General features: G+C 53.1%; 53 protein-coding genes, 1 tRNA gene and 3 pseudogenes (1 of these 57 running past the window's edge). 39 read left to right on the top strand and 18 right to left on the bottom strand.

What is annotated here, in order from left to right; all coding sequences use genetic code 11:
• The 6 genes in view from NG99_RS12745 to NG99_RS12720 are tightly spaced (at most 18 nt apart) and all read left to right on the top strand, a layout consistent with a single transcriptional unit that may run on beyond the window.
• On the top strand, positions 1-1181 hold the final stretch of the coding sequence (locus NG99_RS12745) for a non-ribosomal peptide synthetase (RefSeq protein ID WP_052130689.1). Its footprint begins 4252 nt before the window's first position; the window shows 1181 of its 5433 coding nt (coding positions 4253-5433); its start codon lies off the left edge, out of view; its stop codon occupies positions 1179-1181.
• Positions 1182-1188: 7 nt separating this feature from the next.
• On the top strand, positions 1189-1590 hold the full coding sequence (locus NG99_RS12740; protein ID WP_034893160.1) for a hypothetical protein: 402 nt from the start codon (positions 1189-1191) through the stop codon (positions 1588-1590).
• A gap of 18 nt (positions 1591-1608) precedes the next feature.
• Complete coding sequence (locus NG99_RS12735) at positions 1609-3378, top strand: ABC transporter ATP-binding protein (protein ID WP_034893158.1); 1770 nt, start codon at positions 1609-1611, stop codon at positions 3376-3378.
• Complete coding sequence (locus NG99_RS12730; protein WP_034893155.1) at positions 3365-5092, top strand: ABC transporter ATP-binding protein; 1728 nt, start codon at positions 3365-3367, stop codon at positions 5090-5092. The genes NG99_RS12735 and NG99_RS12730 overlap by 14 nt, the downstream gene beginning before the upstream one ends.
• Positions 5085-6128, top strand: coding sequence for an HlyD family secretion protein (locus NG99_RS12725; protein WP_052130688.1), 1044 nt, complete (start codon positions 5085-5087; stop codon positions 6126-6128). Before NG99_RS12730 ends, NG99_RS12725 begins: the two co-directional genes overlap by 8 nt.
• 2 nt (positions 6129-6130) lie before the next feature.
• Positions 6131-7627: a DHA2 family efflux MFS transporter permease subunit gene (locus NG99_RS12720; protein WP_052130687.1), complete on the top strand. Its 1497-nt coding sequence runs from the start codon at positions 6131-6133 to the stop codon at positions 7625-7627.
• Positions 7628-7758: 131 nt separating this feature from the next.
• On the opposite strand, the gene NG99_RS12715 is transcribed toward NG99_RS12720, so the two are convergent.
• From NG99_RS12715 to NG99_RS29245, 5 genes are read right to left on the bottom strand one after another with little or no spacing between them, the layout of a single operon-like run.
• Entirely contained in the window at positions 7759-8577 is an 819-nt protein-coding gene (locus tag NG99_RS12715; RefSeq protein ID WP_034893146.1) for a PTS system mannose/fructose/sorbose family transporter subunit IID, read from the bottom strand.
• On the bottom strand, positions 8577-9374 hold the full coding sequence (locus NG99_RS12710) for a PTS mannose/fructose/sorbose/N-acetylgalactosamine transporter subunit IIC (RefSeq protein ID WP_034893143.1): 798 nt from the start codon (positions 9372-9374) through the stop codon (positions 8577-8579). The genes NG99_RS12715 and NG99_RS12710 overlap by 1 nt, the downstream gene beginning before the upstream one ends.
• A gap of 15 nt (positions 9375-9389) precedes the next feature.
• Positions 9390-9884 (bottom strand): PTS system mannose/fructose/N-acetylgalactosamine-transporter subunit IIB, encoded by a 495-nt coding sequence (locus tag NG99_RS12705; RefSeq protein WP_034893140.1) that lies wholly within the window; start codon positions 9882-9884, stop codon positions 9390-9392.
• A gap of 11 nt (positions 9885-9895) precedes the next feature.
• Positions 9896-10324, bottom strand: a complete 429-nt coding sequence (locus NG99_RS12700) for a PTS sugar transporter subunit IIA (protein ID WP_034893137.1) — start codon at positions 10322-10324, stop codon at positions 9896-9898.
• A complete protein-coding gene (locus NG99_RS29245) occupies positions 10317-10481 on the bottom strand; it encodes a hypothetical protein (RefSeq protein ID WP_157032625.1) in 165 nt (54 codons plus the stop codon). The genes NG99_RS12700 and NG99_RS29245 overlap by 8 nt, the downstream gene beginning before the upstream one ends.
• Positions 10482-10667: 186 nt before the next feature.
• On the opposite strand from NG99_RS29245, the gene NG99_RS12695 reads away from it, so the two are divergent.
• Complete coding sequence (locus NG99_RS12695; RefSeq protein WP_052130686.1) at positions 10668-11720, top strand: LacI family DNA-binding transcriptional regulator; 1053 nt, start codon at positions 10668-10670, stop codon at positions 11718-11720.
• Here the strand turns inward: NG99_RS12695 and NG99_RS12690 are convergent.
• Positions 11683-12984 carry a 2-hydroxycarboxylate transporter family protein gene (locus NG99_RS12690; RefSeq protein WP_232298294.1) on the bottom strand — a complete coding sequence of 434 codons (1302 nt, stop codon included), beginning with the start codon at positions 12982-12984 and terminating at the stop codon, positions 11683-11685. The genes NG99_RS12695 and NG99_RS12690 overlap by 38 nt on opposite strands.
• Before the next feature lie 461 nt (positions 12985-13445).
• Between NG99_RS12690 and NG99_RS12685 the strand changes: the two genes are divergently transcribed.
• Positions 13446-14387 carry an AEC family transporter gene (locus NG99_RS12685; RefSeq protein WP_034893130.1) on the top strand — a complete coding sequence of 314 codons (942 nt, stop codon included), beginning with the start codon at positions 13446-13448 and terminating at the stop codon, positions 14385-14387.
• A gap of 66 nt (positions 14388-14453) precedes the next feature.
• Positions 14454-16139: an NAD-dependent malic enzyme gene (locus NG99_RS12680; protein ID WP_034893127.1), complete on the top strand. Its 1686-nt coding sequence runs from the start codon at positions 14454-14456 to the stop codon at positions 16137-16139.
• Positions 16140-16377: 238 nt separating this feature from the next.
• On the opposite strand, the gene hutX is transcribed toward NG99_RS12680, so the two are convergent.
• Both hutX and NG99_RS12670 read right to left on the bottom strand, forming a co-directional pair.
• Complete coding sequence (gene hutX, locus NG99_RS12675; RefSeq protein WP_084110515.1) at positions 16378-16917, bottom strand: heme utilization cystosolic carrier protein HutX; 540 nt, start codon at positions 16915-16917, stop codon at positions 16378-16380.
• A pseudogene (locus tag NG99_RS12670) lies at positions 16917-17279 on the bottom strand (heme anaerobic degradation radical SAM methyltransferase ChuW/HutW); the annotation flags it as partial. The pseudogene NG99_RS12670 and the gene hutX, both read right to left, overlap by 1 nt.
• 87 nt (positions 17280-17366) lie before the next feature.
• Between NG99_RS12670 and NG99_RS29240 the strand changes: the two are divergent.
• The 5 genes and pseudogenes from NG99_RS29240 to NG99_RS12650 form a co-directional block, all read left to right on the top strand.
• Positions 17367-17507 (top strand): annotated as a pseudogene (locus NG99_RS29240) (RidA family protein); the annotation flags it as partial.
• 149 nt (positions 17508-17656) lie between these two features.
• Positions 17657-18616: a quinone oxidoreductase family protein gene (locus NG99_RS12660; protein ID WP_034893121.1), complete on the top strand. Its 960-nt coding sequence runs from the start codon at positions 17657-17659 to the stop codon at positions 18614-18616.
• Between the two features lie 511 nt (positions 18617-19127).
• Positions 19128-19253 (top strand): annotated as a pseudogene (locus NG99_RS29965) (type VI secretion system tube protein Hcp); the annotation flags it as partial.
• 167 nt (positions 19254-19420) lie between these two features.
• A complete protein-coding gene (locus NG99_RS29960; protein WP_456297740.1) occupies positions 19421-19519 on the top strand; it encodes a colicin E3/pyocin S6 family cytotoxin in 99 nt (32 codons plus the stop codon).
• Complete coding sequence (locus NG99_RS12650; RefSeq protein ID WP_034893118.1) at positions 19516-19710, top strand: DUF7683 domain-containing protein; 195 nt, start codon at positions 19516-19518, stop codon at positions 19708-19710. The genes NG99_RS29960 and NG99_RS12650 overlap by 4 nt, the downstream gene beginning before the upstream one ends.
• 434 nt (positions 19711-20144) lie before the next feature.
• Here the strand turns inward: NG99_RS12650 and NG99_RS12645 are convergent, their stop codons facing one another.
• Genes NG99_RS12645 through NG99_RS12635 form a run of 3 tightly spaced genes read right to left on the bottom strand, consistent with a single transcriptional unit; the run spans position 20145 to position 25231 of the window.
• Positions 20145-20564 (bottom strand): hypothetical protein, encoded by a 420-nt coding sequence (locus NG99_RS12645; RefSeq protein ID WP_034893115.1) that lies wholly within the window; start codon positions 20562-20564, stop codon positions 20145-20147.
• Positions 20561-24775, bottom strand: coding sequence for an RHS repeat-associated core domain-containing protein (locus tag NG99_RS12640; protein ID WP_084110514.1), 4215 nt, complete (start codon positions 24773-24775; stop codon positions 20561-20563). The genes NG99_RS12645 and NG99_RS12640 overlap by 4 nt, the downstream gene beginning before the upstream one ends.
• Positions 24776-24793: 18 nt before the next feature.
• The gene (locus NG99_RS12635; RefSeq protein ID WP_034893112.1) at positions 24794-25231 is read right to left on the bottom strand and encodes a DcrB-related protein; all 438 of its coding nucleotides are present in this window, start codon (positions 25229-25231) and stop codon (positions 24794-24796) included.
• A gap of 462 nt (positions 25232-25693) precedes the next feature.
• On the opposite strand from NG99_RS12635, the gene NG99_RS12630 reads away from it, so the two are divergent.
• Both NG99_RS12630 and NG99_RS12625 read left to right on the top strand, forming a co-directional pair.
• Positions 25694-25930: a hypothetical protein gene (locus NG99_RS12630; protein WP_157032624.1), complete on the top strand. Its 237-nt coding sequence runs from the start codon at positions 25694-25696 to the stop codon at positions 25928-25930.
• A gap of 278 nt (positions 25931-26208) precedes the next feature.
• Positions 26209-26604: a hypothetical protein gene (locus NG99_RS12625; protein WP_232298292.1), complete on the top strand. Its 396-nt coding sequence runs from the start codon at positions 26209-26211 to the stop codon at positions 26602-26604.
• Positions 26605-26685: 81 nt separating this feature from the next.
• Here NG99_RS12625 and NG99_RS12620 read toward each other — a convergent pair whose 3' ends face one another.
• Positions 26686-27465, bottom strand: coding sequence for a hypothetical protein (locus NG99_RS12620; protein ID WP_034893106.1), 780 nt, complete (start codon positions 27463-27465; stop codon positions 26686-26688).
• Positions 27466-28466: 1001 nt separating this feature from the next.
• Positions 28467-28542 (bottom strand) — tRNA-Asn (locus NG99_RS12615).
• 508 nt (positions 28543-29050) lie between these two features.
• Between NG99_RS12615 and NG99_RS12610 the strand changes: the two genes are divergently transcribed.
• The 22 genes from NG99_RS12610 (at position 29051) to phnE (NG99_RS12505) (ending at position 50356) form a co-directional block, all read left to right on the top strand.
• Complete coding sequence (locus NG99_RS12610; protein ID WP_034893103.1) at positions 29051-29974, top strand: sugar ABC transporter substrate-binding protein; 924 nt, start codon at positions 29051-29053, stop codon at positions 29972-29974.
• Positions 29975-29996: 22 nt separating this feature from the next.
• Positions 29997-31481 carry a sugar ABC transporter ATP-binding protein gene (locus NG99_RS12605; protein WP_034893100.1) on the top strand — a complete coding sequence of 495 codons (1485 nt, stop codon included), beginning with the start codon at positions 29997-29999 and terminating at the stop codon, positions 31479-31481.
• 32 nt (positions 31482-31513) lie between these two features.
• Complete coding sequence (locus NG99_RS12600; protein ID WP_408606407.1) at positions 31514-32530, top strand: ABC transporter permease; 1017 nt, start codon at positions 31514-31516, stop codon at positions 32528-32530.
• A 337-nt stretch (positions 32531-32867) separates the two neighbouring features.
• Positions 32868-33785 (top strand): nitrogen assimilation transcriptional regulator NAC, encoded by a 918-nt coding sequence (gene nac / locus NG99_RS12595; RefSeq protein WP_034893095.1) that lies wholly within the window; start codon positions 32868-32870, stop codon positions 33783-33785.
• Positions 33786-33924: 139 nt separating this feature from the next.
• Positions 33925-34881 carry an HTH-type transcriptional regulator Cbl gene (gene cbl / locus NG99_RS12590; protein ID WP_034893091.1) on the top strand — a complete coding sequence of 319 codons (957 nt, stop codon included), beginning with the start codon at positions 33925-33927 and terminating at the stop codon, positions 34879-34881.
• A 353-nt stretch (positions 34882-35234) separates the two neighbouring features.
• A complete protein-coding gene (locus NG99_RS12585) occupies positions 35235-36800 on the top strand; it encodes a methyl-accepting chemotaxis protein (RefSeq protein ID WP_198138769.1) in 1566 nt (521 codons plus the stop codon).
• 42 nt (positions 36801-36842) lie between these two features.
• Entirely contained in the window at positions 36843-37685 is an 843-nt protein-coding gene (locus NG99_RS12580) for a GNAT family N-acetyltransferase (RefSeq protein WP_034893088.1), read from the top strand.
• Positions 37686-37854: 169 nt separating this feature from the next.
• Complete coding sequence (locus NG99_RS12575) at positions 37855-38703, top strand: oxidoreductase (RefSeq protein ID WP_034893085.1); 849 nt, start codon at positions 37855-37857, stop codon at positions 38701-38703.
• 210 nt (positions 38704-38913) lie between these two features.
• The gene (gene phnF, locus NG99_RS12570) at positions 38914-39630 is read left to right on the top strand and encodes a phosphonate metabolism transcriptional regulator PhnF (protein WP_084110513.1); all 717 of its coding nucleotides are present in this window, start codon (positions 38914-38916) and stop codon (positions 39628-39630) included.
• Positions 39631-40080 (top strand): phosphonate C-P lyase system protein PhnG, encoded by a 450-nt coding sequence (gene phnG, locus NG99_RS12565; RefSeq protein ID WP_034893083.1) that lies wholly within the window; start codon positions 39631-39633, stop codon positions 40078-40080.
• Positions 40077-40652, top strand: coding sequence for a phosphonate C-P lyase system protein PhnH (gene phnH, locus NG99_RS12560; protein WP_034893080.1), 576 nt, complete (start codon positions 40077-40079; stop codon positions 40650-40652). Before phnG ends, phnH begins: the two co-directional genes overlap by 4 nt.
• Complete coding sequence (locus NG99_RS12555; protein ID WP_034893077.1) at positions 40652-41725, top strand: carbon-phosphorus lyase complex subunit PhnI; 1074 nt, start codon at positions 40652-40654, stop codon at positions 41723-41725. The genes phnH and NG99_RS12555 overlap by 1 nt, the downstream gene beginning before the upstream one ends.
• Complete coding sequence (locus NG99_RS12550) at positions 41718-42563, top strand: alpha-D-ribose 1-methylphosphonate 5-phosphate C-P-lyase PhnJ (protein WP_034893074.1); 846 nt, start codon at positions 41718-41720, stop codon at positions 42561-42563. Before NG99_RS12555 ends, NG99_RS12550 begins: the two co-directional genes overlap by 8 nt.
• On the top strand, positions 42560-43321 hold the full coding sequence (phnK, locus tag NG99_RS12545; RefSeq protein WP_034893071.1) for a phosphonate C-P lyase system protein PhnK: 762 nt from the start codon (positions 42560-42562) through the stop codon (positions 43319-43321). The genes NG99_RS12550 and phnK overlap by 4 nt, the downstream gene beginning before the upstream one ends.
• 13 nt (positions 43322-43334) lie before the next feature.
• The gene (phnL, locus tag NG99_RS12540) at positions 43335-44042 is read left to right on the top strand and encodes a phosphonate C-P lyase system protein PhnL (protein ID WP_034893068.1); all 708 of its coding nucleotides are present in this window, start codon (positions 43335-43337) and stop codon (positions 44040-44042) included.
• Complete coding sequence (gene phnM / locus NG99_RS12535; RefSeq protein WP_034893064.1) at positions 44039-45175, top strand: alpha-D-ribose 1-methylphosphonate 5-triphosphate diphosphatase; 1137 nt, start codon at positions 44039-44041, stop codon at positions 45173-45175. Before phnL ends, phnM begins: the two co-directional genes overlap by 4 nt.
• The gene (gene phnN, locus NG99_RS12530) at positions 45175-45726 is read left to right on the top strand and encodes a ribose 1,5-bisphosphokinase (protein ID WP_034893189.1); all 552 of its coding nucleotides are present in this window, start codon (positions 45175-45177) and stop codon (positions 45724-45726) included. Before phnM ends, phnN begins: the two co-directional genes overlap by 1 nt.
• A gap of 67 nt (positions 45727-45793) precedes the next feature.
• The gene (gene phnP / locus NG99_RS12525) at positions 45794-46543 is read left to right on the top strand and encodes a phosphonate metabolism protein PhnP (protein ID WP_034893061.1); all 750 of its coding nucleotides are present in this window, start codon (positions 45794-45796) and stop codon (positions 46541-46543) included.
• Between the two features lie 180 nt (positions 46544-46723).
• Complete coding sequence (gene phnC / locus NG99_RS12520; RefSeq protein WP_034893058.1) at positions 46724-47557, top strand: phosphonate ABC transporter ATP-binding protein; 834 nt, start codon at positions 46724-46726, stop codon at positions 47555-47557.
• A gap of 28 nt (positions 47558-47585) precedes the next feature.
• The gene (gene phnD, locus NG99_RS12515; protein WP_034893054.1) at positions 47586-48509 is read left to right on the top strand and encodes a phosphonate ABC transporter substrate-binding protein; all 924 of its coding nucleotides are present in this window, start codon (positions 47586-47588) and stop codon (positions 48507-48509) included.
• 99 nt (positions 48510-48608) lie between these two features.
• Positions 48609-49478 carry a phosphonate ABC transporter, permease protein PhnE gene (gene phnE / locus NG99_RS12510; protein ID WP_034893051.1) on the top strand — a complete coding sequence of 290 codons (870 nt, stop codon included), beginning with the start codon at positions 48609-48611 and terminating at the stop codon, positions 49476-49478.
• The gene (gene phnE, locus NG99_RS12505; protein ID WP_034893047.1) at positions 49475-50356 is read left to right on the top strand and encodes a phosphonate ABC transporter, permease protein PhnE; all 882 of its coding nucleotides are present in this window, start codon (positions 49475-49477) and stop codon (positions 50354-50356) included. Before phnE (NG99_RS12510) ends, phnE (NG99_RS12505) begins: the two co-directional genes overlap by 4 nt.
• 15 nt (positions 50357-50371) lie before the next feature.
• On the opposite strand, the gene NG99_RS12500 is transcribed toward phnE (NG99_RS12505), so the two are convergent.
• Together NG99_RS12500 and NG99_RS12495 are read right to left on the bottom strand one after the other, a co-directional pair.
• Entirely contained in the window at positions 50372-51193 is an 822-nt protein-coding gene (locus NG99_RS12500) for a glycosyltransferase family 8 protein (protein WP_034893044.1), read from the bottom strand.
• An 18-nt stretch (positions 51194-51211) separates the two neighbouring features.
• Positions 51212-52591, bottom strand: coding sequence for a D-arabinono-1,4-lactone oxidase (locus NG99_RS12495; RefSeq protein WP_034893041.1), 1380 nt, complete (start codon positions 52589-52591; stop codon positions 51212-51214).
• Between the two features lie 470 nt (positions 52592-53061).
• Between NG99_RS12495 and cui the strand changes: the two genes are divergently transcribed.
• Complete coding sequence (gene cui, locus NG99_RS12490; protein ID WP_198138768.1) at positions 53062-53577, top strand: colicin immunity protein Cui; 516 nt, start codon at positions 53062-53064, stop codon at positions 53575-53577.
• A gap of 45 nt (positions 53578-53622) precedes the next feature.
• Here cui and NG99_RS12485 read toward each other — a convergent pair whose 3' ends face one another.
• The 3 genes from NG99_RS12485 to NG99_RS12475 form a co-directional block, all read right to left on the bottom strand.
• On the bottom strand, positions 53623-54729 hold the full coding sequence (locus NG99_RS12485) for a colicin-like pore-forming protein (RefSeq protein WP_034893036.1): 1107 nt from the start codon (positions 54727-54729) through the stop codon (positions 53623-53625).
• 969 nt (positions 54730-55698) lie between these two features.
• Positions 55699-56334 (bottom strand): TetR family transcriptional regulator, encoded by a 636-nt coding sequence (locus tag NG99_RS12480; protein WP_034893033.1) that lies wholly within the window; start codon positions 56332-56334, stop codon positions 55699-55701.
• A gap of 148 nt (positions 56335-56482) precedes the next feature.
• Complete coding sequence (locus NG99_RS12475) at positions 56483-57244, bottom strand: hypothetical protein (RefSeq protein WP_034893030.1); 762 nt, start codon at positions 57242-57244, stop codon at positions 56483-56485.
• Positions 57245-57272: the final 28 nt, after the last annotated feature.

The raw sequence follows: 57272 nt of genomic DNA, 5'->3' as shown, positions 1-57272 counted from the left end.
CGGAGCAGCTGCACGCGCGGCTAGCCCAGCGTCTGCCTGGGTATATGCTGCCCGATCGTCTGATCGCCGTGGCCAGGCTGCCGCTGAGCGCCAATGGCAAAATCGACCGCAAAAAACTTCCCCAGCCAGCCCATCAGCTTACGCAGCGGGAGCTGAGCGGCGAAGCGCCGCAAACGCCGACCGAGCAGCGTCTGGCCGCCCTCTGGTGTCAGCTGCTGCGCGTCAACCAGGTCAGCCGTCAGCAGGACTTTTTCACTGCCGGGGGCGACAGCCTGCTGGCGACCCGGCTTGCCACTCAGCTTAGCGCCGAATGGGGCCAGCAGGTGCCCATCAGGCTGATCTTTACCCACTCAACGCTACAACAAATGGCACGGGAGCTGGCGCTGCTAACGCAGCCTGCGCTGACGCCGCCGCTGATCGAACTGAATGAAGCGGGGCCGCGCAAACTCATCTGTCTGCATGCCAGCGACGGTTTCGCTACGCCTTATCAGCGACTGGCTGCCGCGCTGAATGGTCAGCTACAGTGCATTGGCCTTCAGGCCAGCGGGTTAACGCTGGATGAAGCGCCGATAGAGCAGATGGAACAGCAGGCCGCGCGCGCGATCGGCGCGTTGCGGCGGCAGGGTATAGACGGTCCCTGGCACCTGGCGGGCTGGTCAATGGGCGCCTGGCTGGCAATGGAGATGGCGCATCAACTGTTGCTTGCCGGTGAACAGGTAGCCTCATTAACGCTGATCGATCCTGCGCCCCAGGCGGCCATGCGTCGCTGCGCCGCCAGTGAATATGCCCTGTGGCAATCCATGGCGACGGCAGCGCTCACCGCCAGCATCACCACCTTTGATACCCTGACGCCGTCCGATCGACTGGCCTGCTGGCGTCGCGTGCTGCCGTCAGAGCTGGAGATGGATGACGCCCTGTTGCAGAGACTGATCGCCACCCTCCGCGCCAACGTTCAGGCTATGGTCAGCGCGCCGCGCAGGACGCTGGATATCCCCGCGCGGGTCGTGCTGGCCAGTCATCGCCAGCCAGAATGGGGGAGTGGTGAAGGGGGGCTCGACGACTGGTTCGGCACTCCGCCTGATTATTGCGTGATTGCCGACAGTAACCACCAGAACATTATTACCCAACCGACGCTGTTTACCGTGCTGCAACAGGCGATATTGCCGACCACACAAGGATAAGCAATGCATGTCAGAATCCATTATTGATACCCAAGACTGGCCGCTGGTGCATTATGTCATGCCCGAGCAAATCCCGGATAGCGAGGCGGAACAGCATATCGCTGCCCTCCAGGCGGTACTCGATCGCCAACAGCCCTTTGTGCTTATTTTCAGCGGCGTTGAAATGCCCAGGGACTCCGCGCATTTTTTCAGGCTGTATAAGGCCTGGGGCGCCCGCACCAAAGAGGCGCAGAAGCGCTACTGCCGGGGAGCGGTAAGAGTGGAGCCTGATGAGGCGATTCGACGCTCTTTCTGGCGCAAAGCTCTGCGCTATCTCACCACCCGTACCATTCCCTATCCCTATCAGGTGGTTGCCAGCCAGGATGAGGCCGAACAGCAGGCGCAACGCTGGTTAGAAGATATTCATTAACCGGGGCAGGGAAACACCATGTCATCAACGCACTCTCCTTCGCCAGTCCGTACGCTGCTGGCCCTGATTTCCGGCGAGAAAACGTCGCTGAGATGGGCGATTGGCCTTGCCGCGCTTTCGGTGCTGCTGGAACTGATCCCCTATTACCTGCTGTGGATGGCGGCTAATGTGCTACAGGCAGGCGTTCTGGCTGGCGGGCAACTGCTCCAGCTGGCTGGCTGGCTGGCCGGAGCGCTGCTGTTGAAATATCTGCTGTTGGCATTCGCCGGTTATTTCAGTCACCTTGCCGCTTTTCGCGTGCTTTATCAGGTACGTCTGCGTATTGCCCGCGCGCTGACTCGCTTACCGCTGATGCAGCTTTCGCACTACAGTTCCGGCGGCCTGCGTGAAATCATTATCAATGATGTGGAACGGCTGGAAAGCTTTATCGCCCACCATACCGTAGACCTGACCGCCGCGCTGGTCAGCCCGCTGACGGCCGCGCTCTTTCTGTTCTGGCTGGACTGGAAAATGGCGCTGGCGGCGCTGGCTACCGTACCGCTGGCGATTCTGGCGCAAAAAATCTTCTCGCGCGGTATGCAACAGCGAACCGCGGAATATCATGAGGCTACCGAACGACTGAACGGCGCGATCGTGGAGTTTATCCGGGGTATCCCGGTCATGAAGGCTTACCGCCAGACCTCGCGCTCTTTCCGGCTGCTGCATGACAGCCTGACGCAGTATCATCAACTGGTCGGGCGTTTCACCCGGCGCGCCGTACCGGCCTGGTCGCTGTTTGTGGTGCTGCTCAATGCCAATATCTTTATTCTTCTGCCGTTGGGGATCTGGCGCATCAGTCAGGGTACGCTGACCACCGCTGAACTCGTGCTGGCGCTGATGCTTGGCAGCGGCCTGCTGAAGCCGCTACTGCGGGTAACCTTTCTCGGCACGCTGATGCGCGAAATTCTGGCTGGAATCACGCGTATTCAGCCTTTTTTGCAGGAAGACTCGTCCCCTCAGGGCACTAATACACCGGCAAATTCCACGCTGATCGCTGAGGGCGTCAGCTTTCGTTATGAACAGCGGGAAGTGGTAAATAACGTTTCTCTGCGTCTGGAACCGGGCGGTTTTTATGCGCTGGTTGGCCCTTCCGGTGCAGGGAAATCTACCCTGGCGTGGCTGCTTGCCGGGTTGCTGCCTGCTTCTGCCGGGCAAATCCATATTGGCGACACATTACTGAGCGAGCTGGATGACCGCACCCGCGCAAACAGGCTTGCGGTAGTCAGTCAGGATGTTTTCCTGTTTAAAGGCACGCTGGCGGAAAACCTGCGGATTGGCAATCCGCAGGCGTCGGAGGCGCAGATTTATCAGGCTCTCAATATCGCTCAGGCCGACAGTTTTGTGCAGGCGCTGCCGCTGGGGCTCCAGACTCCGCTGGACGAGCGCGGGCTGAGGCTTTCCGGCGGAGAACGACAGCGCATTGCTATTGCCCGTGCGCTGCTGGCGGATACGCCGATTTTGATTCTGGACGAAGCCACCGCCTTTGCCGATGCGCTGACCGAAGCCTCGTTTTATCAAGCCTTACGGCTGGCTCGCCCCAATACCACGGTGCTGACTATTGCTCACCGCCTGTTTGCCGTGCAGCAGGCGGACGCCATCTTACTGATGGAAAACGGCAGGCTGGTAGCCAGCGGCAGCCATTCCGGGTTGATAGAAAGCAACGGCCTGTACCAGCAACTCTGGCACAGCCAGTTTCAGCTGCAACACTGGCATATTCGCTCTGGAGAGTCATCCGATGTCAATGCTTAATCAGATCCAGGGAGAGGGCAAGCGGGGAGTGAGGCAGATTATCGGGGGCGTAATACTGCGTATTCTGGCCCAGCTGTTCGCTATTGCACCGTACTTTATCGCCTGGCTGGCGCTGCGGACCGTGGCGTTTCACCAGGGCGACTGGCCAAACTGGTCAGCGCTACTCTTCGCTCTGGCGATCTGTTTTATCGCCCAGCTAATCTGCTCCCATTTTGGCCAACTGGGCTGTTTTCTCGGCAGCTATGAAATCATGATGCGCTATCGTGAAGCCGTGGCCGATCACCTCCGCAAGCTGCCTCTGGGGTATTTTCAGCGCCGTCGGCTGGGAGAAACCAGCTCGCTGCTAACCGATCATATGCGCCGGGTGGAGGAGATATTTTCTCATTTGCTGCCGGAAGTGATCGTCAACCTCAGCACGCCGGTGATTTTTGTCATCTTGCTGCTGACCATCAACGTCCCGCTGACGCTGGCGCTGCTTTGTACTCTCCCCGTCGGCCTGCTGCTGCTTTGGGGCATGTCGGTATTTATGCTGCGCGCCACCCAACGGCAGGGCGAACGCTTTGCGCTGGCATCCGGGCTGCTGCTGGAATTTATTGGCGGGATAAAAACCTTACGGCAGTTCAACCGCCACCAGGGAATGCTTGCCACGCTGGATCGCACCTTTGGCGAGATAAAGCAGGCCAGTATGGGCATTGAGGCCTGGGGCGGCGGCGGGGTGCAACTGTTCCGGCTGTTTACTGAACTGGGACTGGTGGCGATGTTTATCTGCGCCAGCCAGCTTTTGCTGCATGAGGCACTCGATCCCTTCACCTGGCTGCTGTTTGTCTTAGTGGCGTTTAAAGTCATTGACCCACTGCTGGATGCCGCCGCCTGGTTCACGCTGATGAACGTGATGCGCCAGTCGTCCCGGCGTCTGAACGCTCTGATGGCCGAAACGGCGCAGGAGGAAGAGAGCGCTCAACCGCTCCCCGCACAGAACGCGCTCTCTTTCGATCGGGTGAGCTTTGCCTATGACCGTCAGCCGGTGCTGAAAAATATCTCTTTCAGCGTGCCGGAAGGAACAGTTACCGCGCTGGTTGGCGCATCCGGCAGCGGGAAAAGTACGCTCCTGCACCTGTCAGGCCGCTTCTGGGATGTGCAGCAGGGCACCATTTCGCTGGGCGGTGTGGATATTACACGGTTAGGCACGGCGCAGATTTATGACCGCATCGGCTATGTCTTCCAGGACGTGCAGTTATTTGACGGCTCGGTGATCGACAACGTCCGTATTGGCCGTCCAGACGCCAGCGATGAGGCGGTAATGGCCGCCTGCCGTGCGGCCTGCTGCCAGTCGTTTATCGACCTCTTGCCGCAGGGATACCATACCCGGCTTGGTGAGGGTGCGCAGAGGCTCTCCGGCGGTGAACGGCAGCGGCTCTCCATCGCCCGCATGATGCTGAAAGATCCGGCGATTATTCTACTGGATGAAGCCACCGCACTGCTCGATCCCCTGACCCAGGCGGAGATCCAGCTGGCGCTGTCCCGGCTGGCCGTCGGTAAGACCGTGATAATGATTGCTCACCGTCTGCGAACCGTTGAATACGCTGAGCAGATCCTGGTGCTGGACCAGGGTGAAATAGTGGAACAAGGGAACCATCAGCAGCTGATGGCTAAAAAGGGGGGCTATTACCGGCTGTGGCAGGTGCAGGAACAGGGGAACGGCAACAATGAGTGAGCCAGTGGATCGGCAGCAGCGGCAAAAAAAACGCGTATTTACCGGTTTTGCACTCTTGCTTATCGTCGCCACTCTGGCGCTGGCAGTCTGGTGGTGGTGCTTCTGGCGCGGCGTGGAGACCACCGACGATGCCTTTATCGATGGTCATCTGGCCCAGATCGCCTCGCAGATCTCAGGCCAGGTGGCAGCGATCAAGGTCAATGATAATCAGCATGTTAAGCAAGGCGAGCTGCTGGTGGAGCTTAACGCCCGCGACCAGCAGATTGCCTTAGAAAAAGCGCTGGCGGCGCGCAGCATTACCGAAGCGCGCGTGCAGCAAAGCCGCGCGGAGCTGACGGCGCTGGCCGCCAGCCTGGAGCAGGGCGAGGCTAACGTTCAGCTGGCCGATGCTGAATATCAGCGCGACAACAAAGAGTATCAACGCTATCGCCAGTCCGGTATGGCCGTCAGTCACAGCGAACTGGATGCTAAAGCGGCCAGCGCAAAAACCAGCGCGGCGAATCTGCTGGCTCAGCGTAAGAACGTCAGCTACAGCCAGGCGCAGCTGCTGAAGGCCAGGGCGGTGCTGAAGGAGTATCAGGCCACGCTGACGCAGGACCAGGCTGAAATCGATAATGCCCGACAGCAGCTGAGCTATACCCGTATTACCGCGCCGTTCGATGGTTACGTAGCAAAACGCAGCGCCGAAGCGGGGAACGTGATCGGCGCTGGCAGTTCACTGATGTACGTGATTGACGACCGCATCTGGGTTACGGCCAATTTTAAGGAAAATCAGCTGGCGGAAATGCAGCCGGGGCAGCCGGTTGAAATCCGCGTTGACGCCTGGCCGCAAAAGCGTTTCCAGGCGCGTGTTGACAGTATTCAGCGGGCGACGGGGTCCGTTTTCAGCCTGCTGCCATCTGAAAATGCCACCGGGAATTATGTGAAGATCGTTCAGCGGCTTCCGGTGAAGATCGTTTTTACCGATAAGGATATCGCCAGCTATCCGCTCTCGCCGGGAATGTCGGTGGTGCCATTTGTTAACGTAAGGCGCTGAGCGTGGACCCCCTTTTACCGCGCTCTGCGGCCGGGCATCACAACCCGTGGCTGGTTGCGGTGGTCGCTTCCATCGCCACTTTTATGGAAGTGCTGGACACCACGGTAGCCAGCGTGTCGCTTTATCACATCGCCGCCAGCATGGGGGTGAGCTATAACGAATCGCTGTGGGTGATTACCTGTTATATGGTGGCTAACGCGCTGATCCTGCCGGTGAGCGGATGGCTGGCAAATGCGCTGGGCCGCAAGTGCTATTACATGATCAGCGTGGCGTTGTTCACTTTGGCCTCGTTTCTTTGCAGCGTCGCGCCGACGCTGGAGTGGTTGATTCTGGCTCGCGTGCTACAGGGGATCGGCGGCGGCGGGCTGGCACCGGTCGAGCAATCTATTCTGGTGGACTCCTTCAGCGAGAAGAAACGCCCTCAGGCTTTTGCGCTGTACGGCGTGGCGGTGCTGGTAGCGCCCGCCATCGGTCCGCTGGTGGGGGGAATGCTGACCGATGCGCTCTCATGGCACTGGGTTTTCCTGATTAACGTGCCGATAGGCTTGCTGTCGCTGGTGCTGTGCTACTACCTGATTGATGAGCCCCCGCTACTGGTAAGCGAACGTAAGCAGCGCAAAATCGAGGGGATGCGTATCGATTATATTGGGCTGCTGCTGATTATCGTTGGTTTCAGCGCGCTGCAGCTTTGCCTCGATCGCTTTGATCTGTATGACGGCTTTGATTCCGTCTTTATCATCGTGACCGCGCTGATTGCCTTCGTCTGCCTGAGTTTTCTGCCGCTGTGGGAGTGGTTTCACCCTCAGCCGATCCTCGATATCCGTTTGTTTCTGCACCGCAACTTTGCAACTGGTTCCCTGCTGATGTTTCTGATCGGCATCCTGGTAGTCAGCACCACCCAGCTGTTGCCGCAGATGACGCAGGAACTGATGGGCTACGATGCCTGGACCGCCGGACTGACGCTTGGCGCGGGCGGCGGGGCGATTATGCTGTCAATGATAGTGACCGGCGTTATCGCCAGTAAACTTAGCGCCCAGCGTTTTCTGGTGCTGCTGGGGCTGCTGGTTAGCGCATGTTCTCTCTGGCATTTCAGCCGGTTAACGCCGGATATCGACTTTTCCAGCCTGGTATGGGCGAGAGTGCTACAGGTTATCGGTTTGCCGTTAATCCTGATCCCGGTTGCCGCGCTGTCTTTTAAAGGATTAGCAGGGCATAAAAGCAATGAGGCGTCGGCAATTTCGACCTTACTGCGCAATCTGGGCGGCAGTATCGGTATTGCCTGGGTAGTGAATTTGATGCATCAGCGTACCCATCTGCACTATGAGCGGCTGGGCGAGCATTTAACAGCGGCTGATACGGTGATGTTTACCGTGCAAACGTTGGGGGAGGCGCTGTATAAGCAGGCGAGGATGATGGCCTATCTGGACATTTACTGGATTATGGCGGTGGTTGCGCTGACGTTTCTGTTCCTGCCACTGCTCTTCAGAGAACGCGGGTGAGGGGGGCTTAAGACCGGCGTTTTGGTGCCTGATGCCTGTAAGATGACAGGATTTATGGTGCCGGACATCAGATTTGTAATCAGGCTCCCGGGCAGAGGGCATCATCCTCTTGCCCGGGGCCTGGGCTGGCGTTACGCCGCAAACAGGCCGGTCACGATGCCCACAGCGGCAAGCACCAACAGCATAATCATGGCTTTCACCGGCGAAACCCCCCGTTTTGCCATCAGATACCAGGTGCCGAGCACCACGGCAAGCGGCAACAGCTGCGGGAATATACCGTCCAGCATCTGCTGAACGTGAATATTAACGCCCTCTTTAGTGATAAACGCCAGGCCGGTACTGAGCTTAACGTAACTTGCCGTAACGCCGCCCATAACAAAAACGCCCAGCAGCGACAACGCTTCGCGCAAGCGGGTTGATTTGCTGCTTACCAGCATTTCCACCGAGCCTGAGCCCATTTTGTAACCTTTAAGAAACAGATACCATGAGCCGGGAATAATGATCCCCAGCCATGCAACACTATAAAACAGCGGCCCAAGAATATTGCCGCCTGCCGCCAGCGCCATACCGATACTCAGCAGGATGGGGATTAACATCCCCGGGATCATTGAATCACCGATTCCGGCAATCGGCCCCATCAGGCCGACTTTCAGCGCATTAATCGTCTCGCCGTCGATCGGTTCACCGTTCGCCTTTTTCTCTTCCAGCCCCAGCACCATGCCGTTAACAATGGCGCCAATCTGCGGCTCGGTATTATAGAACGAAGCGTGACGGCGCAGCATTTCGGCGCGTTGCGCCGCCTCCGGGTAGAGCTTTTTGGCTACCGGCAGCATGCTCAGGCAAAAACCGAAGGAGGCCAGGCGTTCATAGCTCATTGATGACAGGTTATGCATCATCCACGCTCGCCAGCAGCGGCGCAGATCTTTACGGGTCAGAGTATATTTGGTCATCAGAATTCATCCTCATCATCAATAACTGATTTCTCGCCCGAAGTTTGTTGCGGTTCCGGCTTGTAGTTGTAATGAATTATCGCCAGCAGCGAGCCCATTATCACCAGCGCGACCATGTTGAGTTTTAAAAAGACGATGAAGATGAAACCTACGAGAAAGTAGACCAACATGGCATAGTTTTTGATAATTTGCTTGAGCAGTATGGCGATCCCTACGGCTGGCAGAATGCCGCCCAGAACGTTCATCGTCGACAGAACCATTTTTGGTAGGCTGTCCATAAAGCCGCTGATGTACTGCGCGCCGAAATAGACCGCGATAAAAGCAGGCACGAAACGCAAAAGGAAGTTGGTCACCTGAGGCCAGATGGCGCTGTTCAGGTAAATGCCTCGCTCGTCTCCCTGTTCCAGAGCCACGTCAGCCCGGTGGTTCCAGAAGGAGTTGAGAACCATCATCGCATTGAACAGAATGGTTCCGGCGATACCGATAGTGGCCGCCAAAGCAACCGCCACCTCCGGCCCCTTTCCTGACAGAATCCCTAAGGCGATTGCCGGGTAGGCGACAAAGTTCAGATCGGCAGGCATTGAGCCGCCGGGTGTCACCATCGCAATGTATACTGCCTGAACGGCAACGCCAATGATGATCCCGGTTTTCAGATCGCCGAGAATAATCCCGACCAGCATCCCTGAAACCAGCGGTCGGGTAATCAGATACCAGCCGCCGGTAAGCCCTAAAAGCCAGGGGCTACTGAGGGCGCCCAGATAGCAAAGAATGCCAATCAACGTAGCTTCGATAATCATCGTTTGCCCCTTATTTTATTTCAGCTTCTGGCGTGCGTCCTGCCAGCTGTAATAGCTGGCATCCGGTACCAGCCGGAATTCAACCTGATGTCCACGCTGCGTCAGCCAGTCAAAGGCGGCGATTTCATCCGCGTTGACCGACTGATTTGGACCAATAGTGGTAGTCCCGGCTCGTGCGCTCATCGGGCCAACGTTGATTTTTCCGTTTGCGTTTTTCAAACTGATGCCTGCTTCTTCAATGCGTTGCAGCGTGACGGGCGATTTACCAATAACGAAATAGCGCTTCTCACTGGCGATCACTTTGGGCAATTTTTCGATGGCCGTCGCGGTATCGAACAGCCAGACTTTGGTGTCCTGGACGGCGCCTTTCATCACCGATGAGAGCAACGGGTCGGCCGCGACGGCGTCGTCAATGGCGACAATGCCGTCACAGGGCAGCTCTTTGGCCCATCGTGTTACAAGCTGTCCATGAATAACGCGGTCATCGATACGGACAAAAGAAAGACTCATAGTGGTTTCCTTTAAAAATCATCTGACTGATTAGAAAATACCGGGGCAGCTATGATCAAAGTTGGGACCGTCAGCTCTAACAGGTGTACGGCAGCGGCGTGTACGTCCGTTAATTGAGCGATCTCTTCACTTTGCAGCAGCATGGGAAAATTGACCCCCGCCACGACGGCTACAGGCGGAGTTGTCAGTTCTGAAAACGCATGTTGGCAGGCGATGTTCCACGGGGTACCGCTTTGCATATCACACAGAACCAGCACGCCGTCGGCGTTTTGCCCCGCATGGACCAGCTCGCGAGCGAAATCCCGCTTAAAACCTTCGATGCCCCTTTGTTCGCTAAGCGTGACGACGGAGACATGGGGTAACTCTCCGTAAACCATTCGACTGCTGGCGAGCATGGCTTCGGCCAACGGACCGTGGGTGGCGACAATAACGTTAATCATGAGCCGATCCTCTTAGCCAGGCTTTAAGGGGAGTAGGTCGACGCCCAATGCTTTTATCTGAAGGCGAAATGCGGTATTTCCCCTCTGCGGCAGGAATAATAACTGTCCCGGCATAGTGGACGACGAACGGCTCGAACTTACTGTAGGTAATGTACATTTCAGCCTCCTCATTGGTTATAAATAGATTAATCGATTAACCCGGTTGCTGACACTGTGGTTAACGCGATTAACCTGTCATTATCAGCAAATAAAGCGCAAATGTGTGCGCGATCGTGAAGGCTTTCACATGGTATAAGGTAATTTTTGATTATTCGATTAACCCAGAAAGGAAACGGGAGATATCATGACGACAGTGACGCTGGCGCAGGTCGCACAGCAGGCAGGGGTCTCCGCAGCTACCGTTTCAATGGTGCTGCGTAATCGAGGACGTATTTCGCAGGCAACGCGCGAACGTGTGCTGAAAGCGTTGGATGACTCCGGCTATGTTTACAATCAGACGGCCGCTAATTTGCGCAACCGCAGCAGCAACCAGGTAGGATTGCTGCTGCATGACATCACCAACCCGTTTTACGGTGAGATGACAGCTGGTCTGAGCCACGAGATGGAGCGGCATGATTTACTGCTGTTTCTGGCGAACAGCGAAGAGTCGGGCGAGCGGCAACAAAACTTTGTAGATTCGCTGATGCGTAACAGCGCCTGCGGCATGGTGTTATGTGCCGCCCGTGATACGCCGCCGTCTTTCTTTGAGGCGCTGAAAAGGCGTAATATTCCGGCGATTATGGTGGTACGTCCGCTTAACGATCCCGATTTTGATTTCGTCGGCACCGACAACTTTCTCGGTACGCAAATGGCAACGTCACATCTCCTGAACATGGGGCATAAAAATATTGCCTTTATCGGCGGCAGCCCGAATTCAGGTAGCCGGTCGCAGCGTATCGGTGGCTTTACCAGCACATTACTGGAAAAGGGCATTTCGCCAAATTCAGACTGGATTGTTAGCACCCAGGCGAGCCAGCTTGATGGGGCCAAAGTGGCCGAATCTCTGCTGACTCGTTATCCGGAAATTACCGCCGCGGTTTGTTACCAGGATATTGTCGCGCTGGGCGTGATGCAGGCGCTACGTAAAATAGGGCGTGAACCGGGCCGCGATTTTGCCCTGGTGGGCTTTGACGATATTACCGAAGCGGCGCTGGTGCAGCCCGCACTCACGACCGTTTCGGTGGCTGCCAAAGAAATTGGCCGTATGGCGGGTGAACTGCTGTACAGCCGTATTCGGGGTAATGAGGAGCCGCCAAAAAGGATTATTCTGCCGCCGGCATTAGTCATCCTCGAATCCTGTGGCTATTCGGCCACTCCGGCTACAGGCTCGGCGAAACAGCAGAAAGCAGTAATGTAGCCGCAATCACGGTAGATGCGCCGCCAATGCGGGTAGCGATTTGGGCGAAGGGCATAAGTGCCATGCGATTGGATGCAGATAAGATTGCCACATCGCCTGTACCGCCGAGACCGCTGTGGCAACTGGTCACAATTGCCGCTTCCACCGGATACATATTCAGGTATGAGGCAATAAAATAGCCGCTCAGTGACATGGCGAATACCACTGCTCCGCAAACCACTACGTAACCCACTGAAAAAACAGCGACCACGTTTTCCAGCGGAACATAAAGCATACCAAGGCCAATCATCAGCGGCCATACCAACGCTGTGGAAACAAACTGATAGCAGCTATAGGCTCCCTTTTCCATTGATGACGGGATCACTTGCGAGTATTTGCATAATACCGCAATGAGGATCATCAGAACCGGGCCAGGAATATGCACCAGCTTTTCAAGTAAACCGCCAGCGATAAAAAAAGCGCATATCATTAATAACCCACCGCCCATCAACTGAAAATCTGTCTGTTGAGGTGAATTGGGTGTGTGGGTAAAAATTCGATTATCGGCATCGCTGCGGATCAGCATGCCATTCCCCGTCAGTGACGGACAGCGCTGACCGATACGTGCAAGCACTCCGGCACAGACAATGGCGAAAATATTCCCCACAACCGCTGCCGGAGCCAGTTGGGCAACATACACATCCGGTGTTTGGCCCAGAATTGCCGAATAAGCCAGGGAAAGCGGTAGTATGCCTTCGCCGATACCGCCGCCGATAATGGGTACAATAATAAAGAAAAATGTGTGGTAAGGCGTGTAGCCACATAACATGCCCACCAGCAGTCCACTGATGATGGCTGCAACGGTACCGGCCACAAGCGGCACAAACATACGAGTCATTCCCTGAATCAGTATTATCCGGTTCATGCCAAGAATACTGCCCACGACAAGACAGGCGATCACGAAATAAAGGAGGTTTGCCTCTTTCATCAGGAGATGAACGGTATCCAGCGTATGCTTTTCAAACAGGTCAAAGTAGACAAGCATAGAGGGGATGATCAGGCACAATATCGCTGGTCCGCCGATATCTTTCAACAAAGGAAGAACGCGGCCTACCTTGGAAAATGCGAAACCCAGCGTCATTATCACTGCAAGACCGCCGATCATATTTTTGGGTAATACCCCCGCATAGGCTGAGCACCCTACAATTAGGGTAATGCTTACAAAAAGCAGTAGCGGCACAGCGCCAACCTCACTATTTTGCATCAGCGATTTGTATCTTTGCATATTGGAGATTTCGACAGAGGGATTTAACGGGTTGTCTTTCTTCATTATTTTCACCTGATATTTTTGTTAGAAAAGTGTGGGGTACAACATCAGCGTTAGCCGTATACGGGTAGATAAGGTACAAAATTAAAAAAATTCAGGATGGTTTATTAAATAAAGCACTAAAGCATGACGAATGTAAATGCACGGAATAGGATTGTTTCCTGAATTGTGAACCACCCAGTGATTCGCATTTAAAAAACTTAATTCTGTTATTTGTAAGTAAAGTAAGCATTGTGGAAAGTTGTTGTAATTATCTATTTAAAATAACGGGTTATGCATGCTGGAGAACATAGTTAAGTAAATAAATCTGTTTTGAAACTAATTTAAATATATGAGTGTGATCTCAGTCACTTACAGGCGCAAGGAGGGGGAAGTAAATTTTTAAATAGTAAAGCCTAACCAAAAAAACAGGAATGCTCATGCCTTTGTTACTCTTACAATCACTATTTCCGCTGGTTTTTATTATGCTATTGGGATGGTCAAGCGGAAAGTTAAGATATACACGTCGTGAAGATGCTACCGTATTAGCGACAGTTGTCATCCGCTTTGCTCTGCCATTTCATCTTTTCATTAGTGCGCTGAATACCAATCCGGATAAAATAAAAAATATCTCTTTTATGACGGTGCTCATCATTGGTCTGATGGGATCGTATTTTCTGGCATTAATTTTTTCACGTTATGTCTTTCGCCACGATATTAAAACATGCGCAATACAATCCTTAGTCTGCGCCTTTCCTGATATGGCCTATTTTGGTGCCCCGGTACTGGCAGTGTTGATCGGTCCCGAGGGATTTTTAGGTGTTCTGGTGGGAAATCTGATCACCAGTGTGGTCATGATTCCATTAACTATCATCCTTATCCGGATGGGCGACAGAAACAGCCAGGTTGGAGATATTCATCCAGCCAGGTTGATCCTGGAAAATCTTTTTCTGGCTGTGCGTAACCCCATTGTCTGGATACCGATAACCGGCGTATTGCTTAGCCTGGCGGGGGTTACGATTCCGCATATTCTTATCACGCCTATTGAAATGGTCGGAAAAATTGCCGGCGGCCTGTCACTGTTTGCTCTTGGGCTTTTGTTTTACGGCGAACGTCCGTCATTTAATCTCCAGACATTCACCAACGTCAGCATAAAAAATCTGATCCAACCCGCTATTATGGCGGCCGCCGGGCTCTATTTTGGTCTGAGTCATACCCTGATGCAACAGGTCGTCATCATTGGCGCAACGCCTTCAGCCATTGCCGCGGGTATGTTTGCTTTACGCAGCGAAACTTATATTGAATCTGCATCATCTTCCATTCTTATTGGCACGGCGATCGGCATTGTCACCGAGGGCATAATGATCTATCTGATTTCATAATCCTTTTATGTATTAACAAAATAAAGTCGAAACGATGTTATTATCATTCAGTCAGGAGCAACAACAATGTTAAGCCAAGAAATGTTATATACACCTTATAATGGTGCTGTGTTACTGGAAAACCCATTACTTAATAAAGGACTGGCTTTTACTGAAGAAGAACGTCATGCATTTAATCTGAATGGTCTGTTACCTGAGCGTGTTGAAAATATTGAAGAACAAACCGAGAGAGCATGGAAACAGTTTTGTCATTTCAAAAAAGACATCTCCCGCCATATCTATTTGCGTAACATACAGGATACCAATGAGACTCTTTTTTATAATCTTCTGAGAAAAAATATTCAGCAAACCCTGCCCATTATTTATACGCCGACAGTGGGTGAAGCATGTGAACATTTTTCTGAAATTTATCGTCGCGCACGGGGGTTATTTATCTCATGGCCTAATCGCCATCGCATTGATGAAATGCTGCAAAGCTTCACCAGAAACGATATCCGGGTAATTGTTGTAACGGATGGCGAGCGTATTCTCGGGCTTGGCGATCAAGGTATAGGTGGGATGGGGATACCTATTGGTAAACTCTCCCTGTACACGGCCTGTGGGGGTATTCATCCGGCATCAACTTTACCCATAATGCTGGATGTTGGCACCAATAACACGCACCACATGGAAGATCCGTTATATATGGGCTGGCGTCACCCGCGGATAAGCAATGATGAGTATCTGGAATTTATGGACATGTTTATTAACGCGGTGAAAAACCGCTGGCCAAATGTTCTTCTGCAATTCGAAGATTTCGCTCAGAAGAATGCGACGATGCTGCTGACCCGCTATCGTGAGCAGTTATGCTGTTTTAACGACGATATTCAGGGAACTGCCGCTGTCACAGCCGGTACGCTGTTAGCGGCATCTCAGGCTGCGGGCATGCGTTTAAGTGAGCAGAAATTAGTCTTCTTTGGCAGTGGTTCGGCGGGATGTGGTATTGCCAGTAAAATAATGGAACTGATGATTGCTGAAGGACTGAGTGCTGAGCAGGCCCGACATAACATATTTATGATAGATCGCTTTGGTCTGTTAACGGACGATATGCCTAATTTACTGGATTTCCAAAAAAATCTGGCTACTTCGGTAGAAAGTATTGCTGACTGGAACGTTGAGTCGAGCAATATTTCACTGCTCGAAGTGGTGCGTAACGCTCATCCGAGTGTGCTGATTGGCGTATCCGGACAGCCCGGATTGTTTAATGAAGAAGTTATCAAAGAGATGCACCTTCACTGCCCGCGTCCGGTTATCATGCCACTTTCCAACCCGACATCACGCGCAGAAGCTCAACCCAGGGATTTGATCGAATGGACGCAGGGGGCTGCGCTGATTGCCACCGGGAGTCCATTCGACCCTGTATTCTGGCAGGGGAAAAACTATGAGATTGCTCAGTGCAATAATGCCTATATTTTCCCAGGGCTTGGATTAGGCGTCCTTGCTGGTAAAGCCAGTCGGGTCACCGAAGTGATGCTGATTGCAGCCAGTCAAACGCTTGCGGCGTATTCACCCCTGGCGAAAACCGGGAAGGGGGGATTGTTGCCACCGGTGGAGATGATTGAAACTGTTTCAAGAGCCATTGCTGTTGCAGTAGCCCGCACTGCTCAGCATGAAGGTGTTGCTCCGGCAATGAGTGATGAGGCTCTGTCAGACAGTATTAATAACACCTGGTGGACAGCTGATTATAAAAAATACAGGCACTCATCCCTCTGAGCGGTGGCGGAACAGGTCAGTCATTTTCGCTGAATTTACAGGTCATTATTTCGACCCGCATGGCGGGAACATCAAATAACCTTGTTTAACATCCTGGTTTGCTCTGCTAACCGTTCAGGTCAGGATGTTCTGTCATCATTCATCCTATAAATCATTTGAATGGGGGCCGCTAAACGCTTCATCAGTGAGGCGTTTGCGCTCTGCATTCATGCGCTCAACTACCTGTAATATAAGTGGATCACCCACAAGAGAGGGGGCTGTGGGTGACGGGCTCATGATAATCCTTTCCGTTGGTCAGAATTAAGTGAGCCAGAGTACGAAAGGCACTGAGCTGGTCCTCAAGGAGCTGACGACGATCGTTGCGCCCCACGAAAATTTTGAACATAGCGTTGCCTGCCTCGTTAAAAAACAGGACAGAAGCGGTGTCCATACCCATAAACTTACGCTCAACCAGCGCGATATGGGCACAGTTTTTCGCTTTGATATGCCCTGAAATACCGTTTTTCCCACGCAGATTAAAATAACCGTGGCGATGGAACCCTGATGGCAGCTCACCGCTAAATTCAAGGATTAGATCGTCGCTATGCACCAGTAAGGTGACATTTCCCCACGCCATAACGTTATCCCACACGGCATTAAAGCGGTCCCCGCTCGTTAGCGCGTGGGACGGCAAGTGCCTTACCACCTCCAGCACGCTAGTGTTGTAGTCGCCTGCAATGGATTCCAGCGTGCTCTCGGGCTGGGTTTTTAGAAATTCTTGTAATGCAATATGATTCATTAACAATTCCTTACGGGGATTCCTGTTCCGCTGGTCGGGGTATTCAGTGCCTGGATTAGTTCCTGTAGTGACAGCAGGATATTGCTCGCCCAGAATCGCCCTTCATCGGTCAGGCGCAGGCAAGTGGAAGCATCTTTGGTCAGACCGGCCCGATGCCACTGGTCCAGAAGTGGGGTCAGCTCTCTGGCGCGTGATGTCAATTCTTCTAGCGGTACGCGGGCGGTTTCGATACCCGACTGGAGTATATGTCGCCACTGGAAAGCGCTTTCCTGAGTTTGCATCATCATCATTAGCGGTTTTTCCCCAGAGTTGACCGCCGTATACCAGCTCGCGAGGTTACGCTCGCCGATCCAGGCGTTGCCCCAAATCTCTTGCTGCTGATGGTTGGTATTGCGTCTGAATATAACAGGTCCGGGAAGGGGACAGTCCCCGTCGCATCTGCTGTTTCGGATTACGGTAACCTCGACGCTATCTGGAGTATCCTGCCAGAATATTGGGGGGAAGCGCCTTACCCTACGTTGACCGGGATCGGTGTGACGTGGCTTTACAGATTTAAGTTTAAGATTAAGGTGATCGCCTGGCTGCCCTGAGCGTTACGGATCTTTCCGCCAGTCGAAAATTTAACAGGTCAGCCCGCGCTGCCTGTAGAGGCAACAGAGAGATTTCTGACGTGCTAAATGCCGGATCGGGATGGTTTGCCAGACTGGTCTGGATTTACTGATGAGACAGAGGAAAATTTATGAAAGCAGCGGTTTATGACGTGCAAGGCGCTCCCGGCGTCCTGAAATATGTCGATATCCCAGATCCGATCACCGGGCCTGACGACATCCTGATTTCTGTTGAGGCTATCTCGATTGAAGGGGGAGATCTGATCAACCGCCGTTCAACTCCGCCGCCTTTTCCTTCATGGATTGTCGGCTACGCGGCCGCGGGCACAGTTGTTGCCGTCGGATCGAAAGTCCGTAGCCGTACGATTGGGGACAGAGTCACGGCTTTTAACCTGCAGGGATCACATGCGGAACGTTGGGCTGTGCCCGCAGAACGAACCTGGCTTATACCCGGTGGGGTGGATACGACAGAAGCGGCGGTGTTACCGATTTCTTTCGGAACCGCGCATCATTGCCTTTTCACACGAGGTATGCTCCGGCACGGAGAAACAGTCCTTATTCAGGCAGCAGCTGGTGGCGTAGGGCTCGCGGCCGTTCAGCTTGCCTCACAAGCAGGCGCGACGGTCATCGCCGTGGCAAGCGGAACGCAGCGAAGAAGCCGGTTGCTTGAACTTGGTGCCGATCATGTCGTGGATCGTGCGGAGAATAACGTCGTGGACAATGTTCGACAGTATACCCATGGCGCCGGTGTTGACCTCGTCATCGATCCGGTGGGGACGACGTTGCCTGCTTCGCTTTCTGCACTCGCTCCGGAAGGACGTCTCGTCTTCGTCGGTAATGCGGGCGGTGGCAGCCTGACTGTCGACTTGTGGCCGCCAATGCAGTCTAACCAGACACTCATGGGGGTATTCATGGGACCCCTTTTTGAAAGGCCCGGAGTTCGGGCAAGTGTGGACGACATGTTGCAGGCTGTAGCAGCTGGGCGCATTAAGGTTGTCATTGACCGCATCTTCCCCCTGGCCAATGCTGCCGCGGCCCACGAATTCGCCGAGACAACGAAACCGCTTGGCCGCATCGTTATGAAGCCATAGCCTGCGTATGCCGTCACGTTGCTGTGGGGCGTAAGCCAGAGAAACATCGGGATAAGCCTCTAAGCCGAGGTGGGATTCTTTCTTGCCCGATGCGGAGGGGGAAATGAAAATGCATCAGGAAGTCTTTCAGACTAACTTTTTGAATCTACATCGTATAAATATTCGTGAAGATGCATGAAAACATAAATTTGGTTCATCTGACTGGGATCGCCTTAGCCAGTAACTGGCTAATAAAAAAGCTAAATCAGAATGCATTCGCTATCAAGACCGCCAGAATGCCCACCTTTTTTAATGAAATATTTTTTTGCTATCCTGACGCTTATCCTGCAAGGTGAAAATATGGGCTCTGTGACAGAAAAAATCGGCATCGCACGGGAAAATACTTTCTTTTAAAAAGAAAATCAAAATGATGATTTTTTAATGTATATCAATAAACTTCAAATGGTGATTAATTCATATAGGAAGGGAAGGAAATAATTATCCTCTCTGTCACGGAAAAGGAGTTCGCTGAATGGCTATACCTGTTTATTTATGGTTAAAGGACGATGGCGGAAACCCCGTCAAAGGATCTGTAGACGCACATCAACGTGAGGGAAGCATAGAGATCACCGCGTTGGCCCACTTCGTATCTACAGATTATAAATACCATGCATCACCAAAAGGTAGTCCTCCATTACCTGCGTTCCCGGATGCTAAACCAGCTAAGAAAAAGACGCCAATTAAGGGGGCGGTTCATTATGTTCAAGATGGAAAGATTCTAAAGGACTTATTTATGAATGGGATTCATAGCACGGTACGATTGAAATGTATGACCGTTCATGGCGCAACCATTTAGGAGAGTTTGCCCCAGAAACAGGTGAACAAACTAAACCAGCGGATCCGACCAGAAAGGTAGAAAAATGACTATTATTTATACTGTTGAAGCCTTCGAGCGAGTAGACGAACTACTCGTTTTCGAAATTGATATACCGAAAGAAAAATTCCCAGAAATAGCCAGAGTTATGGCCTGGACGGATGAGGAATATAACGATTTTATTGCCGGTATGGGGGGGGGCTTACCAGTCTGCAGATTAATGCAATGGAGAAAATCCTAAAGTTCAGAACTCTTATTTTATTAATCCTGATTTCATATTTAATGGTGATCGTCTGTCATTTGTTAAATCATATATTTTAAAAAAATAACCCTCGATAAAAGAATTAAAGTAGAATGATGGCTTCACGAAGATTACAAAGTATTTGCTATTTGGATTGCAAGTGATTGCCTTCGCGAGACTAACGTCTGTCTAAATCCTCAGTTTTCTTCACTAAAATGGTCAACACGCGCCAGCAGGCTGTATTTCTCGTTCGGGTCGTAAAGATATGTCTGGCATTTACTGTTCTGCTGTTGTTCCTGCAACAGTCGCAAGCCCTGCCAGAGGAAGCGGGTCTCGGTAATACGGGAGAAAACTTCGAGCCCTTATCCATGATACGAAAAAATTTTTAATATGCAGTTCATATGTTTTTTGGGGTACGTTTGTTTTTCTTTTTTTTATTTAACTTTTTTAATTCCGTCAACGTAATATTCAGATGTGGAATGCGAGAATGAGTATGTATGACCGTTAATCACAAAGCCACAACCAATGATGTTTTTTTCAATGACAAAACAATCACCGAAGTATTTTTTGCTCTTTAAGCCATATCTTTCTACTAATGTATCAGCAGGTAGTTTTTCTAAAGTAAAAATTAAATCATTAAGGCCAAAAATGGAGGTTTTATTTTTCATGGCCATTTTTAATCTTGTTTTTGACAAATTCAAAAAGAAATCAGCTCTACTTACCTCAGGATTGTTAGGTATTTCTTCAATGTCAGGTGAAGATAATAGATTGTGCAGCGTCTTCATCCACACCTTCTCATCATTTTCATTTAATAACTTTATTAAATAATTAATTGAATCTACTTTGTTTCTCATAGAGTTGTTACCTTGGCACCTGTACGTGTTCCCATTTGAAGCATTTCAATTTCATTCCATTGATTAATATGACTCCATCCCCACGACCATCCAGCCCCATCAGGAGGCGCACCAGTAGGTACTTCAAGTAGAACACCACCTGACCCTTCCTTCATGGCGTGTTGCAAAGCCATATCCTTGTTTGGTGTCCAGGAAACATATTGACTTTCCCCTGTCATTCCGCCCTCAGCATGTTGCTCCGGAGTAAGGTCCGCGTCAGGTTTAGCAGGTTTAACAATACCCTTTTTAGCATTCTCAATTTCTGGATGTTTTGCACTTACACCACGGTAAAGTTTTTGTTCCCCGCTACAACTTGATAGTCCTAGCGGGTCTATCCACATTAAAGGGTTTGGAGCATATTGATAAAGATTCCAGCCACCTGCAAGCCCAATCGGATCCTGAACGGTAAAACGTCCGACCTGCGGGTCGTAATACCTGAAAAGATTATAGTGCAGACCCGTTTCACTGTCAGCGTACTGCCCGGCATAGCGCAGCGGTTGATGAGCGAGGGCAGTTTGTTGCGTGAATCTGTGGAAGCCTTCTGTCTGACGGATAACCTCACCAAAGCTCCCGTAATGTCCGCTCCACCGGAGCTGTCCCTGTTCATCAGTGATATCCAGTGGTGCACCGTTCAGATCGGTACTGAACCAGAGAATCTCTCCGCTATTTTCGTCACACAAGTGGTCAACACGCGCCAGCGGGCTGTATGTTTCGTTCGGGTCGTAAATATATGTCCGACACTGTCCGTTCTGCTGCTGTTCCTGCAACAGTCGTAAGCCCTGCCAGAGGAAGCGGGTCTCCGTGGTGCCGTGTTGCGTGGTAACCGTTTTACAGGTGCGTCTCCCCAGCACGTCATAGTGGTAGCGTGCCGTAAACCGGCCTTCCGGGCCGGTGCCTTCTGCTTTGATCAGTCGGTTTTCTGCGTCGTACTGGTAGTACTGCTGATACAGGCCGCTTCGGCGACTGACGAGGTTACCCCACCAGTCGTATTTCATAAACAGATTTTGCCAGTGCGTCAGGCGATTCTCCGTCAGTGGCAGGGCAGGCAGGCCATCATCCGGCAGGAGGTTATCCGCAGCGTCGTAGCGGAATGTCCTGGTGCTGTGACCCGGACGGGCTTCGTAATGTTTGAGAAGACGACCTTCTTCATCATAGCCATAAATTGTGTTGCCACGCAGTGTGTCACTGACGTCTGACAGTTCTCCCCGCCCGGTGTAGTTAAAGGCGCGTTCGAAGATTGCCTGTTCCGGCAGGTCTGGCGTTAATCCGCCGATACTGCGTTGCAGGGTACGCCTGCCCAGACTGTCATACTGGCGGGTCTGTTCACGGGTTCCCTGAGTGCGGGACACCTCCCGGTGAAGGCGGTCGCGGGTAAATTCAGAGATGACTTGCTGACCGAACCGGATGGCACTGACGTGGTCGGAACCGTAGTGCAGCCAGCTTATCTGCTGCCCGCCGGGCAGGGTCAGCGCAGTGAGGTTGTCCAGGGCGTCATAGTCGTAATGCAGTTCACCATTACTGCCCCGCTCACTGAGCGGTTTTCCTCCCGCATCAAAGGTAAACTGAATTTCATCCGCTTCCATTCCCAGCGCCACACCTTCGGCGGTTGGCGTGCGTGTCAGGCCGGTAAGCTGCCCGCTGTTGTTATGCTGGTAATGGTACTGAGCATCGCGGGTAGTGCGTATGGTCAGTAGGCCGCTGCTGTCATAGCTGAACTGCTGAGCGCGTCGCGGGATGCCGCCATCATCGTCCGGTCTACCATTTTCCATCAGCGTGGTGAGCAGTCCACGTTCATTCCATTCCATCTGCCGGTATGTATCGTCCGGGCGGACTTCGCTCAAAGGATGGCCGGTCGGGTCATACGTAAACCGGTACTCACCGCCGTTGCCGTTTTCCAGACGCAGCAGATTGCCTCGTGCATCATAGTGCCAGCGGCGCATGATGCCGTTGCGGCCGGTCTGACTGAGCGGTTGCCCCAGGCGGTTATACGTCCAGAGCACGTCGCTTTCCAGCGGGTCACGCCAGGCGGTGAGCTGTCCGTGTTCGTTCCACCGCAGCGTTTCCTGACTGCCATCGGCACGAATAACGGCTGTGAGCTGGCCTGCATCGTTCCATTCGCGGCGTGTGATGTTGCCTTCTGCGTCCTCACTGCTCAGGAGCTGACCGAAGCGGTCATACGTAAAGCGGGCCACGCTGCCGGAGCAGTCGGTACGTTGTGTCAGCAGTCCCTGGCGGTTCCACACCAGCAGGACGTCTCCGCTGTTTGCGTCGGTAATACGTTCGGGTAACGTTTCTTCTTTATCAGGATAGTGGTACGTGGTGATGTGACTCAGCGCATCGGTTTCCGACAGCAGGCGACCGTTCAGGTCATACGTCGCCTGTGTGGCGGTCAAATCCGGATATACCGTGCGGGCGATGCGGTCAGTGTTTCTGAACCAGTAGTACTCTGTGGTGCGGCCTGCCGGGTCAGTCTCTGACGTGAGGCGGCCATAACGGTCCCACTGACTGCGCCGCATTGCTCCGTCAGGCAGGATAATGTCGCACAACTCGCCATCACGACAGACGAAGACGGTCTGGCGACCGTCATAATCTGTGAAACGTGCAACATTGTCATCGTCGTCAACCAGCCAGTGTGCCTGTACGCCATCCTCGCGGGTGGCGCGTCGGGTGCCGTTTTCAAAATCGTAATCAATATTAAGCTGCTCACCTGCGCCGTTGCGGTATGCCACTACTCGGGGCAGTCCGTCAAGGCTCTGCCAGAGATACTCGTTCAACAGACCGTTGCTGTCCTCATGGCTGCGCAGTAAATCCGTGCCGTCGCCGTCGTCATACCAGCCAAAGCGGCGGCGTACCTGACCGCCGCATCCGATGACGCTAATCAGCCTGGCCTTGTCATCGTAGTTGTAGCTGACCAGACAAATCTCATCGTCCAGCCAGGCTCCGGCAAGGCGAACCTGTCCGCTGACGGTTACGTAGCGGCAGACCACGCTTTGCCCGGCGCTGTCGGTGAGCGCATGCAGCCTGTCGTCGTCGTTCCAGTCAAAGAGAATATCGTTACCACAGGGTTCGGTGAGTCGCAGCGGCAGGGAAGGGGAATTGCCCCGCAGGGATGAGTAATGCCAGCGCTCGCCGCTGATGTCATACACTGACCATGTATCGTCCTGATGGTGTTCCAGCCAGCGTTTTTCGGTTTCGCAGAAGGTACGCTTCCCTTTCGGCACGAGAGGGAATGACACGTAATCGCCGGACGGTGCACGCCATACCAGCCCGTCCTGATACCGTTCAAGACGGGTTTCCCAGAAAAGTGACCAGCCACGGCCCAGCACGCTGTCGCCGGGATTGCCACTGCGCCAGTAACGCTGCCAGCGTACAGGCAGGCGGGAGGGTAATATAAAGTCCAGCTCGTCATCACCGGAGAGAAACTTCTGCCCACTGACGATATCGACCGGGCGCGCGACTATGCCCACGGCGGCGGCACCGGTCATCAGCACGCCAGCGCGGCAGGCGATACGGGCCAGCTTATTAATACCGGGAATTTTACTGAATAGCTTCGCCAACGCCCCGGCCTTAGCGGCTCCACCTGCTCCGCCGAGCAATCCTGCAAATAATAGCGTCAGGTCAGACGCTTTATAGAGCCATTCTGGCACTTCTGACTGTATCGGCAGTGTCTGTTCCGGCTCACCGCCAATGCGCACGTTGCCTGAACCGGTCATAACCTTTCCGCCACAGGTGGTCTGGTCACCGATGCGGGCAGCAGGCAGGCCGTTAATATAGACACGTGAGGAGCCTTCGGCCATCTGCTGGGAGCCACCGTCCTTAGTGCATTCCACCATGCTGTTAGTGGCAATGGCGGCAGGTCTGCCATTAATGAACACGTTATGCGAGCCGGTGGCGATTACGCCTTCCTTCTCCATACTGGCGGCCCCGGCATCCGCAATGCTGTCCCTGGCCTTCGTTGCCAGTTCGCCCGTAAAATACCCCACCGCCAGGCTGGCCCCGACCAGCAGCACGCCAATACCCAGACAGGACGCCCCGATACCTGCCACCATAAGCGCACCTGCGGCGATACCACCCGCTGCAGCAATCAGTCCACCGACAAGCGTTCCGGCAATCATCCCTGCCAGCGCATGAGAATGGCCGATATCATCGCCCATGCGTGCCGCTTCAAACATAACAACGTTCCTTAATTGTCAGGTGTTAAAACAGAAGCTGGCAAGCAGCGCCTGAAATTGTTGACTGTCCCCGTCCGTCAGTATCGCGGTGCACGACATAGTGAACACCAGAATATGGTTTTCAGACGTGTTAAATACCGCCTGTTGCTGGAAGACCCGCTTATCGTCACGCAGGTAGCTGGCATGCACACATTCACCCTGTAACAGGTTATCGCCGAGCACAATAGAAACACGTTCGGTCTGTTTCCAGCCTTTAAGATGCTTATGCATCAGCGTTAGCTGACGGTTGATATAGTCTTCCAGCGCTTCACCATCACTGAGGGTATCGCGGGAGAGGTTAAAGGCAGGCGTATTCTCACCGGGTAGGGTGAAGACGTTAACGGTGCGATCCTGATAGTGGTCAGGAAGGGTGATGCGGCCTTCGGTAAAAACGCAGAGAGGGAGATTATCAGGCATTAAGCAGCTTCCGTATGCTTCAGGACGGTTTAAGTGTGCCACAGGGTCAGATAGCTTGCTATACAGAGGTTTCATTTACTTATGGAAGGTAAATGTTCTGAGATAAGTATCGGTTCAGCAACAGGCTGATTCAGCAGATGCCCGCTTTCGGAGTGCAAAATCAGTCAACTAATCTCACATTTCATTAACTTATTGATCTGTATAATTGATCGATATTTGTATATTTAATAGATAATAACAATCAATAAGCTCTTATTGATCGGTTATTAATTGTCTAAATCGATCGATATATTTATTTTGATAGTTTATGACATATCTAATGTTATGGATTTGATCGATAAAAACGATATGACAGGCCCTTTGTTAAGATCAATTATATCAATTACTTAGAGTTAATCTGGCGAGGAAAAGAGCATATCAGAATGTCCATTTTGCGGTACAGAAGTCCAGGAGCATGTGTCAGTGTGCAGGGGATGTGGTGCTGAGAGGGTAAAAGGCTATGTCAGTCAGCAGACCATGAAAGGGCTGGTAGTTGGTGGAACCATCGTTGGTATTCCAGCGGGATTTGTCATGGCCTATCTCACCAAATCCACGCCAGTAATGGTGATAACTTTGCTCGCGTTAATGCTTGGTCCCTTACTGATTCAGAAATTGAAAACCAAAGATAAAGTCAGCTGGGTTCGTCCGACTGCACGTTAATGGCTTTGCCGACGCCAAGGAAAAACACCTCCACTCACTGCTCTGAATGAAGATGTCAGTTTAGTGAGTTTTTTTATGAAGCTGTACAGGTTAGTTAAAATGAAAAAAACGATTACGGCTCTGTTAGTCTCCACCACTTTCACGCTTGCAGGCTGCCAGCAACTCAACGACGTAACCGGGAAAGTAGGGGAGTCAATCAACTCTTCCTTATCTTCTCTGAGCGGGGCTTTAAGCCCATCAAACAGTAAGAGCACGACTCTGCCTCTGATAATCTTCCTGTGAACACCGTTAACGGTTTAGGCGTTATTTGCCGGGATTATGAAGCTAACGCGATGGCTAGTAAAAAGAACTGGATTGGTAAGAAAATCAGCATAAGTAATGCTACTGTGTTAGAAGCGCAGGAAGCCTACGATACCATGAAGTATCTTGGTGCTCAACGAGACCATAAAACCTACGCTATTATCTTCCAGACGCCTGATACGAACTATTGCGGTGGGGCTGTGCTGTTGTCTTACTACCTGGGTCAGGATGAAGATATCCTGAAAATCAGGAAAGGACAAAAGATCACGATTACAGGTGTTGTCTATGACATCGGCGACAGGACATTTAATACGCATAATAATGGTAATATGGCAGAAAAGGTGATAAAGATGCGTGATGGAGCAGTTCATTAAATGTACATGGCCTTTTCTAAAGACCATATAGTATTTAAAAGTTATAATTTAGAATGTGAATATAATTTATTGATATAGATATTATAAATTTAAAATATTTCTCCCATCCATGATGCTATCCCATCGAGTCATATCCGATTTGTTAATCAGAGCACAACTTTTAATTAATTGTTTTAAGTATTTATCCTGAAAATCAGATTTGTTAAAAGTGAGGATGTTATCGAGATTATACTTTTTGTATTTATCCTGTGCTTTTGTTACAAACTCAGGGCAAATCAAAACATTATCGCCAAGAGAAAAAATGATCGTCCCCTTAATAAATAGATATTTGTCGTTGGTTGAGGATGTTTCAATGTGAGTCCATACTGAGGTAGGGAACATATCATTTGTGTAATTTTGTTTTTTTAATGAATAAATGTGAGCATTACTCTCAATCACACCGATATTTTTTAGTGCGCCCCTTACAACGAGGGCTGAGAAGTTGGGAAGCAACAGCATTATAATAAAAAATAAAGTCAGCGAAGTTGTAATGAATAGTATTATATTGGTTTTAATGTGTGATTTTAAATTATTATCAGAAAAAAATACTATAGCTGGAAAGAACGCAATAAAAACCAAAATAAGCGAGATGGCAAAAAAAATGAAGAGTCCAGTATTACTATAAGCAGTACTAAGACGCAGAATGAATAACAAAGGTATTGTTATAGCCATGCCTGAATATAAAGAGAAAAAAGAAATTATACATTTTTCCTTAACGAAATTTTTATTTCTTATTTCTTTTCCTTTTTTATAGTAAATATGAGTTTTTTCTCTTTTCTTTGAGAGGAAATGAATTACAGCAAACGTAATGGGTGAAAACAAGAGGAGTGTTATGATAAAAATTTAATCCTGTATATAACTAGGAGTTCCATTTATTATGGAAAAAGCTATTATGGTTGCAATGTATAATATAGATATGCAACAAGAAATTAAAGGAATTTTATTGAGATTTATAACTCGTGAGAATTCATTATTCCATGTTAGAAAACACATTTGACATAGAATCATGCTTGGAAAGGAGAAAGTAAAGACTAATCCTAATGATAAAATAATAAATGATATAATTAAAGCAATCAAAGTTCCTTTGTCATTAAGAATAGATGGCAGGAGAACTAATTGTCCAATGTCGTTTAGGTATAGCCATAAAATAAAATAACCAGATGCTAAAAGTAATGGAAGGAAAGTGAATATTTCTTTTATTGGTTTTTTGTAGTCAATACTTATTGCCATTGTGAAAAATTCCTTCTCAATATTAATATATGGGATAAACAATTAAAAAATCATGTATACGATATATTGCATTTCATAGCCGCAATATTTTCTTGAGAAATCAATTTATTGTTCTTCATTTTTAACAGTGTCATTTCTCAAACGGAATAGTTTTTCGGGAGTTCGAATCGGAGAGCTAATAGTCAAAACTTGCCTTACCATCTCAGCAAAGGTTGGCAGATCACTATTGGGGATGTTGGGAAGCGCCATAGAGGTAGTAGCCTTTTTTGTACATATACCACTGTAAATATACTGTATGAAAAAACATATGTCTATCAATTAAGCACCTGAATAGTAAGTTTATTCGCCGTGCTTTTTCCATATAATCTGTAACTTATGTCTTGATTTTATTGGGTTTTTAGCAGGATTGAATTTTCTCGTTTTTTCGTCTCTTGGTAATGGAGGAAATGCAACAGATGCCGTAGGCCGGTTATTCCTGATTATGACTGGAGCATATTCGGGGTCAGGGTCACGTGAGTAGACAAGCGGGAGGGGCAAGTAATTGATAAAAAGCAAAAAACCAGACGCCGGTAGACATCTGGTTTCTTTAAATTTGGCTCCTCTGACTGGACTCGAACCAGTGACATACGGATTAACAGTCCGCCGTTCTACCGACTGAACTACAGAGGAATTGTTTCAACGGGGCGCATGTTATCGGCAGCCCCGTCTGATGTCAAAGGGCGAATGCAAAATTCGTGCGCGTTTGCTGGCAAAATCAACGATTCGGTGTTTTTCCCACCCCTCTGCACAAAATGCAATCTCATGCGCCAGATCTCACTTTGATCGGAATCCTTTGCCGATGTTAGAGGTGTGTCAAATTTTTGTGATTTGTTGATTCTAAAACAGGCGTTTCGGTGCTTTCATATTGAAAATTTCAAATTACGATGTTTTGAAATAAATGAACTGATTTATCGGGTGCCGGTGAGAACGTGATAAAAATGAAACCAGATTTTGAAATTAACAGCATGATAAAAAAAGACTAATTGAAAGGAGAGTTGGCAGCAATCAGGTCTTACCTTAAGCAAGAAAAAACCTACATCTCAATAAAGCCGTCGGTGAAGCTGTGTGAATGTAAAAGATATTTTTCATTCGGGGTCCCAGCCAGCCTGCGCAGACTAACGATAGAAAGGGCCAAACCATGAACGTGAAAAAAACGATTTTAGCATCGCTGTTAGTGTGTATGTTACCCGCCGCCGTTTTTGCCAAAGACCTCCAGGTTGGCGTCTCTATGGCGCTTTTTGATGACAACTTTTTAACCATTCTGCGCACTTCTATGCTGGCAGAGATGAAGAAAGACAATGTGAAAGGGCAGATTGAAGACGCGAAAGGGGATGTTTCCCAGCAGCTTTCCCAGGTGCAGAACTTTATCAGCCAGGGCGTCGACGCCATCATTGTCAACCCGGTAGATACCAACGCGGTCAAACCGATTATCGATCTGACCAGCAAAGCGGGTGTGCCGCTGATTTTCGTTAACCGCCGTCCGGCGGCGGAACTGACCGGCAAAATGGCTTATGTCGGCTCCGACTCTGAGCTGGCTGGTCGTTTACAGATGGAAGCGCTGGCAAAACGCATGGACTATAAAGGCAACATCGGCATTCTGCTGGGCGATCTGGCTAACGAATCCACCCGTGAGCGCACCAAAGGGGTTAAGGCTATCGTCGCTAAATACCCTGGTCTGAAAGTCGTGCAGGAACAAACCGCCAAATTTACCCGTAATGATGCGGTCGACGTGGTCAGCAACTGGTTGACGGCGGGCGATGATATTCAGGCAATTGCTTCCAACAACGATGAAATGGCTATCGGCGCGCTACAGGCCCTCGGTAAAAACGACGCCCACGTATTGGTGGCAGGCGTCGACGGCACGCCGGATGCGCTACAGATGATCAAGAACGGCAAAATGGTCGCCACGGTGTTCCAGGACGCTAAAGGCCAGGGCCAGGGCGCGGTGCAGACCGCCGTTAAGCTGGTGAACGGGGAAGACGTGAAGAAAGTGGTCGATATTCCGTTCCAGCTGATTACCAAAGACAACATGGCAAAATTTACCGGCATGAACCAAAAATAACCCCGCCGTACGGAGGTGAAGAATGGCCACATATGCGCTTGAAGCCGAAGGCATCAGCAAGTTTTTTCCGGGCGTAAAAGCATTGAGTAATGTCTCTTTACGCGTAAAGGCCGGAACAGTCCATGCGCTGATGGGCGAAAATGGCGCGGGCAAATCCACTTTAATGAAGTGCCTCATCGGGATTTACCGTCCCGATGAGGGGCACATTAAGGTTAAAGGAGAGCCGGTGCAGTTTATCGACACGATGGACGCGCTGCGTTCAGGTATCTCGATGATCCATCAGGAACTCAATCTGGTTCCCTATATGACCGTGGCCGAAAACATCTGGCTGGGGCGTGAGCCGATGAGGTTTGGTTTTGTCGATCACGGCAAGCTCAACAGGATGACTAAAGATCTGCTGAGCAAGCTCAATATCCGCCTGACCCCGGAGCAACTGGTCGGCGATCTGAGCATTGCCGCTCAGCAAATGGTGGAAATCGCCAAGGCCGTTTCATGGAATGCGGATGTCGTCATTATGGATGAGCCGACCTCGGCTCTGACCGAAACGGAAGTTTCGCATCTGTTTGCCATTATCCGTGACCTGCGCGAACAGGGTAAAGCCATCATCTATATCAGCCATAAAATGGATGAGATCTTCGCCATCACCGATGAGGTCAGCGTCTTTCGCGACGGGGCGTGGGTTGGCAGCGACAGTACCGCCAGCTATTCCCGCCAGTCGCTAATCACCCAGATGGTAGGACGCGAGCTGACCCAGCTGTTCCCTAAGTTTAATAATGATATCGGCCAGGACGTGCTGACCGTACGCAGCCTGTACAGGAAAGATGTGTTCCATGACATCAATTTTAGCGTCCGACGGGGCGAAATCCTCGGCGTTGCGGGCCTGGTTGGGGCGGGCCGCAGCGAGGTGATGGAGAGCCTGTTTGGCATGACCAGCCTCGACGGCGGTGAAATTCTGATTGATGGCGTACCGGTCAAAATTGATTCGCCTTCGACGGCCATTGAAAAAGGGCTGGCGTTTCTCACGGAGGATCGCAAAAAGTCCGGGCTGTTCCTGGTGCTGTCGGTGATGGAAAACATGAGCATCGTCAACATGCCGGAGTACAGCAGCAAAGGCGGTTTTGTCAGCCATGTCCAGATGGCGAAGGACTGCATGGAGCAAATCCGGCGGCTGAACATCAAAACGCCGACCATGGACCAAATCATTAATAACCTGAGTGGCGGTAACCAGCAGAAGGTGCTGATTGCCCGCTGGCTGCTGGCGCAGCCAAAAGTCCTGATCCTCGATGAGCCAACGCGCGGCATCGATGTGGGCGCCAAGGCGGAAATTTACCGTCTGATAAGCGAACTGGCGAACCGTGGCGTCGCCATCATTATGGTCTCTTCCGAACTGCCGGAAATTCTCGGCATGAGTGACCGGGTGATGGTGATGCACGGCGGTCGTATCACCGGCATCCTCGACAAAGAAGAGGCTGACCAGGAAACCATTTTGTCGTTGGCGTCCGAGTAAGGACGTAAGGTAACCCTATGAGTGACGTAAAAATGACTACGCAACAGCCGGCTCAATCGGCCTCCTTTTTCACCAGTCTGAAAGGTAAACTGCCGAAAGATACCGGTATTTTCATTGTCATGGTCGGTATTGCGCTGATCTTTGAAGCGTTCGGTTGGTATGTGCGCGATCAGTCTTTCCTGATGAACCCCAACCGTCTGGTGCTGATTATTTTGCAGGTGGCGATTATCGGCATCATTGCCGTGGGGGTGACCCAGGTCATTATCACCACCGGCATCGACCTCTCATCCGGTTCGGTTATTGCGCTAAGTGCCGTGGTGGCGGCCAGCCTGGCGCAAACCTCTGACAGCCTGTCGCCCGTCTACCCCTCGCTGGTTAATATGCCCGCCGTGGTGCCGATTCTCGCCGGAGTCGGCGTTGGCTTCCTTGCCGGGGTGATTAACGGCGTGCTGATTACCCGAACCGGCATTCCTCCCTTTATTGCTACGCTGGGGATGATGGTCTCGGCACGCGGGCTGGCGCAGTATTACACTCAGGGGAACCCTATCAGTTTCCTCTCCGATGGCTTCACCGCTATCGGACAGGGCGCAATGCCGGTGATCATCTTCCTGGTGGTGGCGGTGCTGTTCCACATCGCCTTAAAGCACACCCGTTACGGGAAATATGTTTACGCCATTGGCGGCAATATGACCTCGGCGAAAGTTTCCGGGATCAAAGTTAATAAATACCTGATTATCGTTTATACCATTGCTGGAGGTCTTTCCGGCCTGGCGGGCGTGGTGCTGGCGGCTCGCGTCAGCAGCGGTCAGTCCAGTATGGGGTTGTCCTATGAACTGGATGCGATCGCCGCAGCGGTGATCGGGGGCAGCAGCCTGATGGGCGGAGTAGGGCGCATCACCGGTACGCTGATTGGTGCGGTCATCCTCGGGCTGATTAAAAGCGGGTTCACCTTTGTCGGCGTGGATGCCTACGTGCAGGATATTATCAAGGGCATCATTATTGTCGCTGCCGTTTCGATTGATATGTACCGCAACCGCAAAAAGCGGTAACGTTAGTGGCTAACTGCTTCAGGGTCTGGGACGGGTTGTTCAGGCCCTTTTTTTGTCGCCGTGGTAACGGTTACATGCACGGCATAAGGCATTTCCTGCACCATCGCAGTGCGTTTCCCGCCTCAGCAATCACCGTCTGAAGATGAAAAAGAGTGATTAACCCTTAAGGGGTAATCAGATTCTCTTATTTTACCGCCTGTTAGCCATAAGCTGACCCTGATAACAACTCTTAAGAAAATTCTGGCACGTCCCTTGCAAATAGTCCTGTGCACCAGAATGAAAACTTATTTCTTACCGCCAGTGACAATGGCATTCGGGGATCCGTGACGGAGGCAACATGAACTTAAGACGACTCAAATATTTCGTGAAAATCGTCGATATCGGCAGCCTGACCCAGGCCGCTGAAGTCTTGCATATTGCACAGCCTGCGCTTAGCCAGCAGGTCGCGACGCTGGAGAATGAGCTGGACCAGCAGTTGCTGATCCGCACCAAGCGTGGCGTGACGCCAACGGAAGCGGGGAAGATCCTCTACTCTCATGCCCGCACTATTTTACGCCAGTGCGAACAGGCGCAAACGGCGGTGATCAACGCCGGACAGTCACTGAACGGTCAGGTTTCAATCGGGCTTGCGCCGGGCACCGCAGCCTCCTCGCTGACCATGCCGCTGCTGCAAACCGTGCGCGAACAATTCCCCGAAGTGCTGGTCTACCTGCATGAAAACAGCGGCGCTTCATTAAACGAAAAAGTGATGAATGGTCAGCTTGACATGGCGGTTCTGTACGATCGTGCGCCGACCGCTGGCATCACCAGTCTGCCGCTGATGAAAGAAGAGCTTTATCTGGTGGGCGCGACTGACTGCCCCGGACAGAGCGTAGACCTGGCCGACGTGGCGCTGATGAATCTGTTCCTGCCGCGTGACTACAGCGCGGTACGCAAGCGCGTTGACGAAGCCTTCTCGCTGCGTCGACTCAGCGCCCGAATTATTGGCGAAATTGAGTCAATCGCCACGCTGACCGCCGCCGTTTCCAGCGGGATGGGGGTGACCGTGCTGCCAGAATCTGCCGCTCGCTCGCTGGTCAGCTCTACCAACGCGTGGATGGCCCGCATCAACAGCCCAACGCTGAATTTGCCGCTGTCGCTGAACGTGTCTGCCCGCCTGCCGCTGTCTCCTTCTGCCCAGGCCGTGAAAAACATTCTGCTGTCGCTGCTGAACAAACCGGTAGTGGAAGATCGTGAACTGATGTTAGTGAGCTAGTCCCCTCCGTCGGGCGCGCTTTTGCGCGCCTCACTTCTTAGCACTAAAAAGCATATAAAACCCTTTTTTATTATTTGTTGATAACTCGTTGCCTCCTTAACATAAAGCTAACTAATATCGAGCGGAGAGGGGTAGGCGCGTGAATTTTCAGCAACTTAAGATCGTCAGGGAAGCAGCCCGCTGCGATTTCAATCTGACCGAGGTCGCCAATGCGCTGTTCACCTCTCAGTCTGGCGTCAGCCGTCACATTCGCGATCTGGAAGATGAGCTGGGCGTGGAGCTTTTTATCCGCCGGGGGAAACGCCTGCTGGGTATGACCGAACCGGGGAAAGCGCTGTTGACCATTGCCGAACGCATCCTGGACGAGGCCGGAAAGGTTCGCAGACTGGCAGACGTGTTTACCAATGAATCCAGCGGCGTGCTGACCATTGCGACCACTCACACCCAGGCACGCTACAGCCTGCCGAGAGTGATTAAAGCCTTCCGTGCGCTCTATCCCAACGTGCGCGTTGAGTTAAATCAGGGATCGCCTCAGGAAATCGTGGCGATGCTTTCAGCTGGCGAAGCCGATATTGGTATTGCCAGCGAGCAGGTGGTGAACAGCCCCGCGCTGGCGGCCTTTCCCTGGTTTAGCTGGCATCACGCGCTGCTGGTGCCGAAAGGCCATGAGCTGGAGCAACAGCAGCCCGTATCACTGGCGGTGCTGAGCCGTTATCCGCTGGTGACCTACCGGCAGGGGATTACCGGACGTTCCCGTGTGGATCGGGCGTTCCATTCCGCCAGCCTGAAGCCGGATATCGTGCTGAGCGCGCAGGATTCCGACGTGGTGAAAACCTACGTCGAACTTGGGCTGGGCGTTGGCGTACTGGCTGACCAGGCCTGCCAGCTGGATGAACATTCGACGCTGACGCGTCTTGATGCCAGGCATCTGTTTGAATCCAACACCGTCTGGCTGGGGCTGAAGCGCGGCCAGTTACAGCGCAACTTTGTCTGGCAGTTCCTGGAGCTGTGTAACGCCAATCTGTCGCTGGAAGAGATCAAACGGCAGGCGCTTTCTATTGACGTAGACGAACCGGCGATAGATTTTCAGATTTAATGTAATAATATACAGGGCCGCTGTAAAATGGCGGCTAATTCGTTTTATGGAATACCTGTCAGTTTTGCCACTTAATTATGCAATCAGTGAATATATAGCCTGAAGATCAGTCTTGATTATTTTTTAAATTTAATGTAATTAATTGTTTTGTTTTAATAAATCGCCCCGATGCCACCTGTCTTTAACGTTATATTAAAGAATACTCCCCGCGTAAAATCTCCCCAGCTTAAGAGTAACTGAATTGACGCGTTAATTTTCAGAAACTTATACTGCCGCCTGCATGAACTAACAAATCTCATTCACTCTCCCCGGAATAATATAATTTTGCATTGTGACTTATAAGGATATAGCCATTGAAAACTACAAAAAAAATATCGCATAAAATGACGGGACTTCTGGTCAGCCTGTGCTTGTGCCTGGCCTTTGTGGGTTCCATGGGGCTGTACAGTACGCTGACTATTCAGCGTCAACTGGAAGGTGTTTATCAGAATCAGGTGATCCCTTTGCAGCAGATTAAAACGATCTCCGATGCGTATGCTGTGTACATTGTTGACGCGGCGCATAAGGTTCGCGATGGCGCATTGACGCCTGCCGAGGGACTGGAAGGGATTAAAACGGCCATGCAGGATGTCGAGAGTAAATGGGGAGCCTATACCAGTACCAGTCTCAGCGGCGAAGAAAAGAGCCTGATCGATAAATTTATTCCGCAGCAGCGGATTGCCAATCAGGCCGTTGAACAACTGAAAGAACTGTTTCTTTCTGGCGACCGGGACAGACTGAAAGAGTTTACGGCCAACCAGATGTATCAGGCGCTCGACCCGCTGCTGGATGCCCTGACTGAGCTTATCGATTTACAGCTGACTCAAACTAAAATTGCCTATGAAACCAGCGTGAAGGAAGCGCATTTTGATGAGGCGATCGTTATAACGGTTTCGATCCTCTCGGTACTGGGGGCGATGGTGGCGGGTTACATGATCACCCATTCCATTACCCGGGCGCTGGGCGACGAGCCAGATGTGGCCGTATCGGTAGCAAGGCGCGTAGCGGAAGGGAACCTCACCGTGCCAGTCACCCTGCAACAGGGCAGCAGTCCTGAGAGCCTGATTTCCCAGCTCAAAGATATGCAGGCTAGCCTGCAACGCATCGTGGGTAATGTAAACCTGGGCGCCGGTGAAATTGCCACCGCATCGGCACAGATTGCGGAAGGCAATAGCGACCTGGCGAGCCGGACGCAGCAGCAGGCTAGCGCCCTCGAAGAAACCTCTGCCGCGATGGAGGAGCTGACCGCCACGGTTAGCCAGAATGCGCACAGCGCTCTCCAGGTTTCCGAAATGGCGCGCAATGCGATGTCGGTAGCCCAGACGGGCGGTGACGTGATGCAGGAAGTTATCGTCACCATGCGGGATATTGACGAAAGCGCCCGGCAAATCAGCAGCATTACCGCCCTTATCGATGATATCGCCTCGCAGACCAACCTGCTGTCTCTGAATGCCGCGGTAGAAGCAGCCAGAGCCGGAGAGCAGGGACGAGGGTTTACGGTGGTGGCTGGCGAAGTGCGCAGCCTGGCGCAGCGCTCGGCTGATGCGGCCAGACAGATTAAAACCTTAATCGACAGCAGTATGGGGCGGGTGCAGAAGGGATCTGAACTGGTGATCGGAGCGGGTGAAACGATGAACCAGCTGGTGACCGAGGTGAAAAATGTCGCGAAGCTGATTGACGAAATCAGCATTGCCTGCCGGGAACAGTCTCAGGGTGTGGAGCAAGTGGGGATTGCGGTGACGCATATGGATGAGGCCACTCAGCAGAATGCGACGCTGGTGGAAGAGATCTCCTCTGCGGCCAGCGGGCTGAATAGTCAGGCGCAGAGGCTGGTTCAGACCATGTCAGCGTTCCAGCTGCCGGAGAATAGTAAGGTTTAAGCTACATACGCTATCATGACTTCTGACCCAGGGGAGGAAGACATGATCATCCAGATCAACGCTATGCGTGAGGAGCATCTTGAGCAGGCCTTTGGCCTGACTCAGCAGTTAACGTGGCCACACCGTTTGGTCGACTGGCGGCAGGCGCTACAGTTGGGAGAAGGTGTGGTTGCGGAGCAGGAAGGCGAAGTGCTGGGAACCGCTTCCTGCTGGCGTTGGGGCAGTGACTATGCCTCACTGGGGCTGGTGATTGTGGCCGATCGGGCGCAGGGAAAAGGCCTGGGCAGACAGCTGATGCAGACGCTGCTGCAAAAGCTTGAGGGCTATACCGTGCGCCTGCACGCCACCGAAATGGGCATGCCGCTGTACGCGAAGCTGGGCTTTGCGATTACCGGCGGTATTGCACAGCATCAGTGCCGCGAGTTGGGAGAGGTTGATCCGATCGAGCCTGGGCCAGGGCAGCAGCTGCGCCTGGCAACCCCGGATGACCTTGAACTGATAACGGTCCTCGATCGTCAGGCTCACGGCCAGTATCGCAGTAACCTGTTCGCCAACCTGTTCGACAGCGCTGAGCGCATTCTGCTGCTGGAGGAACAGGGGAAGGCGGCTGGTTTTGCCTGCCTGCGCCGCTTTGGTCACGGCTATCTGATCGGGCCGGTTATCTGCCGCGACTTACCTCGGGCTAAAGTGTTAATCAGCACGCTGCTGGCCGGTTTAGCCGGGCAGTTTGTCCGTATCGATACCGATAGTGGCTATGGTCTCGGCGAATGGTTGAACAGCCAGGGGCTAATCATAGTGGACCGCGGGGTAACGATGGTTCGCGGCGTACCCTGGCAGCCTGATGGGATGCTGGCGTTCGGGCTGATGAGCCAGGCGATGTCCTGAAGCGGTAAAATCGCCACTCCCCACCGCTGCCTATAGCCATAAGAAACATTTGCGCACAAACCAACAAAGCGACGGCTCTGGTGAAGGGCTAAGCTTTGTTCACGCTTTATCCCCTCTGCGTTCGTGGCGGGGTTCTCATTTTCAACACAACCACATTGAGGATAACGACATGGCTATCGAAAAAGATCCCGTTTGGTTTATCACCGGCTGTTCAACGGGGTTCGGCCGCGAACTGGTAAAAGAACTGCTGAAAAAGAAGGTCAGGGTAGTGGTTACCGCCCGCGATAAAAGTAAAGTCGACGACCTTGTTTCAGGGGCGGAAGATCGCGCGCTGGCCCTGGCGTTGGACGTCACCGACAGCGGCGCAATTAAACAGGGCGTCGAGGCGGCGCTGGCGAAATTCGGCACCATTGACGTGCTGGTCAACAACGCGGGCTATGGCTATCAGACCTCGATAGAAGAGGGCGACGAGCAGGAGATTCGTGCCCAGTTCGATGCCAATGTTTTTGGCCTGTTTGCGATGACGAGAGCGGTACTGCCCGCCATGCGCAAGGCCAGAAGTGGGCATGTGATCAATATTACCTCCGTTGCTGGCCTGGTTGGCTTCCCTGGTTCGGGCTATTACTCCGCCAGCAAACACGCGGTGGAAGGCTGGTCCGATTCGCTGCAGGCAGAAGTCGGGCCGTTGGGCGTTCAGGTCACCTGCGTTGAGCCGGGCCCGTTCCGTACCGACTGGGCAGGACGTTCGCTGCGCCAGACGCCGAGCAAAATTAGCGATTACGCAGAAACTGCGGCTGCGAGGATGAAGGGAACCGCAGATAACAGCGGCAAACAGGCGGGTGATCCGGTTCGTGCGGCGCAGGCGATGATCGCTATCACTGAAAGCCGTGACGCGCCGCGCCATCTGGTGATGGGCGCCTGGGGCTACGATACGGTAACCGAAAAAATTAAAGCCCGCCTGAGCGAGATCGAGAGCTGGAAGGCGACGTCTGTAGGCACGGATTTCCCTAAAAACTAGCAAAACAACTTCAGCCCGATCGCCCTGGCCGGGCTGAAGAGACTGCCTGGCGGCAGCGGAGGAACTTCGTCAACGAATTCATCTCGCCGACACGCCGCCTTAACCCCGCTGTCATATTTTCACGTCACCATAACTGCATTGAAAAAGTCAGGTCGCCAGAGTTCACCCTCAGCGACGTCGCCTCTTCCCCTGCGATCGAGGATTTTTTATATGCTGAACCTGTCCAGACATCCGACCACTGTATATCAGGCTATCGCTGCTCAGCTGGAAGAGGAGCTGAGCCAAAACTATCGCTGTGGTGAATACCTCCCTTCTGAAAAACAGCTGGCGGAACGCTACGCCGTCAACCGCCACACGCTGCGTCGCGCGGTAGACGAACTGGTCAATAAAGGCCTGGTTCAGCGGCGGCAGGGCGTTGGCATCCTGGTGCTGATGCGTCCCTATAACTATCCGCTGCACTCGCAGGCGCGCTTCAGCCAGAACCTGCTGGAGCAGGGGAGCCATCCCACCAGCGAGCGCCTGCTCGCCGTGCTGCGCCCCTGTAATGCCGAGATCGCCGCCGCGCTCGGCCTCACCGAGGGCGACACGGTTATTCACCTGCGCACGCTGCGCCGCGTCAACGGCGTGCCGGTTTGCGTAATCAATCATTATCTGCCGGACCCGCGCTGGTGGCCGACGTTGCAGCAGTTTAGCAGCGGGTCGCTGCACGATTTTATGCAGCGGGAGCTGACGCTTTCGTTGTCGCGTAAGCAAACCCGCATCACCGCCCGTCGCGCTCAGGCCAGGGAAAGCAAGCTGCTGGAAGTGTCGCTGCATTCTCCTCTGCTGTGCGTCCGCACGCTTAACACCACCGGTGACGACCACCTGGCGGAATATTCCGTCAGCCTGACGCGCGCCGACATGATTGAACTGACGCTGGAGCACTAAATGGACCCAATCAAGGCAAGGCAGCGCTGGCTCTCGGTGCTGGCCCACAGCCAGCCCGACCAGTTGCTGGCTCACTGGCAGCCGCTGCAACTTCATCCGCGTTATGAACAGTTACGCGCGCCGGAAACCGGCCTGACCCGCCTGCAGGCGAGAATGGGGGGAACCGGTCGCCGCTTTATTCTTGGCGATACCGTGGTTACCCGCGCCGTGGTGCGTCTGGAAGATGGCGTCTGCGGTTACAGCTACGTTCTCACCCGTAATAAAGCACATGCCGAACTCTGTGCCCTGATCGATGGATTATTACAGCAAAGCAGCCACGCCGAGCTGATTCAGCAGACAATCATTGCGCCGCTGGCCGCCGCTCGTCAGGAGCAGCAAACGCTGCGCTCTCGCGAAATCGCCAGCAGCCGCGTCGACTTCTTTACCCTTGTCCGGGGAAATAACTCATGACTCTACTCGCCAGCTTTACCCACCCCGTTGCGGATTCGCAGCGTGCCTTCCGCCGCATTCTGAAAGCCATGAGCGAGCCTGGCGTGATGGTGTCGCTGCCTCAGCTGCCCGCCTGGGGCAACGCCTCTTCTGCGGCAACGGCGGTGCTGATGACCCTGGTAGACCGCGAAACGCCGCTGTATCTCGACAAGACCCTGCGCGACGACGCGCTGCTGACCAATCTGCGCTTCCATACCGGCGCGCCGGTCACCGAGCAGACCGACGCCCCCTTTGCTTTACTGCATCCCCGCTCCGATACCGCTATCGGGCAGTTTGCGCCGGGTGAAAACGTCTCTCCGGAAAAAAGCACCACGGTGATTATTGAGGTGCCAGCGTTAAACGGCGGCCTGACGCTGCGACTGAGCGGCCCTGGCCTGCTGGAGACTCGTGCGATTGCTCCGCAGCTGCCGGAAAGCGTGCTGCAATATCTGCGTGACCGCCCGCACACTTTCCCCCAGGGGATTGATCTGATCTTCACCTGTGGCGAAAACATGATGGCGCTGCCGCGCACCACCGACGTGAGGGTCTGCTGATGTACGTTGCCGTTAAAGGGGGCGAAAAAGCGATACAGGCGGCCCATCAGCTACAGGAAAACCTGCGCCGGGGCGCAGGGAAAGAGGCGTTGCAGTGTCAACAAATTGACCAACAGCTTGGGCTGGCGGTCGATCGCGTGATGACTGAAGGCGGCATCCACGATCGGGAGCTGGCCGCGCTGGCTATCAAGCAGGCGAGCGGCGATCTGGTCGAAGCTATATTTCTGCTGCGGGCTTATCGCACTACGCTGCCTCGCCTCGCCGACAGTCTGCCGCTGGCGACTGAGAATATGCGCCTGGAGCGCCGAATTTCTGCGGTTTATAAAGATTTGCCCGGTGGTCAGGTTCTCGGCCCAACCTATGACTATACCCATCGTCTGCTGGACTTCACGCTCTTGGCCGAGGGCAAAGCCCCGCAGGCTCCGCGTGCTGAACAGCCGCTGGACGCAAGCTGCCCGCATATGTTTGATCTGATGACCCGGGAAGGGCTGGCAGCGGAAGAGCGGGATGACGGCAGCGATCCGGTGGATATCACCCGCGCCCCGCCTTCCTATCCTTCGCCTCGTTCAGCCCGACTCCAGCAGCTGGTGCGCGGCGATGAAGGCTTTCTGTTGGCGCTGGGCTACTCCACCCAGCGTGGCTACGGGCGCAATCATCCGTTTGCCGGTGAGATTCGCACCGGTTATGTCACGGTGACAATTGAGCCTGAAGAGCTGGGTTTTCCGCTTGAGATTGGCGAAATTCTGCTGACCGAGTGCGAAATGGTCAACGGTTTTACCACTCCTGCCGATAAGGCGCCGCACCTGACCCGTGGCTACGGCCTGGTCTTTGGCCGCACCGAGCGCAAGGCGATGGCGATGGCGCTGGTCGACCGCGCGCTGCAAACCGACCAGTATGGCGAGCGCGTCACCAGCCCGGCGCAGGACGAGGAGTTTGTACTCTCCCACGCCGATAACGTTGAGGCGGCGGGCTTCGTTTCCCACCTCAAACTTCCTCACTATGTTGATTTCCAGGCCGAGCTTGAGCTGCTCAACCGCCTGCGTGCCGACTATCAGGAGAAGCACCGTGACTGAACTGAGCGGTTATAACCCCGGTTACCTTGATGAGCAGAGCAAACGAACCATTCGGCGGGCAATCCTCAAAGCGGTGGCGATCCCTGGTTATCAGGTGCCGTTTGGCGGGCGGGAAATGCCGATGCCGTACGGCTGGGGAACCGGCGGCATTCAGCTGACCGCCAGCATTATCGGCGAGCACGACGTGCTGAAAGTGATCGACCAGGGCGCGGATGACACCACCAATGCCGTCTCCATCCGGCGTTTTTTTCAGCGCGTCAGCGGCGCGGCAACGACGGAGCGCACGGTTGACGCCACGTTGATCCAGACGCGTCACCGCATTCCTGAAACGCCGCTCACCGAAGATCAAATTCTGGTTTTTCAGGTGCCGATCCCCGATCCGCTGCGCTTTATCGAGCCGCACGAGACCGAAACCCGCACCATGCACGCGCTGGAGGAGTACGGCATCATGCAGGTGAAGCTGTACGAAGACATTGCCCGCTACGGCCATATCGCCACCAGCTATGACTACCCGGTGAGGGTGAACGATCGCTACGTCATGGCCCCGTCGCCTGTCCCAAAATTCGACAACCCGAAGATGCATATGATGCCCGCGCTGCAGCTGTTTGGCGCCGGGCGCGAAAAGCGCATTTACGCGCTGCCGCCCTATACCAAAGTGGAAAGCCTGGACTTTGACGATCATCCGTTCAGCGTGCAGAAGTGGTCAGAACCCTGCGCAATCTGCGGGTCGCGCAGCAGCTATCTGGATGAAGTGGTGCTGGACGATCGGGGAACAAGGCTGTTCGTCTGCTCCGACACCGATTATTGCCATCAGCAACAAGAGGCGCAACAAGCATGATCAGCGAACAACCGCTGCTGGCGGTCAACCAGTTAACCCACCTCTACGCGCCGGGCAAAGGTTTTAGCGGCGTCTCGTTTGAACTCTATCCGGGCGAAGTGCTGGGCATCGTCGGCGAGTCCGGCTCGGGCAAAACGACGCTGCTAAAAGCGATTTCAGCACGGCTAACCCCGCAGCAGGGCGAAATTGTCTACCGGGGGCAGGCGCTTTATGCGTTGAGCGAGAGCGAACGCCGCCGCCTGCTGCGCACCGAATGGGGCGTGGTGCATCAGTATCCGATGGACGGCCTGCGTGCGCAGGTTTCTGCTGGCGGAAACATCGGCGAGCGGCTGATGGCGGTTGGCGAACGCCACTACGGCAACATCCGTGAAACGGCCAGCAGGTGGTTGCAGGATGTTGAGATCCCGCTGGCGCGGATTGACGATCTCCCCGGCACCTTTTCTGGCGGTATGCAGCAGCGCCTGCAAATAGCCCGCAACCTGGTCACCCATCCAAAGCTGGTCTTTATGGATGAGCCAACCGGCGGTCTGGACGTGTCGGTCCAGGCGCGCCTGCTGGACCTGCTGCGCAGCCTGGTGAGGGATCTCAATCTTGCGGTGGTGATCGTCACCCACGATCTGGGGGTAGCACGTCTGCTGGCGCACCGTTTGCTGGTGATGAAAGAGGGCGAAGTGGTGGAGAGCGGTCTGACTGACCGGGTGCTGGACGACCCGCACCATCCGTACACGCAACTGCTGGTCTCCTCCGTGCTGGGCTAAACAGAGAATAAATATGACTCTTCAACTTCGCGTCGAAAATTTGTCAAAAACGTTCGTGCTGCATAACCAGCACGGTGCGGAGCTTCCGGTGCTGCATAACGCCAGTCTACAGGTGGCTGCCGGTGAGTGCGTGGTGCTGCACGGCCATTCGGGCAGTGGAAAATCTACGCTACTGCGCTCGCTGTACGCCAACTATCTGCCGGACAGCGGCCATATCTGGGTTCAGCATCAGCATCAGCAGGAGTGGGTCGATCTGGTCAACGCGCCAGCCCGGCAGATCCTGAGACTACGCCGTGACACCATCGGCTGGGTGAGCCAGTTTCTGCGGGTGATCCCACGCATTTCCACGCTGGAGGTGGTGATGCAACCGCTGCTGGAGCGCGGGACGGATCGCCAGCAAAGCGAAGAACGGGCGAAGGCGCTGCTTAGCCGCCTGAACGTGCCTGCCCGGCTGTGGGATTTGGCCCCTTCGACTTTTTCCGGCGGTGAACAGCAGCGCGTGAATATCGCCAGAGGATTTATCGCTGATTACCCGCTGCTGCTGCTGGACGAGCCGACCGCCTCGCTGGACAGCGCCAACAGCGCCGCGGTCGTCAGCCTGATTGAACAAGCCCGCGAGCGGGGCGCCGCTATTGTTGGTATTTTCCATGACAACGCGATCCGCGAGCGTATAGCCAACCGTCTCCATGTTATGAACCCTGTTGCCGAGAGCGTTTTATGATCATCAATAACGTCAAACTGATTCTGGAAAATGAAGTGGTCAGCGGCTCGCTGGCGTGTGAGAACGGCGTGATTCAGGCCTTTTCCGACACGCCAAGCCAGCTGCCGCAGGCGATCGACGGCGAGGGCAACTGGCTGATGCCTGGCATGGTGGAGCTGCACACCGACAACCTCGACAAATTCTTTACGCCCCGGCCAAAGGTCGACTGGCCGGCACACTCCGCCATGAGCAGCCACGATGCGCTGATGGTCGCCAACGGTATTACCACGGTGCTGGATGCGATTGGGGTGGGGGACGTGCGTGACGGCGGCCACCGCCTTGATAATCTGCAAAAGATGATTGGCGCGATCCAGTACAGCGAGAAGCACCGCCTGAACCGCGCTGAGCACCGCATTCACCTGCGCTGCGAACTGCCGCACGACTCCACGCTGCCGCTGTTTGAGCAGCTGATGTGCACGCCGGAGCTGTCGCTGGTGTCGCTGATGGACCATTCGCCGGGGCAACGCCAGTACACCTCGCTGGAAAAGTACCGCGTCTATTTCCAGGGCAAGTACAACCTGAATGATACGGAGATGGATGAGTTCGAATCCAGCCAGCTGCGCTTTGCCGAGCGCTGGTCGCAGCCGAACCGGCAGGCGATTTCGGCCTGGTGCCGCCAGCACCGCATCCCGCTGGCCAGCCATGACGACGCCACGCTGGCGCACGCGGAAGAGTCGATGAGTATCGGTAGCACCATCGCTGAATTCCCGACCACCGAAGAGGCCGCGCAGGCCTCTCGCGAACGGGGTTTGCAGGTCCTGATGGGCGCACCGAACATTGTGCGCGGCGGTTCGCACTCCGGCAACGTAGCGGCGCACCGGCTGGCATCGCTCGGCATGCTCGATATCCTCTCGTCGGATTACTATCCTGCCAGCCTGCTGGACGCCGCCTTCCGGCTGGCACGAGATGAAAGCAATCACTACCAGCTGCCGGAGACGATTGCGATGGTCACCAGTAATCCCGCGCGCTCAATTGGTCTGACCGATCGCGGCGTGATTGCCGAAGGGAAACGGGCCGATCTGGTGCTGGTGACGCAGCATCAGCAGCAGGTCTACGTGAAGTCGGTGTGGGCGAAAGGTCGGGCCGTCTGGTGATGGCGAGGCTAATCTGGCTGATGGGCGCGTCGGGTTCAGGTAAGGACAGCCTGCTTGATGCGCTGCGGGAAACGGCGCCGCCGGGCGTGCTGGTAGCGCATCGCTATATTACCCGCGCGGCCGATGCCGGGGGCGAAAATCATATTGCCCTCAGCGAAACCGAATTTCACCGCCGTCGGGAGAAAGGGCTGTTCGCCATCGACTGGCAGGCGCATCAGCACCACTACGCGCTCGGGGTGGAAATCGATCTCTGGCTTGAGCAGGGGCTGGCGGTGGTGGTTAACGGCTCGCGGCAGCATCTGCCAGCGGTGGAGTTGCGCTATGGCAGCAGGCTGCTGCCGGTTTGTCTTCAGGTCTCGCCCGCGGTGCTGGTCCAGCGCCTCAGGCAGCGCGGCAGGGAAGGGGAAGAGCAGATTGCCCAGCGGCTGCGGCGGGCTGTCGAAGCGCTGCCGCCCGCCTCGTGCATGATGCTTAACAACGACGGCCCGCTGAGTCAGACGCTTAGCCAGTTTCTTACGCTGCTGGCCGATCCTGTGAATGGGCGATCCTGAAACCTTGCGGCGCGAGGCCAGGCCCGTAAGCGACAGGGCCTGCTCCTGCTGATGGAGTCATTCGGCTATGAAATTTACCTTTTCAGGCACCGGCGACGTGCGCCAGGTTCCGGTATTTGGCTGCTTTTGTCCGGCCTGCGAGCTGGCGCAGCAGCAGCCCGAACGACGGCGAGGGCCAGCCAGCGCGGTGATCCGCCACGACGGGCAGACCACGCTGCTGGACGCCGGTCTTTGCCATCTGGAGAAACAGTTTGCTCCCGGCGAGCTGGATCGCATTTTATTAACCCACTTTCATATGGACCATGTGCAGGGGTTGTTTGCGCTGCGCTGGGGAAAGGGGCCAAAAATTCCGGTTTACTGTCCGCCTGACGAGCAGGGCTGTGACGATCTCTATCGTCATCCCGGCCTGCTGGCGTTTCAGCCGTTCCTGCGGCCGTTCGACCCGCTGCCCTGCGGCACGCTGCTGGTCACCCCGCTGCCGCTAATCCATTCTAAAGTCACCTACGGCTATCTGATTGAACATCAGGGCAGGCGTCTGACCTACCTGACGGATACGGTCGGGTTGCCTGAGCAGACCCTGAGCTGGCTACAGCAGCGGAATTTGGATCATCTGGTGCTCGACTGTAGCTACGCGCCGGCCAACGACCCGCCGCACAACCACAACGATATCTCGCTGGCGCTGACGCTTCATCATCAGCTCTCGCCGGGACAGACCTGGCTGACGCATATCAGCCATGAGGTGGATAACTGGCTGGCGGAGAACGAGTTGCCGAACAGCGTGGCCGCGGCGTATGACGGGCTGACGCTGGAGATCTGAAATGTGGAGGGCTGCTCGCAGGCTGGTCCGGCAGCGGAATCGCTGCGTCTGAACACAAGATGTGGAACCGGCTATCGGCCCGCGTCATTTTTTCATCATCCCGGCGTCATTAAACTGTCACTGCGCTCGCCGTTAATAGGGCCCACAAGGCGTAACGCCTGGCTCACTACGGGAAAAATTATGGCACAGGCAATGTTAAAACCGGCCCCCGCTCCTGAGGTCACCCCACTGCGTTCGGCGCAGAAAAAAGTGCTTGCCGTGAAGGGGCTGGGCAAAGCGTATAACGCGCAGAGTCGCGTGCTGGACGACATCAATTTCGATCTGCACGCTGGCGAGCTGGTGGCGGTTGTAGGGCGTTCAGGTGCCGGTAAGTCGACGCTGCTGCATGTGCTGAACGGCACGCTGCCCGCTACCGCAGGTGAAATCCTTAATTACCGTGAATCCGGTCAGCAGCAGAATATCGTTGCGCTGAATGCCCGCCAGATGCGCCAGTGGCGAAGCGAGTGCGGGATGATTTTCCAGGACTTCTGCCTGGTCCCACGCCTCGATGTGCTCACCAATGTTTTGCTTGGCCGCCTCAGCCAGACTTCCACGCTGAAATCCTTCTTCAAAGTGTTCCCCGATAGCGACCGCGCTCGCGCCATTGGCCTGCTGGAGTGGCTGAATATGCTGCCGCAGGCGTTACAGCGTGCGGAGAACCTCTCCGGCGGACAGATGCAGCGCGTGGCGATTTGCCGTGCGCTAATGCAGAACCCGAAAATTCTGCTGGCCGACGAACCTGTCGCCTCGCTCGACCCGAAAAATACCCGGCGCATCATGGACGTGCTGCGTCAGGTGAGTGACAACGGCATCAGCGTGATGGTCAACCTGCACTCGGTTGAGCTGGTGAAAGAGTACTGCACCCGCGCCATTGGCATTGCCAAAGGGCGGATTGTATTTGACGGGCATCCGTCGCAGTTAACAGAAGATCTTCTCCATACGCTGTATGGCGAAGAAAGAGCGCAACTTAACTAAGACCTTTTTTGGGGATACGGACTCAGCAATGAAAAAATTATTCTTATCGGCACTTCTGGTCAGCGTAATGGCATCTGGCGTTGCTCAGGCTGCCACGCCAAAGGAACTGAACTTAGGCATTTTGGGTGGTCAGAACGCCACGCAGCAAATTGGTGATAACCAGTGCGTGAAAACCTTCTTTGATAAAGAGTTAGGAACCGACACCAAACTGCGCAACTCATCCGACTACTCTGGCGTTATCCAGGGCCTGCTGGGCGGTAAAGTGGATATGGTGCTGAGCATGTCGCCATCCTCTTACGCTTCCGTTTACCTCAACGATCCCAACGCGGTCGAGGTGGTAGGGATTGCCGCTGATGACAGCGATAAGTCTACCGGCTACCACTCCGTGGTGATCGTCAAAGCCGACAGCCCGTACAAAAAGCTGGAAGACCTGAAGGGTAAATCGTTTGGTATGGCTGACCCGGACTCCACTTCCGGCTTCCTGATCCCGAACCAGACCTTCAAGAAAACCTTCGGTGGCTCGATTGACGACAAATACAACGGCTTCTTCTCCAGCGTGACCTTCTCCGGCGGTCACGAACAGGACGTGTTGGGCGTACTGAACGGTCAGTTCGAAGGCGCAGTGACCTGGGCCTCGATGATTGGCGACTACAACACTGGCTACACCGCAGGCGCGTTCACCCGCATGATTCGTATGGACCACCCGGACCTGATGAAGCAGATCCGCATTATCTGGGAATCGCCGCTGATCCCCAACGGCCCAATCCTGGTCAGCAACAAGCTGGATGCTGATTTCAAAGCGAAGCTGATTACCGCGATCAAGAAACTGGATACCAGCGACCACGGCTGCTTTATCAAAGCGATGGGCGGTACTCAGCATATTGCGCCGGGTACCGTGGCGGATTACCAGAACATTATCGATATGAAACGCGAGCTGACGAAGGCGCGCTAACCCGTAGCGCCTGTCTTGCCGGGGCGGGACGGGCGCCACCTTGCGTGTGCGGAAAGTTTTATGGGCCGCTAGCGGTCGCCACTCAAAACCGGTTTACGTATGCAAAACACAGATTTCGAGCGCTATTATCAGCAGATCCGTGGCAGGCAGAAACGCGATACGGTTCTCTGGTCGCTGATTCTTCTGGCTCTCTACCTCGGCTCCGGCGCGCTCTCCGAATTCAGCCTGAGCACACTCTGGACCTCTGTGCCGCACTTCTTCGACTATCTTGCTGAAACCGTGCCGGTGCTGCACTGGAATCTGCTGTTTGCCGACGGGCACACCGAAGGGTCGCTGGCTTACTGGGGATACCGGCTGCATATTCAGCTGCCGCTGATTTGGGAAACGCTGAACCTGGCGCTGGCCGCCACGCTGCTCTCGGTCGCCGCCGCGGTGATTCTGGCGTTCCTGGCCGCTGACAATACTCAGTCGCCAGTCTGGCTGCGCTACGCCATCCGCGCTGCGGTGGCTTTTTTACGGACTATGCCGGAGCTGGCCTGGGCGGTGATGTTTGTGATGGCCTTTGGCATCGGCGTGATCCCCGGCTTTATGGCGCTGGCGCTGCATACCATTGGCAGCCTGACCAAACTGTTTTACGAAGCGATTGAAAGCACTTCTGACAAACCCGGTCGCGGGCTGGCTTCCTGTGGCGCCGGGCCGCTTCAGAGAATGCGCTTCGCGCTCTGGCCGCAGGTGAAGCCGGTGTTTCTCTCCTATAGCTTTATGCGTCTTGAGGTCAATTTCCGGCAGTCCACCATTCTGGGGCTGGTGGGCGCGGGCGGCATCGGCCAGGAGCTGATGACCAATATCAAGCTGGACCGCTACGATCAGGTCAGCATGACCATGCTGCTGATTATCCTGGTGGTCTCGTTACTGGATACGCTCTCCGGGCGGTTACGCCGTTGGGTAGTTGAGGGGCAGGCAGCATGATCGCATTAGCCAGTTCGGACGCATTACACGACCTGAAGACGCAGCACCGCGAACTTTTTGCCGTTCAGCGCCGCTATCTGCGCAGGATTGGACTGCTCGCCGCCGCCGTGCTGCTCTATTACGTTTTCTTCTTTAATATGTTCGGCATTTCCTGGGCGCAGCTGGCTACCGGCAGCACGCAGATTAGCCGCTATTTCCTGCGCATGTTTGTCTGGCACGACGTGGTAAACTGGCCGTTTGCCTACTATTTCAACCAGATATTTATCACGCTTGCTATCGTATTTGCCGGCACGATCACCGCGACATTGCTGGCGCTGCCGATCTCCTTTCTGGCCGCCCGCAACGTGATGTCTGCCAAGCCGCTTCGTCCGGTGGCGCTTGTCGTGCGCCGCCTGCTCGATATCCTGCGCGGGATTGATATGGCGATTTGGGGACTGATTTTCGTCCGTGCGGTGGGGATGGGACCGCTGGCTGGCGTGCTGGCGATTGTGATGCAGGATGTGGGGCTGCTCGGCAAACTGTATGCGGAAGGACATGAGGCGGTAGAACGCTCGCCTGGTCGTGGCCTGAACGCCGTCGGCGCGAACGCGTTGCAAAAGCACCGCTACGGGATTTTTACCCAATCCTTCCCGGCGTTTCTGGCGCTGAGCCTGTATCAGATTGAGTCGAATACCCGTTCTGCGGCGGTACTGGGCTTTGTCGGCGCTGGCGGCGTAGGGTTGGTTTATGCGGAGAATATGCGCTTGTGGAACTGGGATGTGGTGATGTTTATCACCATGATTCTGGTGGTGATTGTGATGGCCATGGATTACGTCTCCGCCAGGCTGCGCAAGCGTTACATCACCGGTAAGCCGATCCCGCTGTTCGGACAAAAGTAGCGGGACGGCCGACGGTCAGCTTTTTGCCGTGTCCCACCACATTTTATTTAACGCATAGTACCTGTCGTTTGGGTCCAGCGGCTTTTCCCAGGGCTTATCGATAATAAAGTGCAGGTTCTTCACCTCATCGATCTCCCACATTGCGGCGTGCTGGAAGGGCAGCGTTTTTAACGCGTTATAGATGTAGGGCAGCGGTTTCCAGCGTTGATGGAAGAAGTCGTTGAGAAAATCCTGCTCGGCAAACAGGTAGCGGGAGAGATCCTCAAGCTCTGACAGCTGTTGCACCATCTCCCCGAACACCGCTTCGTCTGGCCTCAGCACCAGAAAACCGCCGTTGAGGTAGTTATCTACCTGCTCCAGCTCTTCGCTGTGCTGCAAACCCCGGCAATAGCTGTAAAAGCAGTTCTCCGGTCGCCAGCTTTTGGGATAGCTGGGGATTTTGTTCGGATTGCAGCGGCAGGCGTGGCAGGCGGCGATCTCCTGATCTTCCAGCGCTAAATCGAACAGCTCGTCCATATTCTGCGTAACCAGCATGTCCGCATCAAGGAACACCACGCGTTCGAATTCAATGAGCTTCCAGACGGCCAGTTTAGTCCAGACTTCCGCAAAGCGGGCGTTGGCGTAATTATGTTTCAGGGTGCGGTTGGGGCTGATGGGCTGAACATCGCGCAGCAGACAGCCTTCCTTTTCCAGCGTCAGGCGGGTTTTGGCATCAATGTTTTGCGTTACCATGACCACCAGCGGATAAGCGCTGCCAGCCTGCGTTAGCGATTTCTTCAGCGTCTGCACGCCAGCCAGATAGCCAGGCTGCGTCAGCAGGGTCGTCCAAGCCTTCATTGGCCTTCTCCTTGATAATCAGTCAAATAGCGCTGAGGTAAACGCATTGTCAAATTTGTGCTGCGGGTCCAACGCCTGGCGAACCTCAACGAAGTCAGCCCAGTGCGGGTAGAGCGCGGACCAGTTATAGAGCGGCGCCTCAAAATATTTTCCCCAGTGCGGCCTGCCGCCAACCTCCGCCAGCACTTCTTCGACCGCCCGCAGAAAGCTCACGCCCTCTTCTGAAAGCGATCCGTCTTCGGCGTAATAGACCACGAAGCCAAAGAAGCAGGTTTCCTGCTGATACGCCGGGCTGAGCCAGCAAGAGGAAGGGCCGGTGCAGCGCAGAATAATCGGGTAGTGCATATGAGGTTGGGTCGCGCTGTGCCACGCTTTAATCTTACCGATCGTCTCGCCAGTTATGGCTAGCGGAATCGCAATTTCCACATTGATTTGTGGCGTGGCGATGCCCCGGCAGAAGACCTGATAGACATCGCCGGTGACGTCTGAGAAATCCTTGAAGCGCGTGACGGTGCGGAACGGCTTGCCGTTTTCATCGACAATTTTAGTGTCGCTTCGCATATGCTCAAGCGTCTGATCGATGGTCTCATTCATCGCATCGCTGGTCTCTTCCTGCCTGAGCAGATCGTCGTTATTGTCGTGATAACGTGCAGCCTCATCCGCAGTCGCTTCCCGGGCTGCCCAGACGTGAACCTGATTTTCATTGGGGAACCACCAGGCTTTGCTCAGCGCGTAGTTCCGGTTCCAGTCGATAAGATCCTGCTCCAGCGTATCGGCGGCGACGGCATTTTTATAGCAGGTATAAACCAGCGAGGGCTGAGTGCGCAGGGTCACCTGCGTGACAACCCCTAGTGAACCTAAGCCGAGCTGTACGGCGCCGAACCAGCGATGTTGGCGGTCATATTCCGCCACGCTGCCGTCCGCCAGCACCATACGGATGCTGAGCGCCTCATCGGCAATCGAACTTTGCTGTAGGCCCTGGCCGTGGGTGCCGGTCGCCAGCGCGCCAGCCAGCGATTGTGCGGCTATCACCCCCGGCGAAGCGGGCAGCATTCTGCCCATCCCGGAGAGGATTTCATACACTTCGTGCAGCGGCGTACCGCCAGCAAAGGTTGCGCTCTCTTCGGTCACCGCCAGCAGCCCGCGCAGGCGGCTCAGATCCAGCAGGGTATCGCCCCTGTCGGCCAGTTGCAGCATCCGCCCTGGCGACATCCTGCTGCCCATCACGCGGATTTTTCCACCGCTGGCGGCGATCAGCGCCTGTAGTTCGGCTTCGGTTTCCGGCGTGCTGACCGCGCTTTTATCGCCCAGCGTGGCGTTTTGCGCCCAGTTCCACACTTTGCCATCGGCAACGGGCTGAGGATTGCGACGAGGGTATCCGCCATTTTCACTGGTCATCGACGACTCCTTCCAAAAGGACAATAACAAATTAATATGGGGAAAAAGCACAGAAATGCACTTTCGTGGCGTCCTGTAGTACCGGTAAGCATAGTAGAAATGCCTCAGAACGGTTTTGAGGGGGTAATAGAACGGGAAATGTGCGCTAACGCCGGGAAGACAATGATGCTTTTGACCTGAGTCCAGTGCAGTCGTAACATACTAAAACAAAACTGAAATCCTGACAAACAGCATTGGATAAGGCGCTGAAAGAAGCAACTGAGGTGCCGAAACAAAAGCGGCTATGACAGGTGAATTTAAATCATTGAAATCGCATAACTAACAACTGGCGGCGTTATTGGCTCGAAAAGAAGGACCGTCGACGGTGAGAGCGAAAGAGTAGGGCTACAGTAAGTTACAGGGGGATGCTATATTATCGGTGTACTCTTGCCTTAATTAAGGTACTTTATACAACGCCATTAGGGGTTTTTATGGATAAAAAATCTACAATAGCACGCAATTTTTCTAAGGTTACAATCGGTTTTCTTTTAATTGGTATATTGCCAATGTTCCTGATTGTTTGTGGTGTTGACTTTCCTGTCATATTATTTGGAAAAATAATCAATAACAATGGTGGAATAACTTCGGGGAATTTCCCATTAGTAAGTTACAGGCTTAACTCTTATGTAGGGATTGTCGCACCACTACTCTCATTTATAGCATTTTTAACTTTATACAGAGCTTTGGATTTAAAGCACAAGTTCGAAACTAATTTTAAGTTATATGCTACTTTTTTTCAGTATGCTCTGTTTGTTTTTGTAATTTATTATCTATTTTATTTTTGTCATTTAGAGCTGACTGAGGCAAATGGATTAATACGAGGGTTGACAAACGGCATCTTAGGATTGAGTCTGTTTTATACTATTATAGTATTCCCAGCGATGTATTTTTCGTTGCTGATATTTTTTATTTTTTTAAATTCTATTATAAAAAATAATTTAAGCTAAAATTTAATGGAGGCCATTGCTGTCCTCCATTTATAAAATTATAGCTTAGTATACTGAAGGTAAAATTATGTTATTGAATTTACGAGCTGCATCCGCATCAACATAAGAGGACATGAATGCTGTCAATACAATGACTATAATTAATGCTACTGGAGTCGTTAGAGCTACAATGCCTATCCCCGTTAAAACAGAGGTGACAAAGCTATATGAGTATGTTGCCACAACCCCACTCAATGCGATAGCTTCAACTTCAACAAGTAAAGGTTCCCAGTTTCCGGATTGAAAACCGACCTTAGCCTTATCGATAAGATTCTCAGCGGTGAATCCTTTTCCTAAAAGACCAAAGCTTTTGCTCATCATGTTTAGGTTTTCAGAAATGGATTTTATATTTTGTGATTTTAAAGCTTGAGATATAGCCTCTTTATCTTTAGCATTGATCGTTAGTTTTGGATTGGTTTTTATTTTATTAAAGGTAGATAAAGCATCTTTTTTACTGCGAATTATTTTCCCTTTAATATTATTTGCCAGCTCTTTTGCCTGATTTCCTAATGTATCACCGTATAATTTTGTGATTTTTTCTCCAGTATCTGCAATTAGTTCTGCGGCAAAGCGAACAGAGTTATCAATGTTTTTCTGTGCGATTTTCTGTTTAATTGTGGCAAGTTGTGCTTGCAGATTATTTACTTTATAAAAATAATTTTTCGATTCAGTATTTTTATCCAGAGAAATTTTTTGCCTATTTCTAACTTCTGCTGCGCTTAAACCACCTTGTTGGTAACTATCAAAAGCAATAACGCTGTAATAGTAGGACTCAGTACCAAGACGTTGAGCGATAGAAAGGTTGAAATTTAACTCAGCTTGCTTCAGTGCTAATTCTGTTTCACTGATTTTGATTTGAGATGAATATTTATCAAGAATACTCTTGGAGTTCGCAAGTCTTTTTTCTGCATTAGCTAAATTGGTAGTGAAATTAGTTAAAATAACATGATTTTCATGCTCAACCTTTTTATTTTTGGCTAACAAAGTTTGGGTTGCAGCTTTCGCTTCTAAAGTAGCTTTTTTGCGTTCGGCTAAAACAGCGTTTGCACGTTTGAGCTCAGCTTTAGTAGGGGTATCGTCAACAAAATCATTTCCACCCCATTTATGTTTCATTCGATCATCTACAGGATCGAAAGATCCGCCTCCTGGCGGTAGAAATCCTGGAGGAAAACCACCTTTTGAAGGAGTTCCTGTTTTTGGGCCAATAATTATAACGGGGTGATTTAGTGAGTCGTAGGTACCCCATCTCGGTAGTAAGCTATAGAAGACATATAATTTCCTTAAAGTTTAATTATCCATTTATTAGAAAAATGGAAAGGATCTGTTCTCCTTCCATTCAGTTAAGGCTACATCATAAATAGCTAGCTGACCACCTATCAGAATCACAACCGTACGACACTTAACTATAAATATCTTCCAGGTAGTCAACCCGATTTCAATTTTCTCTGTCTGACTACCACTGATCGCAAAAGGATAAGACTGCGGCACTATAAAGGGGGGCTACGCTGGAATTCCAGATTTTTCTGGCAGCCGGAATTGTACCCGGCGGAACATCTTTATTCCGGCAGCTTGCAGTTGACCATCAGGGGATATATGTCTCTACAGTAATTGCCGGGTTATCTTCAACTCCTGACATAAAGTACTGACTTTTGTCTCTGATCGTCTCGTTGATGCCATTGCCAATTGCAATCTCATGGCCGCCTGCCTTTCCGCCCACGGACTCTTGCTGATATTAGGCCAACAATCGTTGGTTCAGGAATCAGTTCTCGTTCAAACTCGGTCAGTGGGCTTGGTGGGGTAACATGCCCCAGGAACTGGTGGAGCTACAGGATTTAATGTCTCGTCTAAATGAGCGAAAAGATGATGAAATACCGACTCAACCGGGGACCTGTATTGCGGAAGGGTTATCCGCGTCGGGAACGGGAAACCAGGGAATGTTTAACAGAGCCCCGGCAGAAAATCAGCCGATAATTAATCCAGACAGCTACTTTTTAACGTCATCGTAAATTAAAAAAGACGTTTTGCGGCGGGATATGGCGGGAAAAATTGTACGTGATATTGCAATTCTGTACAGATTGCTGCTCAGGCAGGGCGCAGATAGCGCAGCGTAGCCTCAACCACCAACTGACGATTGCGGGCGATGCTTTGCTGCTCGCTTTCACCTCCGCCAAACAGCGTGTGGAAGGTGTAGCGGTTGGCGACGTTGTGGGTACAGATACTGCTGATCAGACGGTGCACGTCGACCGTTTCGACCTTGCTGTCAAACACGCCTGCCGCTTTGCCTCGCAGCAAAATATCATCCAGCACCACCAGCGCACTCTGGTTCAGCTCTTTGATCCTGCTGGACTGGCTGATATAGCGCCCGCGCATCAGGTTTTCACTGCATACCAGCCGCATAAAGTCCGGGTGGGAAATATGGTAGTCAAAGCTGGCCTCGGCTAATCGCGCCATGGCGATTGTCGGCGGCATCTCGGCCAGGTTAAGGCCAGTTTCATGCTGGCGGATCGCCTGATAAACCTGTTCAAGCACGGCCATGTAGAGGTTTTCTTTGCTGCTGAAATGGTAAACCACCATCCGCTTAGTGGTCTGTGCATGTTCGGCAATCTGCTCCATGCGGGCACCCTGTAAGCCGAATTCGGCAAAGGTGGCAAGCGCACCGGCAAGAATGCGTTTTTTTAACCCTTCGGGGTCGTTTTTTCTTTTGGCGGTAGCAGGCATAGCAACTCAGTCAGTCCGTCATCTACAGGGACCCCTTCAGGGCTTATATCCTTAATATTACCACAGAAAACTTAAGGCTTCGTGAGCAGGGGGGACCTGTCAGCGCGGGGGACGTTTTAAGAAGCAGGCCCGACGGACGCCAGCGTCGTTAAAAATAGGGGTGAGTGCCGTCAATCACGCTGTCGTAATGGCCTTTAATTTTATCAGCGAGTATCGCTTCCGTGGGCAGTTTTCGCCCGCGCAGGACGGCTTCGGTGGTGAAGCAGAAAATCAAAATACCCCGGCAGCACAGGTTGGCGGCTTCGGTATAGCTTTCCAGCGTCCTGAAATAGTCATCGCTGCTTCTGGCCTTCTCATGGCTGGCGGTCATCACCGGGGCCAGCTGCCGGTAAGCATCTACCGCCTCGCCCAGCACCGGAATTTTACTGATGGAAAAGGCGAGAATCTTTTCAATGCGAATAAACAGCGGCTTTCTGTTTTGCGCGGAAAACAGCTCTTCCAGCGTCTCCAGCCACAGATTAAACGTGGTGGAGAACAGGTCGTTCTGCACCATTTGCAGGCTGGCTTTCTGCCAGGGAAATGAGTCGGCCAGCCGGGTGAAATCGTGCTGATAGCCCAGATACGCCTGCTCATCCGCTTCCTCAGGCAGTGAAAGTCGGTTACTGAGCAGCTCAAAGTTTTGCAGCTCCTGCTGGCTTTGCGTTTCGTGCCAGTCAATCAGCCGCGCCTTGCGCTGCTGTAGCGTGTTGAGCGACTCCAAATCATGAAAGGTCGCCATGGCGATCTCGCTGGCTAACAGCGCCTTATTAATCGTTTGAATAACCACCGGAGATTGCACCACAGCGCGCTCCGCCAGCAATTCGTTGCGGCGATTAAGGTAAGCAGCGGCAGGACTGAGGAAGTTGCTCATGGACATCACTCGTTATCGGAGGAACAGG

Origin of the sequence: Erwinia typographi (assembly GCF_000773975.1) — a bacterium.
In the GTDB taxonomy this organism is placed as follows: Bacteria; Pseudomonadota; Gammaproteobacteria; order Enterobacterales; family Enterobacteriaceae; genus Erwinia; species Erwinia typographi.
This window is presented reverse-complemented; position numbering and strand designations above follow the sequence as displayed.

What these genes read in the sequence shown, in the direction of transcription:
- phnK (WP_034893071.1), top strand. Translation starts at nt 42,560, where the DNA reads ATGATCAGCGAACAACCGCTGCTGGCGGTCAACCAGTTAACCCACCTC.
- NG99_RS12580 (WP_034893088.1), top strand. Translation starts at nt 36,843, where the DNA reads ATGATCATCCAGATCAACGCTATGCGTGAGGAGCATCTTGAGCAGGCC.
- NG99_RS12475 (WP_034893030.1), bottom strand. Translation starts at nt 57,244, where the DNA reads ATGAGCAACTTCCTCAGTCCTGCCGCTGCTTACCTTAATCGCCGCAAC.
- phnM (WP_034893064.1), top strand. Translation starts at nt 44,039, where the DNA reads ATGATCATCAATAACGTCAAACTGATTCTGGAAAATGAAGTGGTCAGC.
- NG99_RS12680 (WP_034893127.1), top strand. Translation starts at nt 14,454, where the DNA reads ATGTTAAGCCAAGAAATGTTATATACACCTTATAATGGTGCTGTGTTA.
- NG99_RS12645 (WP_034893115.1), bottom strand. Translation starts at nt 20,564, where the DNA reads ATGAGAAACAAAGTAGATTCAATTAATTATTTAATAAAGTTATTAAAT.
- NG99_RS12495 (WP_034893041.1), bottom strand. Translation starts at nt 52,591, where the DNA reads ATGACCAGTGAAAATGGCGGATACCCTCGTCGCAATCCTCAGCCCGTT.
- NG99_RS12710 (WP_034893143.1), bottom strand. Translation starts at nt 9,374, where the DNA reads ATGATTATCGAAGCTACGTTGATTGGCATTCTTTGCTATCTGGGCGCC.
- NG99_RS12635 (WP_034893112.1), bottom strand. Translation starts at nt 25,231, where the DNA reads ATGCCTGATAATCTCCCTCTCTGCGTTTTTACCGAAGGCCGCATCACC.
- NG99_RS12740 (WP_034893160.1), top strand. Translation starts at nt 1,189, where the DNA reads ATGTCAGAATCCATTATTGATACCCAAGACTGGCCGCTGGTGCATTAT.
- NG99_RS12660 (WP_034893121.1), top strand. Translation starts at nt 17,657, where the DNA reads ATGAAAGCAGCGGTTTATGACGTGCAAGGCGCTCCCGGCGTCCTGAAA.
- NG99_RS12480 (WP_034893033.1), bottom strand. Translation starts at nt 56,334, where the DNA reads ATGCCTGCTACCGCCAAAAGAAAAAACGACCCCGAAGGGTTAAAAAAA.
- NG99_RS12600 (WP_408606407.1), top strand. Translation starts at nt 31,514, where the DNA reads ATGACTACGCAACAGCCGGCTCAATCGGCCTCCTTTTTCACCAGTCTG.
- hutX (WP_084110515.1), bottom strand. Translation starts at nt 16,917, where the DNA reads ATGAATCATATTGCATTACAAGAATTTCTAAAAACCCAGCCCGAGAGC.
- NG99_RS12730 (WP_034893155.1), top strand. Translation starts at nt 3,365, where the DNA reads ATGTCAATGCTTAATCAGATCCAGGGAGAGGGCAAGCGGGGAGTGAGG.
- NG99_RS12485 (WP_034893036.1), bottom strand. Translation starts at nt 54,729, where the DNA reads ATGAAACATAAATGGGGTGGAAATGATTTTGTTGACGATACCCCTACT.
- NG99_RS12575 (WP_034893085.1), top strand. Translation starts at nt 37,855, where the DNA reads ATGGCTATCGAAAAAGATCCCGTTTGGTTTATCACCGGCTGTTCAACG.
- phnN (WP_034893189.1), top strand. Translation starts at nt 45,175, where the DNA reads ATGGCGAGGCTAATCTGGCTGATGGGCGCGTCGGGTTCAGGTAAGGAC.
- phnC (WP_034893058.1), top strand. Translation starts at nt 46,724, where the DNA reads ATGGCACAGGCAATGTTAAAACCGGCCCCCGCTCCTGAGGTCACCCCA.
- NG99_RS12715 (WP_034893146.1), bottom strand. Translation starts at nt 8,577, where the DNA reads ATGACCAAATATACTCTGACCCGTAAAGATCTGCGCCGCTGCTGGCGA.
- NG99_RS12700 (WP_034893137.1), bottom strand. Translation starts at nt 10,324, where the DNA reads ATGATTAACGTTATTGTCGCCACCCACGGTCCGTTGGCCGAAGCCATG.
- phnF (WP_084110513.1), top strand. Translation starts at nt 38,914, where the DNA reads ATGCTGAACCTGTCCAGACATCCGACCACTGTATATCAGGCTATCGCT.
- NG99_RS12685 (WP_034893130.1), top strand. Translation starts at nt 13,446, where the DNA reads ATGCCTTTGTTACTCTTACAATCACTATTTCCGCTGGTTTTTATTATG.
- phnG (WP_034893083.1), top strand. Translation starts at nt 39,631, where the DNA reads ATGGACCCAATCAAGGCAAGGCAGCGCTGGCTCTCGGTGCTGGCCCAC.
- nac (WP_034893095.1), top strand. Translation starts at nt 32,868, where the DNA reads ATGAACTTAAGACGACTCAAATATTTCGTGAAAATCGTCGATATCGGC.
- NG99_RS12725 (WP_052130688.1), top strand. Translation starts at nt 5,085, where the DNA reads ATGAGTGAGCCAGTGGATCGGCAGCAGCGGCAAAAAAAACGCGTATTT.
- phnP (WP_034893061.1), top strand. Translation starts at nt 45,794, where the DNA reads ATGAAATTTACCTTTTCAGGCACCGGCGACGTGCGCCAGGTTCCGGTA.
- NG99_RS29960 (WP_456297740.1), top strand. Translation starts at nt 19,421, where the DNA reads ATGTATGACCGTTCATGGCGCAACCATTTAGGAGAGTTTGCCCCAGAA.
- phnL (WP_034893068.1), top strand. Translation starts at nt 43,335, where the DNA reads ATGACTCTTCAACTTCGCGTCGAAAATTTGTCAAAAACGTTCGTGCTG.
- NG99_RS12695 (WP_052130686.1), top strand. Translation starts at nt 10,668, where the DNA reads ATGACGACAGTGACGCTGGCGCAGGTCGCACAGCAGGCAGGGGTCTCC.
- NG99_RS12640 (WP_084110514.1), bottom strand. Translation starts at nt 24,775, where the DNA reads ATGTTTGAAGCGGCACGCATGGGCGATGATATCGGCCATTCTCATGCG.
- NG99_RS12650 (WP_034893118.1), top strand. Translation starts at nt 19,516, where the DNA reads ATGACTATTATTTATACTGTTGAAGCCTTCGAGCGAGTAGACGAACTA.
- NG99_RS12735 (WP_034893158.1), top strand. Translation starts at nt 1,609, where the DNA reads ATGTCATCAACGCACTCTCCTTCGCCAGTCCGTACGCTGCTGGCCCTG.
- phnD (WP_034893054.1), top strand. Translation starts at nt 47,586, where the DNA reads ATGAAAAAATTATTCTTATCGGCACTTCTGGTCAGCGTAATGGCATCT.
- NG99_RS12500 (WP_034893044.1), bottom strand. Translation starts at nt 51,193, where the DNA reads ATGAAGGCTTGGACGACCCTGCTGACGCAGCCTGGCTATCTGGCTGGC.
- phnE (WP_034893047.1), top strand. Translation starts at nt 49,475, where the DNA reads ATGATCGCATTAGCCAGTTCGGACGCATTACACGACCTGAAGACGCAG.
- phnH (WP_034893080.1), top strand. Translation starts at nt 40,077, where the DNA reads ATGACTCTACTCGCCAGCTTTACCCACCCCGTTGCGGATTCGCAGCGT.
- NG99_RS12555 (WP_034893077.1), top strand. Translation starts at nt 40,652, where the DNA reads ATGTACGTTGCCGTTAAAGGGGGCGAAAAAGCGATACAGGCGGCCCAT.
- NG99_RS12705 (WP_034893140.1), bottom strand. Translation starts at nt 9,884, where the DNA reads ATGAGTCTTTCTTTTGTCCGTATCGATGACCGCGTTATTCATGGACAG.
- NG99_RS12605 (WP_034893100.1), top strand. Translation starts at nt 29,997, where the DNA reads ATGGCCACATATGCGCTTGAAGCCGAAGGCATCAGCAAGTTTTTTCCG.
- phnE (WP_034893051.1), top strand. Translation starts at nt 48,609, where the DNA reads ATGCAAAACACAGATTTCGAGCGCTATTATCAGCAGATCCGTGGCAGG.
- NG99_RS29245 (WP_157032625.1), bottom strand. Translation starts at nt 10,481, where the DNA reads ATGTACATTACCTACAGTAAGTTCGAGCCGTTCGTCGTCCACTATGCC.
- cui (WP_198138768.1), top strand. Translation starts at nt 53,062, where the DNA reads ATGGATAAAAAATCTACAATAGCACGCAATTTTTCTAAGGTTACAATC.
- NG99_RS12690 (WP_232298294.1), bottom strand. Translation starts at nt 12,984, where the DNA reads ATGCAAAGATACAAATCGCTGATGCAAAATAGTGAGGTTGGCGCTGTG.
- NG99_RS12610 (WP_034893103.1), top strand. Translation starts at nt 29,051, where the DNA reads ATGAACGTGAAAAAAACGATTTTAGCATCGCTGTTAGTGTGTATGTTA.